The following is a 57,671-nucleotide window of genomic DNA, read 5'->3' as shown; positions in this document are numbered from 1 at the left end:
TTGGCTCAATTTCCAGGTGCACTTCATGCGCCTTGGACTGGGCCGTATATCGCACGATGCCCGCTTCAAAACGCGGCGCGGGGGCCGGCATGTAAACACTGCGCTCGCCGTGATCGGTCACCAGGCGGATCGCATTGCCATCATCCACTTCCAGCAGCCAGCCGGGCTCATTGCCCAGCGCTCGAAAATCAATGCCCCGGTAGGCGGCATCAGCCCAGGGCACCCTGGCCGCATTGCTGCGACATTCGCTATAGCGCTGGCCATCAACATCCAGCACAGCCGTCTCGCCCCAACTCGAGAACAGGGCCCCCGCGCCTTCAAAACGCACCCCGGAATCGCTCGGCACCTGCTCAAGCACGCGCTCCGAACCCTGGGCCAGCAGCGTCAGCTTGCCAGGCTCGGTATGCATCACGGCTTCAAGCCCGTCACACTCATAGACATAAGTGCGTGCAGCCTCAACGGCGACCGTAGCCGCCGCCAAGGGCTGCGCAGCTTCGCTATCCGCCACAGACTGCAGCACCATGGTCAGCCCTTCTTTGGGCTGATTGGTGGCCAGAATGCCGTGAAACCCACTGGTCACCCAAAGCAACTGCCCGTCTGCGGCACGAATGTCCGCCCGTAGCGCATAGCGGTGCCTGGGCTGAATCACGCTCGGGTCATAGCTCAAGCTGAAGGGAACCGGTACTGCACTAGCAGATTCGATACGCTGCTCCGCCAGCTGCACCGCCGGTGCGTCAGCCAGGCTCACATCCTCTAACCAAACCCGGATATGGGTATCAGGCGGCAGTGCCATCCGTTCTCGGTAGGTTATTTCACCACGGATCTGCGCTGAATCCCCCGTCCGAACCCATTGGTCACACCCCAGCAACAGCCAGGAGAGCATCAACAGACCCGCACCGCGTAGACAATCTTTCCCTCGCAAGGCCATCTCCTCAACCCCGTATACAATCAATTTGACGATGTCTGACCATTCGCGCGCCGATCAGGTTCCATTCGACAGCAGGCGGACGGACAAAAGGTATTGAAGACTGTAGACCAAATCACTCCGGTCGAGTGACCGCAGCAAGCAGGACAAACCAGGCATTGCAGACAGGGCATGTAAAATCAGGCAAACGCAGAAAGACTCAATCAAGAGCCATTGTGGGGTACATATGAGACAGGGATGTTTTTTAAGGACGGCTTTTCCAGCAGTAGCGGGAAAAGTGGTGGGTCGTATAGGGCTCGAACCTATGACCAATTGATTAAGAGTCAACTGCTCTACCAACTGAGCTAACGACCCATAAAGGGCAAAACTGGTGGGTCGTATAGGATTCGAACCTATGACCAATTGGTTAAAAGCCAACTGCTCTACCAACTGAGCTAACGACCCACTTTTTGTGGCTCCCCGAGCTGGACTCGAACCAGCGACCAATAGATTAACAGTCTACTGCTCTACCAACTGAGCTATCAGGGAACGACAGCATTACTCCTTCAATGGCGGAGGGACTGGGATTCGAACCCAGGGAGCCTCTCGACTCGCCGGTTTTCAAGACCGGTGCTTTCGGCCACTCAGCCATCCCTCCGAAGGAGGGGCGCGTATATTACCCGAATGAATTTCACTGTCAACAGCCTAACAGGCTGTTTCTTATAAATATTTAGCTTTTCTTAAAAGCCACGCAACAGGCGGCCCACAGAACGCACTCAGGCGGCGGCCTGGCAGCCTGTAACCAGTGCCGGGAAAAGTACGAACCGCCCTACTTTTCGTACAGCCCACGAAAGGTTTCACTCTTGCGGTATTCACCCGGCGTCATGCCGGTCCACTTCTTGAATGAGCGGAAGAACGCTGACGGCTCGTCAAATCCCATCAGCGCCGCCACATCATTGATGGCCAGCTGCGGCGAGTTCATGTAGTTCATGGCGGCAGCCTTGCGACAGTCATCCTTGATTGCTTGGTATGAGGTACCTTCGTCCAGCAGGCGCCGGCGCAGGGTCGACACCGACATGTTCACCGCCCGCGCCACCTCTTCAGAACCTGGCAGCTCCCGGCTGAAGTCCTTGCCGATCATGGCCACCACCTGTGCCTTCAGGCTCTGGTCATCATCGACCATGACAATCAGCTGATAGGGAGCCGTTTTCAGGAAGCCGCGCAGCGTTTCTTCCGTCTGCACGACGGGATAGTCCAGGAAGCGCTGCGGAAAGATTAGCGCATTCTCATGCTGGCTGAATTTTACCTCGGACTGAAACAGGGTTCGGTAGTGCTCCGCACCCTCAGGCTCATCAAACATGAAATAGGCTGCCTTGAGCTCCAGCCGGTTGCCAATCAGCCAGCTGATAAAATGGTGCCATATTGACAGCGAGGTGCGTATCTTTTCCGCCGGCTGTTCCTGCAGCAGGTGATTAAAGCTGTCCAGGTCAACGTGTTCCACCGGCGACAACGATAGCTTGGCATAGCGCCCCTTGCGCACCAGTACCGGTTTAGCCAATGTACCTCGGCAAATATCGAGGAAATCCCCGCAGCGCCAGATGGCCCGCTCCAGGGAGCGACAGTGAATGATACAGTGGCACATCAACCGGAAAGTGCCGTTGGGCACTTTGCCGGAGCTGAGCATGCCGAAAAACTCATCCTGCGCGCTCCACATGATGTGCTGGTACAACGCCCCAAACTTGACGGCTGAAAATGCCTGATCCTGCTCGACCTCCTCGGGAGCGATACCCACCTGCTGCAGCAACCCAGCCACGTCCAGCCCCTGTGCCCGGGCCTGGGTCAGCAGGTGACGCACGTAGCCCGCAGGAACGGTGATCTTGCGATCCATAAACATACCTCTTAATGCAATTTATCCATTCCTCAGGGCCCAATAGCCTTGCCAGATCCCGGGCTCGCGTTCATTTGTCAGTTATTCTGATGTTAATTGTTATTGTTCAATGATACCTAATTCGTCAAAACTGACAGCTCGCATCAACGCCAACAGTTTAACTTCCCTGCTCTAAGTAACCGTTTTTATGGGAAGATCTTTAACTGCCCGCTTGATGAGTACCCTTACCGCACAACAATAAAAAGCCAAGGTGAACGAAATGGCAACAAATAACGGGGTTAGTACACCCTCGCACTGTAGAACCCCTGCATTCATCCTGCAGCCACTCGCCTGTGCACTTCTGCTTGCCGGCGCAGTCGCACCGGCCGCCGCCGTCGAATTTCAGCTTGGTAAAGTCGAAGGTCGACTCGACTCCCAGCTCTCGGCCGGCGCAAGCTGGCGCCTGAATGACGCCAAACAGAGCCTGATTTCCGAACCGAACGGCGGCACTGGCAAGGGGTCCGGCAGCTACGATGATGCCAACCAGAACTTCCGCCAGGGGGAAACTTTTTCCAGCATCGTCAAGGGCGTGCATGATCTGGAGCTGCGCTATGGCGACATGGGATTTTTTGCCCGGGGCAAATACTGGTTCGATGCCGAGCTTGAAAACGGCAGCCGCGACCACGGCCACGCTCCCAATGGCTATGAACCCGGCGCCGAACTGAACGATTCTAACTTCAACGACTTCGCCAAGTTTTCCGGCATCGAGCTGCTCGATGCCTACTGGTATGGCGAATATGATCTCGACGGCATGCCGCTTGACCTGAGGCTCGGACGCCAGGTCGTCAACTGGGGCGAAAGCAGCTTCATCCAGGGTGGCATCAATGTCATTAACCCCTTTGACGTGAACGCCTTTCGGCGTGCCGGCGCCGAGGTTAAAGAGGGCCTGCTGCCCGTTAATATGGCGTTTGCATCCATCGGCCTGACCGACAACCTCAGCCTCGAGGGCTTCTATCAGTTCCAGTGGGAGGCAACCGCCATCGATGGCTGCGGTACCTACTTTTCCACCAACGATTTTGGCGCCGAAGGCTGCGACGGCATCCGCATCAACAGCGGCTCACTGAATTTCCTGGACGACCAGGCCTACTTCAACTCTGCGGCACCGCTGGTGGTGAAGCGTAATGCAGACGGCCACCGCGAGGCCGATGATGATGGCCAGTTCGGCCTCGCCCTGCGCTACTTTGCCGAAGAGCTCAATAACACCGAGTTTGGTCTGTATGCAGCGCAATACCACAGTCGCCTGCCGATCAGCAGTGGGGTGAAGAAATTCAATGCCGCGCTGGCAGGCCTGGGCCTGCCCGAAACCCTTGCCTCCGAGTACTTCATCGAATATCCGGAAGATATTCGCCTGCTGGGGCTAAGCTTCAACACCAGCCTGGGCGACCTGGCCTGGTCCGGCGAGATCAGTCACAAGCGGGATCTGCCGATTCAGATCAACGGCCCGCTGCTGGTCGCCGGCATTCTGACTAACGGCGCCACCGGCAACAATGGCATCGACCGGCTCACCGGCGCCTCGGTCCCCTTCGGCTCGGAAATTCACGGCTACACGGCGTTTGACGTGACCCAGTTACAAACCACCTTTGTCAAACTCTACGACCGTGTGCTGGGCGCCAGTCGTCTGAGCCTGGTGGGTGAACTTGCCTGGACCCATATTCACAACTTTGATGAGAGCGCCGACGCCCTGAAATATGGTCGTAATGGCGTCTTTGGCTATACCGCCGGTGACAATGACGGCTTTGTCACCTCAGATTCGTACGGCTATGTAGCGCGAGGTTCTCTGGAATACCCCAATGCTCTTGCCGGCATCAGCCTGAAACCCGAAATCAGCTTCAAGCACGGTCTCGAGGGCTATGGGCCTCAGCCGGGCGCCTCTTTCGCGGAAGATCAGAAAACACTCAGCCTGAGCCTCACCGGGGAATACCTGAACCAGTACGCGGTACAACTCGCCTACACCAACTTCTTCGGCGGCAACTATAACGAACTGGAAGACAGAGATTTTGTATCACTCAGTGCCTCGGTGGCGTTCTGAAACCTGACTGCAAGCGGAGCGACAACATGACGACAAGAATAATCCCCCTACTTACAGCCACCGCCTTGAACTGTCTGCTCAGCGGCAGTCTGCAGGCCGCTGTTTCGGAGCAGCAGTTGACACAGCTCGGCACTGAGCTGACCCCGGTCGGCGCCGAGAGGGCCGGCAATGCGCAAGGCACCATTCCAGCCTGGGATGGTGGCCTGCCGGCCTCCAGTGGCGATCGCTACAACGACCCCTATGCCCAGGAACAGGCGCTCTTTACCATCACCGCAGCGAATATCGACAGCCATGCCGACAAACTGTCGCCAGGCCAGATAGCGATGTTCAAGCGCTACCCCGACAGTTACAGGATGAGCGTGTACCCCACCCACCGTACGGCCGCCTACCCTGAATCGGTCTATGCCACCATTCGCCAGAATGCGGCCTCCGCGGCCCTCACGGACAATGGTTACGGCATACAAAACCTGCAGGAGGGCAGTGCCTTCCCGGTGCCAAAAAACGGCCTCGAGGTGATCTGGAATCACATTACCCGCTACCGCGGCGGCGCCCTGGAGCGCACCTTTGTGCAGGTTCCGGTGCAGGCCAATGGCAGCTTTACAGCGGTGAAAATAAACGAAAAGATGACTTGGCCGGCGTACCTGGAAAACGACGCGGACAGCGCCAAGGACGATAACATCCTGTTCTATTTCGTGCAGGAAGTGCAGGCGCCAGCCCGTCTGACCGGCAATATCCTGCTGGTACATGAGACCATGGATCAGGTCAGCCAGCCCCGCCAGGCCTGGACCTATAATGCCGGTCAGCGACGCGTTCGCCGCGCGCCAGAAGTGGCCTACGATGCACCCGGCACCGCGACCGACGGCCAGCGCACCACCGACAACCTGGACCTGTTCAATGGCGCACCGGACCGTTACGACTGGAAATTGATCGGCAAGCAGGAGCTCTATATTCCCTATAACAGCTTCAAGCTGGCCGACCGCGCGCTCAAGTACGAGCAGATCCTGCAGCCGGGCCATATCAATCCCGACCTGACCCGCTATGAGCTGCATCGTGTATGGAAGGTAGAAGCAACCCTGAAGAACGGCGAGCGCCATATCTATGCCAAGCGGGTCTTCTATATTGACGAGGACAGCTGGCAGGCCAGCGTAGTGGATCATTACGATGGCCGCGGCGAACTCTGGCGGGTTGGCGAGGCGCACCAGTTCCAGTACCGCGATGTACAGGTGCCCTGGCTGGTTGCCGAAGCCCTCTATGACCTGCAATCCGGCCGCTACCTGGTGGGCAGCCTGACCAACGAGGAAGGTATCGGCTTCGATTTCAGTCAACGTTTTTCACACAGCGACTTTACCCCTCAGGCCGTTCGCCGCATGGGTAAGCGATAGACCTTGCCGCCAGGGTCACGCGGCGAAAACCCTCAATACGGCTTGCGCAAATATCAACGGGACCTAAATATCTTCACTTTTGACGCGAGATCATTACAATAGCCCGCCTACCGCGACATCCTGCGGAATACCGGGCATCGCGGCGCCACAAGCGCCGCGATGCCTTTTTAATTTTACCCGCGTTTTTTCGACTTTCCCGCTGCGCTGTATCGACTGCCCACCTGTTCGACAGATGTTGAGCGGGCAGCTCAGCCCATTGCCGCTCACGCCCGGTCGTTTTTCACAGGCCCAAAAAAAAGCGGCCACTGGGGCCGCCGAAACTTGGAAACTCTGCTGGAGAACTTCTCGCTTGCGTACGTTAAGACAAAACAATGGAGCATTCGGTTCCCGTGGATATCGAAAAAATTAAACAATTGTTCGATTTTTTTCAGAGGCACGATTTACCGCTGCTCTTCGTCGCGCCGCAAGGCTTCCCTGCCACGACAGGCAGAGTACAATTGGCGCCTGAAAATTGACCTCCCCAGGAAACTCCATGTCCTCGATGCTCGAATATTTTGCTGCCACCGATTCCGACGAATCGCATCGGGCCATACGTAACTCCCTGCCCGGTCAGGAAGTGCATCGCAGCTACGACGAATGGGGCCCGGTATCCGTACTGGAAGACGGCCCCCGGCGCTACCTGTCCTTTGGCGACGGTGGCGAGCAGAGCTGTATCGACATGACAGACCCGGCCCTGCCGGTGTTTGAATATGTGCAGGCCATGTTGCTGGCTCTGCTTTATAACCCGAACCCCGCACATGTTTCCCTGTTTGGACTGGGTGGCGGCAATCTCAGCAACTGCCTGCAGGCCTACGATGCCACGATGCAACTGACGGTCGTCGAGCTGCGCCAGAGTGTGGTGGATACGGCGCGGAACTGGCTCTCACTGACAGAAACCGACCGCTTTACGCTGCACATTGACGATGCCGAGGCCTTTGCCGCCCGCGGCGAGATCAAGACCGATATCATTTTCAGCGACCTCTACCTGGATGATGGCATGCAATTGATTCAGCTGGAGAAGGATTTCCAGACTGACTGCTACGATATGCTTAACGAGCAGGGCATGCTGGTACTCAACCTGTGGGATCAGGGCCAGGCCCGCAATCGCTCGGCACTGGCACGAATGAAAGACCTGTTCGACGGCCAGTGCCTGCTTTGCCCGGTGAATGGCGGCAACCTTATCGTGCTCGCATTCAAGGGCGGCCTGCCACAAAACAATCCGCGGCGCTTGCAGCCACAGGCCAAACAACTGGGCAAGGCCCTGGGCATTCCGCTGCAGCGTCTGCTCAACCAGCTCAAGCCGATCTGATCCGCGCCGCCCACTGCCTGGTCCGCCTGCGCTAATCATAGGCAGTGCCGCGGTAGTATTGGCTTCGCCGGACTGGGATAATGGGTGCATTCGCGACCCCATCGACAAGATTCAAGAGGACATAGCATGCCACTGCTCGACAGCTTTACCGTAGACCACACTCGCATGGCAGCGCCGGCCGTACGTGTCGCCAAGACCATGACCACCCCGGGCGGCGATACCATTACCGTATTCGATCTGCGCTTCTGCGTACCCAACGAAGAGATCCTCAGCGAAAAGGGTATCCACACGCTGGAGCACCTGTTTGCAGGCTTCATGCGTGACCACCTCAATGGACAGGGTGTAGAGATCATCGACATCTCCCCCATGGGCTGTCGCACCGGTTTTTACATGAGCCTGATCGGCCAGCCCGATGAAGCCCGTGTTGCTGCCGCCTGGCTCGCCGCCATGGATGATGTGCTGGCCGTGCAGGATCAGAACAAGATCCCCGAGCTGAACGTGTACCAGTGCGGCACCTACCAGATGCATTCGCTGGAAGAAGCCAAGCAGATCGCCGAAAACATTCGCCGCCGCGGCGTTGGCGTCAACAGCAACCAGCAACTCAAGCTGGATGAGGAATTTCTGGCCAAGCATTCCTGAGCCAGCCATTTCAGTCTTCACCGAACACGCGGCCCGGGCGTCGCGTTTCTGCTCCCCGCCGCCCCTCAAGAAAGGACAGACAGCATGGTCGAAACCGGCCGTTACAACAGCCTCCGCGTTATCAAGGAAAAGGAATTCGGTGTTTACCTGGATGGCGAAAACCTCGGCGAGATCCTGCTGCCGGCACGCTACGTGCCCGACAACTGCAAGGTCGGCGATGTCCTGGATGTTTTTGTCTATCTGGACTCCGAAGACTACCTGATCGCCACGACCGACAAGCCCCTGGCGCAGGTCGGTGACTTTGTCCTGCTGCGCTGCGCCGATGTTACGCCGGTCGGCGCCTTTCTCGACTGGGGGCTCCCCAAACAGCTGCTGGTGCCGTTTTCGGAACAGCCCGTGCGCTTGCAGAAGGACAAGAGTTACCTGGTACACATCTACCTGGATAACATCACCAACCGCATTGTGGCCACCACCAAGCTGGATCGCTTCCTGGATAAGTCGCCGGCACAGTTCACGGCCGGCGAAGCCGTCGACCTGACCATTGCCAACCGTACTGACCTCGGCATCAAGGCGATTGTGAACGGTACGCACTGGGGCCTGATTCACCAGTCCGACCTGTTCAAGCGCCTGCACTTCGGACAAAAACTGCAGGGCTACATCAAGCAGTGCCGTCCCGACGGCAAGCTCGATTTATGCCTGGACAAGCCGGGCTACGGCAAGATCAGCGGACTGGCGGGGCAGGTTCTGGAACGCCTTAAGGCTGAAGGGGGTTACATGGCCGTGAACGACAAGACAGACCCTCAGGTCATTACACGCCTGTTCGGCAGCAGCAAGAAAGCGTTCAAGATGGCGATCGGCACGCTCTACAAGCAACGTCTGATCGACATCAGCGCCGATGGCATTCGACTCACCGACGCCGACTAGCGCCCACAGGCGTTCAATCCCTGCACAACGCTGCGCCACTCGGTCGGCGTTGCGCCCTCAGCCGCCGACTCGGCTAGCAGCTTGTCGGGCTTGGCCGGTCGTAGCGAGGGAAAGACCGATTTGTTCAGCACATCCATGCGCTTCACCCCTTCGGGGCTTGCACGTTCAATCGCTCCCGACGATTGAATGAGGCAGGTTTTGGGCTCTTTTGAGGCGGTCAATCGGCAGGATTTCCAATTTACACAGCGATAGCTGCCCACTGGGCAAGCTACAGGGATGTAGCTTGTGAATAGTGGTTCTATTTATTGATCCGGCTGACAAATACATTGTCAGCCGCAGCGGTGCCGAAAATTTGTGGAGCCCGCTCCGCGGGCGAACAGGGCGTGGTGAGCGCCCGATTCGCCCGGAGACCGGGCTCCTACCCCTGAATAGAGACATGAATGAATCTATTTTCAGTTCAGGTTAACAACAATAAAGCGTACGAAAAATGACCCCTCTTTACCGGAGAGAATCGGCTTTTTCGCACGACTGCATGGATGCAGGCGGTAGGGCGAAGCAGGATGCCAGAGCCGAGTAGATCAGTGTTAAGTCCGACAGGCTGCTGATTACTCGTCTATCTTGGTTGCCATCACGCTCAGATCGAACGGCGTGATCTGGTACACGTAATAGTTCAGCCAGTTGGCAAAGACCAGATTGCCGTGGCTGCGCCACCGGTTTTGCGGTTTCTGCTCGGCATCGTCGGCGGGAAAATAATTCTGCGGCAACACCGGATCAAGACCTGCCACAACGTCGCGCTGATATTCCTGTGCCAGCGTCATGGCATCGTATTCGGGATGCCCGGTCAGATAGACCTGCCGCCGGTCAGGGCTCGCCATCAGATAGCTGCCTGCGCTTTGCGAACTCGCCAGTATCCGCAGGTCGGTGTGTTCGGCGATAAAGTCCACCGGGAAGTCTGCATTGCGCGAGTGCGGCGCCAGGAAGGTATCATCAAAGCCACGCACCAGCGGGTCACTGGCCAGCAGCGTGCTGTGTTCATAGACACCTGAGAGCTTCTGTTCACGTGTGCGTTTTGGCAGGTCGTACAACACCTTCAGGCCGGCCTGGGCCGCCCAGCACAGAAACAGCGTCGAGCTGACATGCTGCCTGGACCAGCGAATGACTTCCTCCACCTGATCCCAGTAGAGAACATCCTCAAAGGACACCAGCCCCAAAGGCGCGCCGGTAATGATCAACCCATCGTAATTGTTATCGCGTACTTCATCGAAATTGCGATAAAAGCTATCCAGATGCTCCGCAGGCGTATGCCGACTTTCCCGGTTATCGATTCGCAGGAACTCTATACCCACCTGCAGCGGCGTGTTGGACAACAGCCGCACCAGCTGATTTTCGGTTTCTATCTTCTTGGGCATCAGATTGAGAATCAGCACTTTTAGCGGACGCACATCCTGATGCATCGCACGGCTTTCACTCATTACGAAGATATTCTCGCTTCGCAACAAATCGGCCGCTGGCAACTGGTCAGGAATCTTGATGGGCATCTCTAAAGGTCTCCTTGGATCACTGTGCTTGAAATCACAGCGGACAGAATAACGGCATGCCCGGAATGAGACAATAAATACCAACGGGGGCACTCTGGTGGCACGGCACCCAGTCACCAGACCCGCGCAGGAACGCCTTGGCAGCGTCGCGTCAAGCCTGTTCTTTTCCACGGATTCTGTGGATAAACCTGTGCAAAAGATACAAACAACTGCCATCACCCAGGCTTTAGCTCAGTAATGACGGGGCCCCGCGAAAGCTGGTGAATCTTCGTCCAGCCACGCCAGCGGGTTTAAAATAAACTGTTTGACAATCGCCTCAACGCCCCAAACTGCGCGGGTTTCGCGCCAGATCCGCGACCGTCGCCGCAGTGCTAATATGCACGCTGTCAATATTGACATTGCGCATGTGCAAAAAAACTTTCACTTAATATAGTCCGCGAGGTCGTTCACTTATACACAGCGGCGGGCATCCAGCGAAGGATTTAAGCAGTACCCAGGCCGAAAAAGCCCACTCTGGCGGGCCGCCCTGCGGGGAACCGCGGCGTTACCACAGGGCTCAGCCCTGTGGTAACGCCGCAGGATGGGGTACCGGAAACAGCCGGTCATACGCCAGGTTATACAGGTACGCGAACACCAGATAGAACACGACCATTGCGACATCCATGGCCAGTGCCTGCCACGGGCTGACCTGCAGCCACCAGGCGATTATCGGCAGGGTTACCAGCAACAGGCCACCCTCGAACAACAGCGCATGGAAGACCCTGTCCCGCTGACGCTTGATGCAAGTGCCACGCCGACGGATCAGCCAAAGATCAAACAGGCGGTTGTAGTAATAATTCCACACCATCGCCAGCAGCGAGAACAGCACCGCCAGAGCGCCAAAGTGCCCCATGTCCAGTTCAAGCAGCCAGCCACCGAGACCCGTCAGCAGTACCAGCCCAAGCAGTTCAAACCCCACCGTATGACGAATCCGGTCTGCCTTGCTTCTCATCATTCTCTGCTCCATACGCATAGCACCCACTCAGTGGCGCCATAGTATCGGCTTGAAGCCAGACAATTAAGTTACTAACTATCGTAATTAACGATACATCGGCACCGATGGGCCACAATCACGCCCATGACAAAACCCCCGCAGCGCGAAGCGCCCGGGGGTGTGCAAGACAGCAATAACGCAGACTTATCCGATGTGAGCCAGCAACCACTGTTCCAGATCGTCTGCCGTACCAACATGCTGGCCATCGATGTAGACCTGCGGCGTCGTGCCACGCCCGGAGATCGCCGTCAGGCTGGAGTAGCTTATGCCGCCCTGACCCAGCACGATTTCTTCAAAGCGAAACTTGCGCTCATTAAGCGCCTTCTTGGCACGGGTACAGTGCGAACAACCCGGCTTGGTGATAATGGTCACTCGGTTGGGCTGTTTGGCCTGCGGGTTAACGTAGTTCAGCATGGTGTCGGCATCGGACACTTCAAACGGATCGCCCGGCAGATCGGGTTCGATAAACATCTTGTCGATCACACCATCCTTCACCAGCATGGAATAGCGCCAGCTGCGTTTGCCAAAGCCCAGGTCCGACTTGTCCACCAGCATGCCCATGCCGGCACTGAAGTCGCCGTTGCCATCGGGCAGCACCTGGATATGTTCCAGTTTCTGGTCCTCCGCCCAGGCATTCATGACGAATGCATCGTTAACCGACAGGCAGATAATGCTGTCGATGCCGTTAGCCTGGAACACCGGCGCCAGCTCGTTATAGCGCGGCAGGTGGGTGCTTGAGCAGGTCGGTGTGAACGCGCCTGGCAACGCAAACAGGATGACATTCTTGCCGGAAAAAATGTCGTCGCTGGTCACGTCCTGCCACTCATTGCCCACGCGGGTACGGAAGGTGACCTGGGGTACGCGCTGTCCTTCAATGTTCTGCATCTCTGTCTCTCCAGTCGAATCATGAACTTGCCTGAAAACAGACGCCATCGTACCGGCCAGCTATCAATACTTAAAATTAACTATCCAAATGTACTTGATAGTATTTACATATCGCCTCGATTTACCCTCTGCCTGATCGGGGACTTAAGTCTCTCTTAAGACAACGGCCTCATGCTGCGCTCCATACAACCGGAGGTCACCAAGCAGGCCAGGATCGCACAACAACACTTGAGTCTCGCCAAATGCCACGAGGGCACGCATAGCTTTGAGCGTATCAAGCGCTTTGCCTGCTCCCGCTATGCCGATGTTCACCAGGCCCGACTGCGCCACTTTCTGCCGATACAGATGCTACTCAGCGATGGGCCGCACTGGCTGGCGAGCTGCGGACTGAAAGTTGCCGACACGTGGCCGCTGTTCCTCGAACAAGACCTCGACCTGCCCATTGAGCAGACGCTCAGCCGTTTCGCCATACAGGCGGTACGTTTCGCGCTCTGCCCATGGAGTCCGCATGAAACAGATACTGCTAACCGATGCCACCGGTGGCATCGGCCGCGCCATTGCCCAGCGCCTTGCCGCTGATGGACACAATCTGACCCTGGTGGCCCGCGATCCGGCCCGACTTGATGCTCTGGCGGCCAGGCTGCCCGGCCAGCATGCAATACCGGCCCAGGACTTGGCGGCCGCGGATGCCGGCGCCCGCGGCGGCCTGGGCGCGCTCAAGTACGTCAAGCAGGCCAGGCCCGCCAGCGTCTTGAACAGGTCCAGCGTGGGCTGGGATCAGCGAAATAAACGCGGGCCCCGGCACCTTTTATCGCCAATGTCACGGGAGCTTCTCACAGGCGTCCCGTGATCGACACATTGCTAAGCCAGACTAGAGGGTCTAAACAGAAGACAGACAGTTCCGGAGTCAGTCCTATGCCCTTGCAACCGCTCAGCGCCGACCAGCTCTACCATGCCTGCGACTTGGGCGACCTTCCCTTCGAGACCACCGACGATCTGGAACCGGACTATTCCGCGCTGGGGCAGGACCGGGCGACCGATGCCGTCCAGTTCGCCATCAACATGCCTCACAGTGGTTACAACCTGTTTGTCAGCGGCTCTGCCGGTATCGGCAAGCGCCTGATAATATCGCGTATCATCAAACAGGTGGCGTCCCAGGGATCCGCGCCGTCGGACTGGTGCTATGTCAATAATTTTGATGAGCCGCACCAACCCAGGGTGCTGCAACTGCCCCAGGGTCTGGGTCATCGTCTGCGCCAGGATCTTTTTCAGCTGGTCGAAACCTTGCTGGCCCAGATTCCAGCGACCTTTCACAGTGATGAATATCGCAGCCGGGTGCAGGACATCCATGATGAATTTCAGCAGCAAGAAGAGGAAAAATTCAAGGAAATGGGCCAGCGGGCCGAGCAGGCACAACTGAGCCTGATGCGTACACCGCACGGGTATACCGTAGGCCCGTTGCGCGGTGGCAAACTGCTGACGTCCGAGGAATTCAACAGGCTCCCGCCCGAAGAGCAGGAAAGTATCAAGCAGGCCATAGCCTCGTTCAACGATGAACTGACCGAGCGTGTGCGGCAGATACCAAAATTACAGCAGCAAAATCTCGAAAAGCTGCGTGCCCTGGAGCTGGAATTCACCCATTTGGCAATCGACCCCCAGCTACAGGCGCTGCGCAGCCGCTACAATGGTTTTCCCGACGTACAGGCCTTTTTCGATACTGTTCACCAGGATATGCTTGAAAATGTCGACGACTTCTTTGCCCAGGAAAAAGGCGACAATCACCCGGCACTGCACAAGATCGCCCGCTCTCGCGCGTTTCGTCGCTACCAGGTCAATGTGCTGGTAGGCAAGGCATCAACCAAGGGCGCGCCGGTTATCAGCGAGGATATACCGAGCTACCAGAACCTGCTTGGCCGTATCGAGTACAGCGCCCATATGGGCACGCTATCTACAGATTTCAGCATGATCCAGCCCGGCGCCCTGCATCGGGCCAATGGGGGTTATCTGGTGATAGACACACGCAAACTGCTGTCCCTGCCCTTTGCGTGGGAAGGACTCAAACGCGCCCTGCGAAATCGCGAGATTCGCATTGATCCGCTGGAAAAACTCTATGGCATGGTGACGACCCGCTCGCTGGAACCGGCGCCGATACCGCTGGATGTCAAAGTATTACTCATAGGTGACCGGCATATCTATTACCTGCTCAAAGCCTACGATCCCGAGTTCACTTCATTATTCAAAGTCTACGCCGATTTTTCCGAGGAGCTGGAGCGCCAGACGGAAAACCTGCCGCGCTATATCGGCCTGATGTGCGCCCTGTGCCGGGAAGAAAAGCTATTGCCCCTGTCACGCGATGGCGTTGCCCGGGCCATCGAGCAAAGTTCGCGTTTTGTAGACGACAGCACGCGGCTGTCGCTGCATCGCGGCAAGATTGTCGATCTGTTGCGCGAGTCGGCCTACTGGGCCCTGCAGGGCAACAAGAGCGCCATCGAGGGCACTGATGTCGAAAAGGCGGTGACGACCGCGCGTCACCGTAACAGCCAATATGCGGAGCTCCTGCAGCAGCAGATCGAGCAGGGCATCCTGATGATTGATACCCAGGGCACTGCCGTTGGCCAGGCCAATGCCCTTTCGGTGATCCAGATGGGCGACCACCGTTTCGGGCGCCCATCGCGCATCACGGCCACAGCCCGCGTCGGCACCGGACGCATGGTGGACATTGAACGTGAAACCAAGCTCGGCGGTGCTATCCACAGCAAGGGAGTACTGATTCTGTCGGCCTTTATTGGCAACCGTTACGCCCGCAACGCGCCACTGTCGCTCAATGCCAGCCTCGTGTTCGAACAGTCCTATGGCCGGGTCGATGGCGACAGCGCATCGGCACTGGAACTCTGTGTACTGCTCTCGGCCATCGCAGGCACCCCCCTCAACCAGCAGTTCGCCGCGACCGGCTCGGTCAATCAGCATGGCATGATCCAGGCGATTGGCGGTGTGAATGAAAAAATTGAAGGTTTCTTCGAGCTATGCAGTCAGCGTGAACTGAGAGGTAACCAGGGCGTCATTATTCCCAGCGCCAATATTCAGCACCTGATCCTGCGGCGCGACGTGGTCGAGGCCTGTGAGAACGGAGATTTCCACATCTATGCCGTCTCCCAGATCGACGAAATGCTGGCATTACTGAGCACAGAAAAGGTCGGTGAACCGGACAGTGATGGTCTCTACTCACCCAGGACGTTTAATGGCAAGGTTCAGCGGCAGCTGCAGGACTGGCACGAAATTGCCCGCAAGCAGGCACATGGGGATCAGGCATGAGCCGCCTGGTACTGACACTGCAGCCCGGCGACATTGACCCGCTGAAGCTTGAGCGCTGTGTGCGCCTGGCCGCAGAGCTGGGTTTCGAACTGGAAGCCCTGATCATCGAGGACCAGGATCTTCTCACCATTGCCGGGCTGCCCTTTTGCCAGGAAATCATTCGCCATTCGGCCCGTTGTCGTCAGCTCAGCACCCACCGGCTGGAAAACACCACCCGCCAGCAATTACAGGATCTGCAGGCGCAATTGCGCCGCTTGACCCGGCAAAGCCCGGTGCCCTGGGACCTGCGCATCTATCGCGGCCGATGGTTCGAGGGCCTGATGGACGGATGGTCTCAGACCGACCTGATCGTGCTGGCGCGGGGACAGTCCGACTTCCACCCCCGACCTTCACACAGAGTTGACACGGCGATTGCCGTGCTAAGTGCGCCCGACGGAGGCAGCTACCGGGCGCTGCAACTGGCAGCCCGCCTCGCCAGAATTCAGAAGCAACCGCTGCTGGTGCTTGCCCTGCCGGGCAGTCCCTATCAGAGTGTCCAGGACCTGCCCAGCGGTTTGGGACGGCTGCGACTCGAAAGCGTGCCTGACGATAATCCGCAATCCATCAGACGCTGGTTGCCGGCGATGGCGGACACACTGATCCTGCCGTTGACTGCGATCTGGCCCGATGGCCTGCCGGCGCCGCATGCCCTGCTGGATATCCCTGGCATCCAGACGATCGTGGTACGTTAACTCCCCCCGCTGCTTTCGGCTTTTCAGGCTTGTTTCAGTTGCATTGCCTAAGCTCTGCCTGCCAATGGGCCGCTGTACTAATGTCAAACCTACTCCCCTGACCTGGAGCCTCCATGGATTACAGCCTGTCGATTCTGGTCGCCGCACTGGCGCTCATTTCTCTGGCGCTCTCCCGCCCGGCCCGCTCGGTAAACGCCTTTTTCCTCGGCCAGTCCGACACTGCTGAACCGCCCGGGCTGCTGACACTGACCTTCTCCCAGGTCACCACCTGGATCTTTGCCCGTTCGTTGATGAACGCCGCGATCCTGGGCTTTTTTTACGGAATCTGGGGCACCCTGGCCTACGCCGCCTATTACCTTTCGTTCTGGGTTGGCGGGCGTATCATCGACAAGCTGCGCTTTGAACAGGGCTTTCACAGCGTGCAGGCCTTCCTGCAGCACCGGTTCGGCCGCTGGGGCTCTCACTGTTACAACCTGGTGATCGGCATTCGGCTGGTCAGTGAAGTCTTTGCCAACCTGCTGGTCATCGGCATTCTGTTCGGCACCACCGGCAGCACCGCCTATACCCTGGCCATACTGGCATTCTCCGGCATTACGCTGGTGTATTCGCTACTCGGTGGACTGCGAGCCTCGCTGCGCACCGACCTGTTCCAGATGACACTGTTTCTGCTGGTTCTGGTGGTTCTGGTCATTGCCGCCTTTATGTCACCGGGCGTTCAGCTGGAAGCCCTGCTGTTCAAGCCATTTGAATTCGGCCAGCCCGGTCCAATCCTGTTGCTGGTGGCACTGCTGCAGGTATGGAGCTACCCCATGCACGATCCTGTCATGATGGATCGGGGATTCCTCGCAGACCGTGAAACCACAAGGCGCAGTTTCTTCCACGCAGGCTGGATCAGCATCCTGTGTATCACTGCCTTTGGCAGCCTGGGTGTGCTTGCCGGCGCCCAGGCAAGCCCCGGCGAAGCAATGAACGGCGTGCTCGCCCGGCTACTGGGGGATGGCCCGTTGCTGCTGTTCAATGCCGCCCTGGTTATCTCCGCCATGTCCACGCTGGATAGCACCCTGGCCAGCTCTGCCAAGCTTATGGCACTGGATATGAATGCGATCCCGACCTCGGTTCGAAACGGGCGCCTGGTGATGGTCGTCTTCTTGTTGCTTGGCCTGGGCTGTGTGTTCCTGGGCAACAAGGATTTGTTCAGTGCCGTGGCGGTCAGCGGTACCGCCTCCATGTACCTGGCACCGGTGGTACTGATCTCCCTCTGGGGCGGGCGTACCGATGTGCCCCTGTGGAGTTATCTGGCCAGCTTTGTGCTGGCGGTCAGCGGTGCCGTACTCTATTTCACCGAGTCATCCGGTTACAGCGCGCTGCTGGGGGATGCGCACAAGTACACCAAGCTGCTGTGGATATCGGCTACCCTGCTGGCCAGTGGATGCCTGCTGTTCTGGCTTGGCTGTCTCAGCGTCGGCAACCCCGGAATAAAACAGGCGAAACACGCAGGATGAACAGCGCCTCAACCACACGGGACCTTGGCGACCTGAGCGGCCCACTGATGGTATTTGGCGGCCCGTACAGCAACCTGCAGGCCACCCGGGCACTTCTGGTAAGCGCGCAACAGCGGGGACTGGCGGCCCACCAACTCATCTGTACCGGCGACAGCGTGGCCTATTGTGCCGATGCCCAAGCGACCGTCACGCTGCTGCGCCAGGCCGGAGTCCATTGGATTCAGGGCAATTGTGAAGAATCACTGGGCAATCGGGTTGAGGATTGCGGCTGTGGCTTTGCGCCAGACAGCAGCTGCGCGGCCCTCTCCATCGGCTGGTATCGCCATGCCGATAGGGTAATAAGCGATGACAGCCGGAGTTGGTTGCGCAAACTGCCTGCGCAGTTGCGCTTTACCTGCAATGGACGGCGCATTCATGTCGTGCATGGCGCGGCAGACCAAATCAACCGGTTTGTGTTTGAGTCCACACCGCGGGAGGACAAGCAGCAGCAACTCGACCTCGTCCAGGCCGATGTGCTGATCGGCGGCCATTGTGGCCTGCCGTTCGGTCAGACTTGGCGCACGGGCGCCTGGCTCAATGCAGGGGTGATCGGTCTGCCGGCGAATGATGGCACTACAGATGGCTGGTACATGCTGCTTGCGCCCGAGGGCGAGCGCCTGCGTGCCAGCTGGCACCGGCTGAAATATGATGCTCCGGCGGCAGCACAGGCCATGCGCGATGCCGGTCTGCCCACGGCGTACCGGGATGCGCTCCTGAGCGGGCTCTGGCCTAACATGGATATCCTGCCTGCCGCAGAACGCAGCCGACAGGGCCAGCGCCTGCAGCCTGCGTCGTTACTGATCTGATACAACCCGCCTGATGTCAGTGACGACGCTCGTCCCCCCGGAAAAACCGCCTGTTGGCGTCACGCCAGGCGCTGCCTTCATGGGTACGGCGATAGACTCTGCCGTCATGTCTCCTGTAGGAATGACGGTAGTCCCTACTGTCATGTTTCCTGTAGGAATGACGGTAGTCTCTACTGTCATGTTTCCTGTAGGAGTGGCGGTGATCAAATTTGTGCCTGGAACGGTGGTGGTGACGCGGCGGCGCATGGTATCTGGGCGGCGCATGATGATGACGCGGATGATGATAGCGCGGTCGACTGTAATAATAGCCATAAGGTGCATAATCATAAGGCCCGCCGAGGTACAGACTAAAACCGTTACCGTGAATGGCGGCGCCCCCGAAGTAGATACCAACATCCACATCGGCCTGGGACGGGCTGGCGACCAGACTCAATGCCAGCACACCTGCACTTAACAATCTGATCTTCATGAGACAACTCCAGCACAGCTGTTACCCTTAAGACCCTGCCGTACGGTGTGAGTTGCGCGATCAATTTTCACCCGGACTTAAGCCCTGATTCAGCTTGTCAGCCGTCGATGATGCTGTGACCCGTTTCAGGTGCCGCATAGAGCAGGCAGTCACTGCAGGCGATGAGGGGATTATCAGTCACCATGAATAACTTGAGCGCCTGCGCAGCATAAAGCCCATGCCCCTGATGTTCGAAAAACCTCGTGAGCACATCAACGCCACTGGCATCGCGCAGGCGCATCTTGGCACGCGCGCCGGGCCCCAGCCAGAGCAGAAAGGTACCGCCCTCGACCACACCGAAATTATAGCGTTCAAGGTGCCAGGGCACGGTTATGTCCGCCGCAGGATCAGGCTCGTCCGCAAAGGTAACCCGGGTGTCTGGCGCCAACTCAAGCCGTACCGGATGGTGATACAAATCCATATGCAGGCCGCCTGCGGGCACCTCTAACACTTGATCCCCCCGCAAGAAGTGCCAGAACCCCTCCACTGCCACCTTGTCCGCCACCGGATCCTTGTTGCCACCGCATTCGATGGTAACCACGGGAAAATCGGACCGGCTGATTTCCATCAGGGCACCGAGGCGGATATCCGTCACGATCAGGCGGTGAGTGAAGAGCGCCACCAGCGCTTCGTGGGCCGGATCTTCGTGGGTAACAACACCAAACGCCGGGCTCATGCCCGAAGTATTGTGAATATCAATCAGGCACTCGGGCCGATATTGATCCAGCAACGCCAGGGTCTGCTCGGCAATCCGGCCCGGCGTACCCTCGAAAGGGGGGCGGAAGCACCGGTTCAGATCCCGCTCGCCGGGTAGCTGTCGCCAGGAAAACAGCGGCGCCTCCAGCGCAGCCGACACCGACAGAATGAAGCACAGCAGCGTGATATTCGGTTGTTCGCCGTTGCGCAACCAGCCATGAACGGCCTTCAGCCCCGAGGGCTCGTTGCCGTGCAGTAGCGTGCTCAGAGCCCGGCAGCGGCTCGGATCCCGACCCTGCACGATAATCAGGCTGGGCCCGCCCAGCTGACGCAGAAACTCCTCTGGCGTACGGGCAATGTCCGACGGAGCAGGGTTGTGCACTATTTGAATTCTGTCATCCGGCATCAGTGCATGTCCGTCCATTGTGCGACAGGCTGGTTAAGGTCAGCACGGACACGATAACCTTCGAGCATGGTTTTCAATGCGCGCTGCCGGCTGTACCGGCGATTGAGGCGTGCCACCTGACCAAGTTGCCAGGTCGCCCCGGTACAGCCATGTTCCAGCCGCTGTTCGATAATACCAAGGTAATGATCAATTTCGGCCGTGCTGATACCGATACGACCCAGACCCTGTTCTGCCACCGGCAGCAAACGCTGCGCGAGCTCGATCACCGGTATTTCCTCCAGCCGGCGACTGCAGCTCGATGGCCACAGCATTCGCGCATTGAGACCCAGTTCGGCGGTACGGTAAAAATTGTGCTCCAGCATGCTAAAGGGCAACGCCGGCATGAGCTCGGCAATATCGCCGCGCAGCCCCTCCGCCAGCCCCACCAGAAAGGCAGCGTTGGCCATCATGTCGCAGGCCGTGGGTCCCGCCGGCAGAGCGCGCATCTCAATCCGCAGATGCCCACCGCAGCTATCGTCATAAATGACCCGGTTCCAGGGCCAGATCGTGCCATGATGCAAACGCAATTCCTGCAGCTGGGGAATGCCACCGCTCTGCACGGTTCTCAGATCGTCTTCGCCATCGTTACAAATGGGTAACAGCGCCGCATGCAGCAGGGCCGACTCGGCAAATAACTCATAGGCCCCCTCACGTACCCAGCCCGTTCCAAAGTTCACCCTGGAGGCACAACTGTAACTGTTGCCGCTGCGATGGGCTCCGTCGATGGCATGTTTGAACAGTGGAATCCGCGTTTCATGCCATAACCGGTGCCCCAGCAAAAACGGTGAGTTCCCGGCCAGCGCCAGTACCACAGGCGTTGCCAGCTGCATTGCATTGTAGATGTCGGCGAAGTCCGAGGGCCTTACCCGGTAATGCAGCTGCAAAGACGTGTTGGCGCCTTCCAGCGTGACATCACGGGCGCGCAGTGAGATCGGTTCCTGTCCATTGATGCGCACCTGGATGTGCTCACCCCGAAGCCGGCTCAGGCCGTTCGTCAGCGCCTCATAACGCCGCTGCTCGGTCATGACATGGGGGCCAAAGTCACGACGACGCAATGTAGGAAGGATACCGATCGCCAGGATATGGCCCTGATACGTCGATGCCGACTGTTCCAGTGCTGCGATTGCGGAGCGTATCTCGGTTTCGATGCTGGAAAACGGGGTGCCGTGGATCGGCACCGGCGTGAGGTTGTATTCAAGATTGTAACGGTTCAGCTCCAGCGTCAGCCGGGGGTCGGCCTGCGCATCTCGAATCTCGCTGTTTACCATTAACGGCAAGCCGTTACGGTCGACGATGCACAGTTCAAGTTCCGCGCCAAGGGAGCCCGGCCCTTCACCAAATCCAGGCCTTTGCAGCAGCGCCTTCAGCGCCTGCAGATTGCTCTCCAGACGCTGATAGAAGCCGCTAAACTCCTGCGGCGTGAAACTGGACTTGTTGATTTCGAGTCCCATTACCGTCCTGCACGCTAAGGCATTCCTACAGCGTAGACAGCGAAGTGCTCAGACTCCAGTCACACGCCTCAGGCAGCGCCGCTGCCATAGAGGACGTCGACAATCTCCCGAAAGCTGGTGGCACGCTCGGTGATAGACACCGGGATATGCAGTTTGCGGGCAATATCGCTGGCCGAAATGATGCCGCAGATCTGCAGATCCTCGGGTTTAACCACCAGCATGTGCTGTGATCCCACATCCTGCAGGGTTTTGAGAATATCACCGATACAGCTGCCGCTAATCTGCTGCATCGACAACCCGGCCAGCTTTTCGCTCGGCGTCATGATATCGCCGATCGTAAGATCGTCCCGCCGCAGCCCCTGGCTCTGAGCCGTGCTCAGCACCTTGCGGCTCTCCAGATCCGACACGCTGATGATGCCGCGAAATTTCTCGGCGTCGTCCATGACGATAACGGAGCGGACATGGGCCTTTTTCATCATCAGCAGTGCGTCGTTGATACCGACATCCAGCTCCAGCGCCAGCGGGCGCGTCGATTCAAAGTTCGTGACGACATTGATCGCCGGGCTTTCAAGGCTCAGATTATCTGCAGCAGGAGTCGAAAGCTTGGTGTAGTCACGCAGCGACAGGGTTTTAAGTTCATGAAAGGTACGCATGGTATTAGCCTCCTCTGGCCACAGCCAGAGCGATCATTCAATAGAAAGTGAACACACTCGCGACAACAATCAGGCTAATGCTGGTGGGGCTCGGGCGCGCTCAAAGGTGCAGGGGGCAGGTTGCCAGCCCAGAATAGGGCCAACGGGAAACAGCTGCGCCGCAGCAATGACAACCACAACAGCGGGTGCCGCGCCGACCGAGTCATCGGCGCTGGCGTCGTTGCCGCTGTCCAGGCGAAACCCTTCGCCCTCGGCTCCGCTGCCCATGGTTGCCAGCGCCTGCCAAGGGGCCGCCGACACGCTATCGGAGACAGGCGCCTTAGGCCAGAGCGCCAGCAGGCCAACAAGCAGCAACAGGACGCATAGGTTAAGCAGAGAAGCACGCGATCGAGGGTCAGAAGACCAGCGATCCGGCAAACAGGTATGCATCAGTTGTTCAGAATCCTTAACAGCGTCATATATGCAATATGACACTATCCCCGACCCGGGTTCCGGTCAACGCCGGCAGCAACAAAATATTTTGGCGCTGCGGTGCCTGCCATCAGGCATGGCGCAACTGCACGAGAGTCGCTGTTAGCGCCGGATTCAGTTAAGCTACGCTTCTTTTTTTGCAACTCGAACCGGGTCGCGCTGGCGGCTCACAGGTAACTATGAGTACGTTCAACGCCCTCGGCCTTATTGAGCCTCTGCAGCAGGCTCTGGCGGAGCTCGACTACCGCAGCCCAACCGCCGTGCAGACCCAGGCCATTCCCGCCATTCTGAACGGCGCCGACCTCGTGGCCGAAGCCCAGACCGGCACCGGCAAGACCGCTGCATTTGCCCTGCCCATTCTTCAAAACCTGTGGGCAGAGCCATCCGTTGAAGACATTCGCCCGGTACGCGCGCTGGTGCTGGTGCCCACACGGGAACTGGCGCTGCAGGTGACCCAGAGCCTGGATGCCTATGGCCGCTATCTGAGCCTGCGTACGATCGCATTGTTTGGCGGCAACCGTATCGAAGGACAGATCGGCCAGCTAAAACGCGGTGCCGACATACTGGTCGCCACACCAGGCCGCCTGCTCGACCTGCTCAGCCAGGGCGTTTTCGATCTGCGCCAGCTTCAACTGCTGGTATTGGACGAAGCCGACCGCATGCTGGATCTTGGTTTTATTGCCGACATTCGCCAGCTGCGCAAGAAAATGCCCCGCCGCTGCCAGACCCTGCTGTTTTCAGCCACCCTGTCCGAGGCCATCGAGCAGCTGGTGCCCGAGTTTCTGCAAAAGCCCACCTGGGTGCGCGTCACGAAACGCAACTCCACCGCCAAAACCGTGCTGCAGTTTGCCTATGCCGTGGATCAGGGCGACAAGTGCGATGTGCTCAGCTACCTGATTCAGGGTGGGCAATGGGCACAGGCGCTGGTCTTCACCCGCACCAAGAAGCGCGCCGATATGGTGGCAGACTACCTGCAGTCCGAGGGTATTGATGCCCGCGCACTGCATGGCGACAAACCCCAGCGTGAACGGGTCAGCGTGCTGGCCGGCTTCAGCCAGGGCAAGATCCGCATTCTGGTAGCCACCGACGTGGCTGCCCGCGGGCTGGATATCGACGCCCTGCCCCGCGTGGTGAACTACGACCTGCCCAACGTACCGGAAGCCTATGTTCACCGTATTGGCCGCACCGGCCGTGCCGGCGGCAAGGGTCAGGCCATATCGCTGGTGTCGCCGGATGAAAAGCGCTACCTGGTGGCCATCGAAGCACTGATTGGCCGCCCACTGTCGATCAAGCCCGTGCCTTACCAGGGCAGCAATGCCGCCGACGACAACCACAGTGTGCGCGCCTCGAAAAATTCGCGCCTGCGCGCCAAGCTGAAACCAGCCCCGGTCAAGCCCGCCCCGGCCCCAATGCCCGAAGCCGACGATACCAATACCCGCGCCGTGCGCCCGTCCCTGCTCTCGGGTTCGAAGCGCAGGAAGTGAAACTAACTCGACGCACTAATAGCTGACGCAGGGATGCGTCGCCATTGGCGGAAAAATCATTGTAACTCCAAAAAACCAGGGGACTTATGCATAGTTTCCTAGAGACCCCAGCTAAAATTCAGTGAATTTAATGTCTTTTCAGGGACCAAAACTGTACGGGCTGATTCCGCATGTACGTCCTGCTGACGAAGCGTGGAATATAGAAGTGGAACGGTGTACGACACACTACTGATAAAAATATAAATTTATTAATTTCTTTCAAAACACGTTTTACTCATAACAAACCAATACAATAAAAAACCAATAAAAAAATCTATTGGCCAAAGCCATACCGACCCCCAAAGTAAAGCCGTTACTACCGGAGTAATAATAAAAAAGAAAATCAGACCCGCTATCATGTTATTCCTACGATAATCTTTTCCCTTCAGAGATATCCCACAATTTGAACATCGCACCTCCCCATTCGAGTCTATTTTAAAAATATTTATTGAATTACAACATTCTGGACAACTAGGCATATTCATTTGCACTCTTCTTTTTCGTCTTCATCGCACACTGCGCTACACACAACACCAACAGCTCCTCTACACGCTGCACCTGATGGAGAAATGATACTGCCAAGCATTTGACAAGGCATAGCGGCGACTCTGCATACGACTGGACATATTGGATTTTTTCTAGTATCACGACCAGCCCCATTTCTCATTACACACTCAACGGTGATGCACTTCGCATCAGGATTAGATGGTGGTGGATCTAGCTCACAGCTAAATCCACGTCGAAAATCAAATATTAGATGAGATCCCTTCCCACAAAGAAGCCCTAGTGGATCAACATAACTTGGAGGGTTTCCACCTACATACACGTAAGTATTCAGACCACCCGCTAACCCTATCGGATCACTTTCGATGTACCGTCCCGTTGCCGGGTCATAGTCCCGATAGTAGTTGTAGTTCAACCCTGTCTCGGCATCAAAATACTGCCCGGGAAAGCGCAGATTGAACGTAAACCGTTGACCGTTTCCATCCGGGTCTTCATCGGCCAGGCTGTCACCAAACGGTTTCGGCGTCCAGCGCCAGACGACCGTACCCCAGGCATCCGTTATCGCTTCAGGCGCATCAATCTGATTACTGTGTATTTGATAGATCTCGCCGTCTTGCAGCACAGCGACGGGCATGGTGCCCATCCAGACGATTTCCTGCCTGATACGGCCGTCGATGTCATACTCGCCCAGCAACTGTGGGCCGGCATAGACAAAACGACTTTCAATCGTAACATCTATCCATTCGCCGAGGCGGCAGCCTCGCGGCAGGCCTGGGTCGTCCTTTTCATCGCTGATCTGGGTAGCAATGCAGGCATTGTCATGCATATCAACATTGCCATCCTGATTCAGGTCAGCCTGCAACGGCGACTGCCCATTGCGAATAAAGTGCTTTAATTCGTGCAGGTCCGCTGAGGTGACCTCACCATCACCATTGAGATCGGCGGTTAATCGGTAAGACTGGTGACCCATCTTGTAGACGCGCTGTCCGGAGGCGTTGTACTGGTAATCACCGGTAAAGCCATCATCCACGGTGGCCAGTCGATTTCGCGCATCGTATTGGTAGCTATGACGACCGTCGGTCAGGGTATTGCCATTACCGTCGTAGATGAAGGCAACATCCTCAGCTGTCAAAAGCCGGTTGCTTCCAGGATCGACCGCGTAATATCGCGAAACCCCGTCACTGCTTTCGTGAGTACGGTTGCCATTGGGATCATAGGTGTAGCCAAGATCCCAATCGGCAGACATCGCCGCGTTCAGACGCCCCTTGGCATCATAGGCAAAGTTGCGCTGAAGGCTCCCTCCGTTGATGGCGACGATATTGCCAACCTTGTCGTAGCTCAGTTGCCGATTTTCAGCAGCAATGTTGAAACTGTCGAGCCGGCCATTCGCATCGTAGGTCCGACTGCTGGGTTGTCCGTTACCCCAGTTCCAGCCAGTCACAGCGCCAAAGGCGGCATAGTGAATGTCATCCAGCACCACCTGACCATTTGCAGCTATGGCTGTCAGCCGATTTTGCGCATAGCTGTAGTCAACAATCGCCCCCGAAGGATAGATCACACGGGCCAACTGGTTGGCGTCGTTGTAGGCGTACTGGGTTTTCAGCTCGACGCCATCCGGCGACGTCTGGGTACGGCTGACAGGATTTCCCGCAACGTCATAAGCCAGAACGGTGCGCCCAGTTGCATCCCGGACCTCGGCCAGGCGCCCCATCCCATTGGGCGCAGCGTCGTAGAGATACTCCACGACCTGCCCGTCGGCGTAGACAGTGCGGATCACGCGGTTAAGTGCATCATACTCATAGGTGGTTGCCTGGCCATTCGCATCAGTCTGGCCGGTAAGATTACCGGCACTGTCGTAACGGTAGGTCGTCACGCCGCTATCCGGACTGTCTCGCTCGACAAGCTGGCCCGTGTAGGCGTCATGGCGATACAGCGTCGAATTGCCGTTGGGATCGGTAACGCTTGCCAGACGATCGTCCGTGGCATATCCAAACTCGGTATCTGCGCCCAATGCATCGGTTTCCCGTATTGGGCGTCCACTGGAATCAAAACGCCTGCGACTGTCACTGCCGTCGGCACGAATCGTACGGACGACGCGGCGCTGAATATCCCGCTCCAAAGAGGAGGTATTGCCGAGGCCATCAACCCGGCTTTTCAGCGCTCCGTTGGCAAAGTAGTCGTATTCCATCTGATGGCCGGACGGATCAATTTCACTTAGCAAATTCCGTACGGCGTCATGTGCGAATTGCGTCACATTGCCATAACGGTCTTCATGTGCGGCCACGTCGAGGCGGTCCCAGTCAACAAACTCACTGGTGCCATCCGGGTAACGGGTCTGGATACGCCGATCGAGGGCGTCATAGCGATATTCCAGCCTGTAACCCGCGGCGTTTGTTTCGCTGTCGATACGGCCAAAAGCATCGTAACTGTATGTGGCAACCCTGTTGCCATTCGGGTCGATAATACCGGTCAGGTAACCCTGATCATCGTATTCGTATCGAGAAACATGCCCCAGCGGGTTGATCACCCGGGTCAGTTGACCCGCCGCATTGTAATCATAGGTGGTCACTTGGCCGGCGGAGTCCGTATAGGTTAACGGGCGATGCTGGTCGTTATAGGTGAACTGCGCCAGCACATCGTAACCGGCCGCACTCCTGCGTTGAATGCGAACCAGATCGACCTGGTTGTCCGCATAATCGAATACCAGTTCACGACCTTGAGGATCGATGGTGCTGGTCACGTTACCGAATACGTTATAGGTTTTTCTGCTCAACTGGGTGGTACCGTCCGGTAGCACCCGGCCAACGAGCGAGGGTTTATCCAGGGTGCCTTCTGCACCCGCCCAGCTTTGGCCCGGATAGTTGAACCAGACGCGTCTTTCCAGCGGATTTTTGACGCTCTCTAACACGCTGGCCGTAAAAGACGTGTTGGTCCGCAGGTGATACCAGTGGCGAATGCGCGCTTGGGTATAATCCCCCGCCGCGCGTCGCATGGCCTCCTTATCCCAGTAAAAGGTATTGCGGCCGTTGATGTAGCGGTTGAACAGGTTCATGCCCGCGGGTATCGGTGAGTCACTGAACGGAATCCCGGATGCACCATGCGCGAACTCAACCCGCTCCCGCTCGCCCTGGGGATCGGTAACCTCAAGCCAGCGGGTCGTCCCGCTCTCGCCATAGCTGAACGAGGTGGTGCCGTATGGGGTATTCATGGTGTTGACGAAGGTGCCGCTGTCGTAGCCAAAAGTCGACGTCATGCCAATGGCATCCGTGATACTGTTCAGACGACCACTGACGTCATAACCGATGATTGCGTTTCGTCCGAAAGGGTCGGTAACACCGGTAATAAGCAGCGGATTGGACGGATTGTCATAGGTGAATACCGTAATTTGGTCCAGGGCGTCCGTCACACTGAGCAGGCGCTGCTGAGCGTCATACTGCAATGTCACGGCATTACCCGCAGGATCAATAACTGCGCTCAGCATTACGCGACGCGGATAATAGGCGCTATTGTCCGGCTGCGCGTAAACGAACCGTCTGCCATCCGGCATGCGCCGTTCGTAACGCAGAGGCAAGGATGACACTCGAACAAGCTGGGCACCGGTGCGCTGTTCCGGCAAGAAGGCTCCGGTGCCGACGTTGTAACCCCCATAATTGCGACTCCCGCCCCCGGGAAGATAGACCATCACCCGGTTACCCACCTGCTGGGGATCGTCCTGCACGTAGGATAACCAGTTGAAGGTCCACTTCTGTCCCAGGTTGGAAAAGGTGAACGTTGTGGGTTGATTGATCTCACGCTGGCTATAGGTGAGGGTTACCGGCACAGAAGGCCCGACGGGAGGCGTGTACCCGATCGGGGTATCGCGGATATTCAGACTGACCAGCATGGAATGCACGCGATAGCGCGGCATACCTTTGTGTTCGGTACAGGGATCGTCACACTCGGTTAAATCATCGTCCGACGTGCTGCTCTGATCGCTGCTTGAGGTGTAGCCACTACCGACCACCTGGGCGGCATCGGTATCCTTCAGGCGTTGCCAGGGCACATTCACATCGTTCAGTGCCAGAAAATATCCGCTCGACTCGGCATCCAGTGCATCCTGCGAGATCCATAAATCCTGGCCATACGCGGGATCCCTGACCCGGTAGACACCATCGTCCTCGCTCAGGATGGTGGCGTAATGCCCCACGCGCCAGTGCACGAGCGAAGGCACCGGTACAGGCTGCCCCATGCCACGTCGAATGGCCAAAGCATCTAACCCCAAACCGTCGGCAAGCGCGTCCAGTTGCGCTAAAGTCGTCCCATCCGCACCGGCTTCACTGTTTTCGAGAACAGATTCACGCTGCCTTGCTGGCACCGTTATCGCCAGCAAGGCATCCAGAGCAGCAATCCCGCACCTTAATGCCTTCTCGGGCTCATTCTTCATTTGCCAGAGCCCGGCACGGGCGAACGTTAGACTTTCCGATATCGAGCCGGCCTCTGGTCCGGTACTTACCCTTTTAAGCAGTGCCTCGACGGCATCGCGATGGCCAAAGCGGGTGTGCAATTCAAGCAACTCCCCCAATATCCGGGCAGCTACGGCTCTTTCTGCCGGATTGTCAGCGGCCTCAGCCGCAATATGGGCTTGCTCCAACAGCTGTAATGCATCAGAAAAGTAGCCGGCCTGCGCCCGGGCTAATGCCATATTGAGCAGTAACGAAGCGCGCCAGGGTGAATCCGTAAAACGGTCCAGGTAATCTGACACGGGCCCTACACTGGACGGACTGCCCATGGACGAATAAGCCATAGCGGCCGCATCCAGTGTCGAATGCTGGGCCCGGGAAAAGGGGGTAAACGCAACCAGGGGCTCTTGAAATACACCGTAACGCGACGAAATATTGGATTGACGACTACTGTCCTCATTACTCGCGCCAGCGATGTGCGAGAGAACTAATAAAATCACCCCCACCAGTAACCTGAAATTATTCCAGTCCATGGAAATATCTCCAATGCGAATAGAGTCTCCGCTAGATTTTTATTAAGCGTTCAATCATTCCTTGATTGAACGGGTAAATAGGTGATGGGATCGATGCGCTTGGTAACGTCTTCAGACGTATCGCCGTGTGAACTCAATGCAATTCCATCAACGACGCCAAAGATACCTGTCGAATAGCGTTGAGAACATTTTCCATCATCTGCTCGGCAGAGTACGGCAATACAGCCAAAAAGATTCCAGTAGGGTCGATTTGTAGCTTTCGCGAATGCAGGACTGGATTGATTCATTTCATGGGGTGTATAACGAACCAGATCTCCAGCCTTGATCGCGATGGCGTCGTAGTCTTCACGGCCCATTAGAAGGGTGATTTCTTCAACCCCGCCCTGTCCGGGAATTTCAACCGACATCATCTGAATAGACTGCCTGAACTGCGCCTGGTTATCGGGCAGAGCAGTCCAGTATCCATTTGCCTTTGCCCAACCAAAAACAGCATCGGCATCTGCATCACTGGCTACTTTTTTAACGGAGCCCAGCACCAGGTAGGGATAAGACCCATCATTCTTCAAACCACAGCGATTTCGCTCACAGTCGAAAGAAGCGCCCCAGGCGATTGAAGAAATGCCGTATAAAAATAATACGTATAGTTTTGGCGCAATGGGTTTATGCCGAAAAAATCGACTTTTCGATATTAAATACATAGGGTTAGCCCCGCATCCTTACGAGTACTTGGCCAAGCATCTGATTAAAGAGCTGACCCGATTCACCATCCTTGGTAAGGATTATGTATAGGTGCGACTAAAGGTGCTGTCAAACAGAGACAGGCTGTAAATGCCTGTAATATCTTGTTTCTCGCGTCTTTGAATAAGTGCCCATGAGTCTCATGGCCTTCCTCCACCCGCCGGTATCACGCTTAGGCTAACTTAATCCGCCCAGCCGCTGCCGATGGCGCTGAACGGCAGTTCGAGTCCGAGTTCCGGTACCTTCTGTGCCACCCAGGCAGGAAAGGTATTGCTGTTGGGGCCCGGGAACAGGCGGTACTCGTGCTTCCACGGATAATCCCTGGCGGCCCGGTCCACCGCCTGGATCAGTTTTTCGACACCCGGCCCGCGCTTGTCGAGCAGCAGCTCGGGTCTGGCACCGAACCAGTATCGATCCGGCCGGTCTACGGCTTCGATGCGCAGCACCGGTAATCCTCTGCGCTCCCGCCAGCCAAGCACCTCATACAGGGTATAACGCTCAGCATTGGCCGGTTTGACGGCGATCCAGGTATGGATTGCGAACCAGCCGCGCCAGCCATAGGCGCTTGCACCGTACACCTGCAGCACGGCCTCGGGCGTGGTCGCTGCATCCGGCGCCAGCCCGGACGATGCCCGGCTGGCGGTGCGCCAGTCGCCCTGACTGCAGCCGCTCAGCAGTACGACACACAACAGCCATAGTCTGATATTCATCGGTCCTTCCCCATTCATTTTCAGCGCCCGGTTGAGGCAATAATCACCCTTAATCCCTCCTCCTCCAAGCGTTGTCTTTATCACAACAGGCGGTAACGGTACCCGACCCGAAATCTCCTTGCTTGCAGGTACTGCTCATTATAGATACGAGACAACCGCTGGAGTGGATCCCTGCAGGCGGGCTCAATCGCCAACACCCCGTGCACCACATAACTCCTTTCTTGCCGCCGCCGCATTGGAGTGGGCCCGCACTACACTGAAACACACGCCCGTACAGAGCCCCGGGAGGCACAGTGGAGCCTGCACATACCACCACAAACCCCGCCACAGCCCCCAAGCCTCGCGTTCAGGGGGCCAGCACTGCCGTCTTGCTGCAGGGCCACAACCTCGGCCTCTACGATCAGGATCGCTGGGTGTGGCGTCAGCTTGAGCTGGCGATATCACAGGGTGAGCGGGTTGCGCTCACAGGGCCCTCCGGCAGTGGTAAAACCGCGCTGCTGCGCACGCTGGCCGGGCTTGCGCCTGCGACCGAGGGTGAACTTGAGTTGGCGCAGCGCGGTTTGCAGCACTGGCGGATGCCGGAGTACCGTGCGCGCGTCGGCTACCTGCCGCAACGGCCCGAACTGGGCGATGGCGATACAGTAGAGGCGGTGCTGACCGCGCCCTTTGCCTACCGCGCCCATCTACATCAACGCTATTCCCACAAACAGACTCGGCACGCGCTGCGAATGCTGGGACGCGGCGCGGACTTCCTGCAACGGCGCGTGGATTCACTCTCAGGCGGTGAACAGCAGATTACCGCGTTACTGCGCCTGCTGGCGCTGCAGCCCTTGCTGCTACTGCTTGATGAGCCCACCGCAGCGCTGGACAAGAACGCCACCCTGGAGGTGGAACGGCTGCTCAGGGCCTGGCAAGACGAGGCGCCTGATCGAGCCTGGCTTTGGGTCAGCCATGATGCCGACCAGATAACACGCATGGCCCAACGCACGGTACAACTGCCATGGACAATCTAGTCACCGATGGTTACTACTCGCTGAGCCTCACGCAACTCGGGCTGGCCGCGCTGCTGCTACTGGTCAACGTTGGGCTTTCCATCGGTTTGCAGCTGGGGCTGACCCGTTCCCTGCTTATCGCCAGCTTGCGCATGACGGTGCAGCTGCTGCTGGTCGGCCTGATTCTGGAATGGGTCTTTGCCCTCAATACGCCACTGCCGGTGCTGGGCATCGCCCTGGTCATGGCCACCCTGGCCGGCGTGACTGCCGCCGGTCGCACGCGCCTGCGCTTTGCCGGAATCTACTGGGACTGCCTGCTGTCCGTCATGGGTGCCGCCATGCTGGTGACCGGCGCCGCATTGGCGGGCATCGTTCAGGTGGTTCCCTGGTACAACCCGCAATACCTGATTCCCATGCTGGGCATGGTGCTGGGCAACATTCTGAACGGCATCAACCTGGGACTCGACCGTTTCACCACAAGCCTGTTCGATCGCAGCGCCCTGATCGACACCCGTCTGGCACTCGGCGCAACCCGCTGGGAAGCGGCGCGCAGCGAGATCCGCGAAGCCTTGCACGCAGCGCTCACGCCCACCATCAACAGCATGCTGGTCATGGGCGTGGTCAGCCTGCCCGGCATGATGACCGGCCAGATTCTGGCAGGTGCAGCACCGGTCGATGCCGTGCGCTACCAGATCGTGATTATCTTCATGATTACCTCGGCGGCGGCGCTGGGGTCTCTGGGCGCAATCCTGCTGGCGTACCGTCGGCTGTTCAACGCCCGGCACCAGTTTCTGAAACATTTGCTGCTAAAGCGCTGAAGCAACAAGCCCATACCAGCCAAAACCGTAATGCCTTTTTAGGTCGACGGTTATGCGCCTGCGCCCGGGGGTAACTAAACTCCCTATTAATGTTTGACGCCTGCACTGCCCGGCGACCCGGCCACGGCACGCTGAAAACGCAGCCAGGAGATCCGTATGACCCTAGTTCTGGTGGTGGATGACGAACCCAACATTGTGCTGTCGCTGGAATTTCTGATGCGCCAGGCCGGCTTTGACGTGGTTACCGCAGGCGACGGAGAAGCGGCGCTGCAACGGGTCGCCGAGCAACGCCCCGACCTGATCCTGCTGGATATCAGCCTGCCGGGGCTCAGCGGCTTTGAAGTGCTGGAGCGGCTGCGGGCACAGCCAGAGCATGCCCGCCTGCCGATTATCATGCTGACCGCCCACGGCCGCGAAGTCGAACGGGAAAAAGGCCTGGCCCTGGGCGCCGATGACTACATCACCAAGCCTTTTTCGACCCGTGCGCTGGTAGACAAGGTCCAGGCCCTGCTGGCGGAAGGCGACTAGGGTGCCCTCGTTTCAAGCCCTCCTGGGCCGCTGGCTGCTGCTCAGCGGTGCGAGCCTGTTCAGCGGTATCTTTGTGGGCGCCTGGCTCGACAGCACGCTGCAGCCCGTCCCCGCACAGCGCGCCGGGCTCTGGTTGCTGGCACTGATGCCGGCGGTCCTGGTGCTGCTACTCGGAGTTATACTCGAACGCCGCCTGCTGGCGCCGCTGCGCCACCTGCAGGTACAGCTGGCACGCCTTGCCGCCAATCCGGACGCCACCCATGATTTTGCCCCCGAAGGCTGGCTACGCCCGCTGGAGGCCGACCTTGAACGCCTGCGCAGCGGCTGGCGTGAAGATCGCCAGGCACTGCAAACGGCCGGTACACAAGGCGCACAGAAGGCACGCCGAATACGCAATGAGCTGGAAGCGGTGCTGCAGGTGCTGCACACCCCGCTGCTCCTGTGCGACCAGCACCAGCGTTTGCTGCTGTTTAACCCGGCGGCGGAGCAGCTCTTCTCAAAGGCACCGGCCCTCGGGCTCGGACGCCGCCTGTCCGAACTGCTGCCCCAACCCGGTCTGCAGGACGCATTGCAGAACCTGCCCCGCGACGGCCGGACACGCCAGCTGCTGCTGCCCCAGGGGACAAGCTGGCTGCGCTGCGATGTACGCCGCGTTGCCGCCAGCCAGGGCGAGGCACTGATCACGCTGCAGGACAGCACGGCGGCGCAGGACGCCGACCAACGCTGGCATGCCCCCCTGGCCCGCCTGCTGCCTGAACTGCGCCGTCACAGTGCCAGCCTTGTCAGCAGCAGCGAGGTGCTGGCAAGCGGCCAGGCCGAAGCGCAACTGCAACACCAGCTCGAGGCCATCGTGCGCGAGGAAAGCCAGACACTGGGGTCCCTGGTGGAGCAGCTGGCGCGGCATTTCGACAACCTGCAGCAGGATGCCGGCCAGTTGCAGGACACCTGGTCCAACGATCTCTGGAGCGCGTTGAGCGAGCGTCTGCGCAAGCATGAGCTTGAACTGCTGGCCATTGGCATTCCGACCTGGCTACGGACCGACGGTCCCATGCTGCTCGAACTGCTGTGCCGCCTGCTCGACCTGCTGCATGAAGCGACGGGAACACGCAACTTCGAGGCCGAACTGCGCCTGGGCAATCAGCGCGTTTACCTGGACCTCATCTGGCCCGGACAGCCCATCGACCAGGGCCGGATCGCCCGCTGGCTGCAGCTGCCACTGACCGACGCCAGTGAGTTTCCTTCCCTGCTGGACGTGCTGCGCCGCCACGACAGCGATTGCTGGTCATTGGCCGACGAGGATGGACTACATGCCCGGCTGCGTCTGCCGCTGCCGGCGCTGGAACGGGTCGGACCACCCCCTGAGCCACGGCCGGGGCGGCCGGAATTCCACGATTTCAGCATTGCGGATCTGCCTCCACCCGATGCCGAACTGGGCGCCCGCCCACTGCAGCAGCTGGAGATGGTTGTGTTTGACACCGAAACCACCGGGCTGGATCTGCGTCGCGGCGACACCCTGGTGAGTATCGGGGCCTGCCGCATCCTGAATGGCCGCCTGCTGGCACAGGATGCCTACGACCAGTTCATCAACCCCGGTCGTCCCGTACCACCAGAGAGTACTCAGATTCACGGCATCAGCGATAACGATGTCGCCGAGGCCCCCCCGGCCGAAGTGGCGCTGCCGCATTTTCGCAACTTCGTCGGCCACAGCATTCTGGTGGCCCATAATGCCGCTTTCGACCTGATGGCCATTAACCAGCACGCAGAAGCCGCTGGCGTGCGCTTCGACATGCCGGTGCTGGATACGCTGCTGTTGTCCCGCGCGCTGGACCCGAGCTTCGCGGACCATGGTCTGGATGCCCTGGCCGCCCGCTTTCAGCTCAGTTTTGCCCCCGGCAGCCGCCACTCGGCACTGGGCGACGCCCGGGTCACCGCCGAACTGCTGCTGCAGTTACTGCCGCGCCTTCAGGCGCACGGCGTGCACAGCCTGGAGCAGGCGCTGCGGTTCCAGACCCGCGGCGCGTTGGAGACCCCTTCCCCATGATACGACCACCCTCGCAAACGCCCCGTCTGATCGCCGTCACGCTGCTCGCCGCCTTGCTGTTTACCCCGCCACTGCTGGGGCTGTTTGACCGGCCGCTCGACAACGGCCTGTCATCGCTGTCGCTTTACCTGTTTGCCGCCTGGGGGCTGGTGATCCTGCTGGCCGCACTCATACTGGAGCGCGATGATGCAGAGTAACCGGTCAGTTACACTGGCCATGGAAGCTCCCATGGCAGCCAGCGCCAGAGACAGGGTAAGGCGGCCATGACATTTGAAGCGCTTTTGCTCGTCGTCGCCTTTGGCTACCTGGGGCTGCTGTTCGTCATTGCGGCCTGGGCTGATCAGCGCGCCAAGGCCGGACGTTCGGTCATCGGCTCGCCCCTGGTCTATACGCTGTCCATTGCCGTGTACTGCTCCGCCTGGACCTTTTACGGCAGCGTCGGCCGGGCCGCCCAGTATGGCCCCGCTTTCCTGACCATCTACCTGGGCCCGACCCTGGTGATGTTGCTGGGCTGGCTGCTGATTCGGCGCATGGTACTGATCGCCCGCGCCCAGCGCATTACCTCCATTGCAGACTTTATCAGCGCCCGCTATGGCAAGAGTGGCTGGCTCGGGGCGCTGGTGACGCTGATTGCAGTGATCGGCATCATGCCCTACATCGCGCTGCAGCTTAAGGCCATTACCTACAGCTATGCGGTGGTGACGCAGTTCCCCGACTCACCGGTACCGCTCCTGGCCGAAGCCCCCTTCTGGACCGACAAGTCGCTCTGGGTCGCCCTGGTACTGTCGGTGTTTATTATTCTGTTTGGTACCCGGCAGCTGGATGCCAGCGAGCGCCACGAGGGCATGGTGACAGCCATCGCCTTTGAGTCGGTCATCAAGCTGCTGGCCTTTTGCAGCGTGGGGCTGTTCGTGGTGTTCTGGCTCTTCGATGGACCCGGCGACCTGCTGAACCGTGCAGCGCAGGTGCCGGGCCTGGCGCAGCATTTCACGCTGGATGCCGTGCCCGGTGGCGCCATTGGCTGGGTGAGCACCCTGGTGCTGGCGGCGCTGGCCTTTTTGACCCTGCCGCGTCAATTCCAGGTGCTGGTGGTGGAAAATGTCGATGAACGTCATATCAGGCGCGCCTGCTGGCTGTTTCCGCTCTATCTGCTGGTCATCAACCTGTTTGTACTGCCCATAGCCCTGGCCGGCACCCTGTTGGGTGAAAGCGCCCAGTCGCCGGACAGCTTTGTGCTGACGGTCGGGCTTGTGGGTGGATCGGACTGGTTGCCGGGGCTGGCATTTATTGGCGGGCTTTCCGCTGCCACCGGCATGATGATTGTCGAGACCATTGCGCTCTCCACCATGGTCAGCAATCACCTGATCATGCCGATGCTGCTGCGCATGCGTCGCCTGCACCTTGAAAGCTACCAGGATTTCAGCGGCGCTCTGCTGGGCATTCGGCGCATCGCCATCGTGCTGATCCTGCTGCTGGGCTACCTCTATCACGCCCTGATAGGCGAATCCTATAGCCTGGTAACGATCGGGCTGGTGTCCTTCACGGCCGCCGCCCAGTTCGCCCCGGCACTGCTGATCGGGCTTTACTGGCGCGGTGCTGCGCGTCTGGGAGCCGCCGCCGGTATGCTCGGCGGCTTTGCCGTCTGGCTGCATACCCTGCTGCTGCCAGGCTTTGCACAATCCGGCTGGCTCGATGCCTCTTTGCTGACCGACGGCCCCTGGGGCATTCACTGGCTGCGGCCCTACGCACTGTTCGGCCTGGAAGGCTGGGATATTTACAGCCACGGGTTGTTCTGGAGCCTGCTGGTGAATGTGGGCCTGTTACTGGGGGTATCCCTGTTCTGCCGCCAGAGCCAGCTGGAGCAGACGCAGGCCGCGCTCTTTACCGGCGCGCTGCACGAAGGCCAGATGCAGATCCCATTGTGGCGAGGGCAGACCAGCCTGGGCGAGCTTCGGCGCCTGCTGCACCGTTACCTGGGGGCCGCCGCCACGGCGCGCATCCTGCACAGCACCGCACAGGACAGCACGGCGCCCGCCGATGACGCAACGCCTGCGCCGCCCCAGCTGGTCCGCGAGGCCGAGCACGCCCTGGCCGGCGCACTGGGGGGGGCCTCCGCGCGCATTCTGATCAACTCGGTGGTACGCGGCGAAGCGCTGGACCTGGAAGCGGTGCTGAGTCTGCTGGACACCACGTCCCAGACCCTGGAATACAACCGGCAACTGGAACAGAAATCCAGTGAACTGGCCGCCATCGGCGCGGAGCTTCGACACGCCAACGAGCAGCTGCGTGAGCTGGACCGCCTCAAGGACGAGTTCGTCGCCATGGTCAGTCACGAGCTGCGCACGCCGCTCACCTCGATTCGCGCCTTCGCCGAGATTCTGCGCGATACGCCCGATATGGACACCGAGCAGCGCAGCCATTTCCTGTCGATTGTCGTGCGCGAAAGCGAGCGCCTGTCGCGCCTGATAGAAGAGATCCTCGACCTGGCCCGGCTTGAATCCGGCCGCATGACCCTGAAGCCCCAGTGGCTGGATCTCACCCGGCTGGCACGCGAGTCGGCCGAAGCCGTCAGCCATCTGTGTGCAGAACGGGGCCTGAGCCTGGAGCTGGACCTGCCCGACGAGACTGCACCGGTCACCGCCGATCCTGACCGGTTGCAACAGGTCATCATCAACCTGCTCGATAACGCCAGCAAGTTTGCCGCCCCAAACGCAGGCAAGGCACGGCTTTGCCTTGAACCCTACAAGCAGCACTGGCGACTGTCGGTGGAGGATAATGGTGAGGGCATTACGGAATCGGAGCGCGAACGCGTGTTCGAAAAGTTTCATCAGCTGGAAAACAATGACCAGAACTACGGCAAGCGCCCCCGTGGTACTGGTCTTGGATTGCCGATCAGCCGCGGCATTATCGCCCACCTTGGCGGGCGCCTGTGGATCGAGTCGGGCACCCGGCTCAGTGGCGCCCGTTTTGTCATCGAACTTCCCCGGGCACCCGAGCGCAGTGCTGACACCGAATGGCTGACCGCAAGCTGACCATTCACCCGGCGGGATCATTCGGCATCCGCCCGGGCCGAGCGCGAGTAACTTTGTATGATGGATGGAGCCGCAACGCTGCTTTGCTGGCAATCGGCAGCGGAGTTCACGCGGCGCAGCCCATCAATCCATCAATCCATCAGCGACGCCAAATGCCACGCTTCTGATTCGAAACACCAAAACGAGCTCTTATCCTGCTCTCCCCCCTAATCCGTGACGAATCGTGACGAATCCGCGACGCACCTATTTTATTGCGGCCCTGGCCAGACGCTGGCAATCCCGAATGGCCAGCATATCCTGGCGCAGCCGGTGACGGTCGTCGGCATCCAGCTGATCCAGATCGACCCAGCAATCGGGCACCCGCCCCGCCGCCACTGCTGCCAGCTGCGCCTGCAACAGCAGCGCCTGCAGGCCGTTCAGCGCACCTTCCAGTCGCCGCGCCAGGGCAGCATCCAGCACGCCCCGGTCGACCAGCGCCCGGAGCCGCGCGCGCGTATCCACCGCATCCACGCCGTGCACCAGCGCCAGTAGCCGGGCCGACCCCTGCAGTACCAGTAACCCCTGCGCCTTGAGATTAAGTGCCTTGCCATGGGGCGCATCCTTGCCATTGCCCCGCAGCCGGTCGAAACGGTCCAGCGCCACCGGCGTTTCATCCAGCAGCGTCGCCATCTCGTGCAGAAAGAGCCCGGCGCGGGGCATCAGCGCCAGCGCCTCGGCACGCAGGCGTGCCGCCAGAGCGGCATCACCGTACACCGGGGAAAAGTCCAGCAGGATGTTGGACAGTTGCACCAGCTTGACGACCCGCCGGCCCGTCCAGAGTTGCAGCTGATGCTGCCATTCGCTGCTGCGCTTGCGCCATGACGGCCAGCGCGCCATGACATTGCCGTTGCACAGGGCAATACCGTAATCATCCAGGCGCGCCGTAAAACGCTCGCCCAGCGACTGAAACCAGGTATCGATGGCCATGTGGCGCGCATCCGGATAGTCCTCGATGATCATGGCGTTGTCCTGATCCGGACCGAGCAGGCTTTCATGCCGCCCCCCGGATCCCAGGCACAGAACGCAGAAACCACAGGGCGGTTCTCCCCAGCCCTGCTGCGCCATTTCGGCCAGCGCATCCCGTATTGCCCTGCGATACAGCCAGTCGTTATGGTCACTGAGCAGCTGGCTGATGCGCCAGGGCGGCAGATCGAGTTGCAGCAGTGCCCGGGCCAGGTCGGGCTGCCACGCCTTGGTACGGGCGGGCAGCGGATCGGGGCCGAGGCATTCGAACGCTTCGTGCAGCGGCCCCAGCAAATCCGGCCAGTCTCGGTATGCCGGCCAGCGGTCATGCACAAACAGCGTGCGCCAGGAAGAGGGTCTTACCGAGTTGGGCATAGCCAGAAAACTCCGCACCAGACAACAGTCTACTGAGTATATGCCAGTCACCCGAGTACAGAATGCAGCACGGAACCTCGACCCAGGCACGCCCTTATTCCACTCTGCCATACTGTGCATAAAGCGCTTCACAGGCCTGCGCCAGGACAGATACATGAACGCCATGCTGCTCGAAAAACTGATGCCCGTGACCGAAAACGCCACACCGCTGCGGCTGGTTGAATGGCCCGAGCCGCAACCCGGCCCGCAGGAAGTCCTGTTGCAGGTCTCGGCCTGCGGTGTCTGCCATACGGAACTCGACGAGATCGAAGGTCGCACGCCCCCCACGAGCCTGCCAAGAGTGCTCGGCCATCAGGCGGTTGGGCGGGTCATCGCCTGCGGCTCAAAAGTCACCGAACACCAGGTCGGCGACCGGCTCGGTGTTGGCTGGATCGCCTCAAGCTGCGGCAACTGCCCGCACTGTCAGGCCGGCGACGAAAACCTCTGTGCCGAGTTTCACGCCACCGGGCGCGATATCGACGGCGGTTATGCCCAGAGCATGGTGATTGATCAGCATTTCGCCTATCCAGTGCCCGATCAACTGACCGATGTGCAGGCGGCACCGCTGCTGTGCGCCGGTGCCATTGGTTACCGCTCGCTACGCCTGAGCGGGCTGCAAAACGGCCAGCGGCTGGGCCTGACAGGCTTTGGCGCCTCAGCCCACCTGGTGCTGCAACTGGCCAGACACCAGATACCGGACAGCGATATCTATATCTTCGCCCGCAACCCGCAAGAACGCCGTTTTGCGCTGTCGCTCGGCGCCTGCTGGGCCGGTGATACGCTGGATAAGCCGCCCCGGCTGCTGGATGCGATCATCGACACAACCCCGGTCTGGACACCCATTGTTGCTGCCATGAAGTGCCTTGCGCCGGGCGGCCGTCTGGTGATCAATGCCATTCGCAAGGAAGACGCGGACAAGTCGGCCTTGCTGCAACTGGACTATCCCAGCCACCTGTGGATGGAAAAGGAGATCAAGTCGGTCGCCAACGTGGCGCGGCGTGACGTCAGCGAGTTTTTGCAGCTGGCTGTCGATGCCGGCATTGACCCCGAAATCGAGCTGTTCGACCTGGCCGATGCCAACCGTGCCCTGATCGAGTTGAAAACACGGCGGGTGCGCGGCGCCAAGGTGTTGCAGATCGCATAAACTGAACTTGAGCGAAGTACAACGCCAGGGACTCGACTATAACTACACAGGGTTCAAATCCCCTCATCAAACCGCAAACAAGGAGAACAATCATGGCTGTTCGAATTGGCGACGAAGCCCCGGACTTCACCGCAGACACAACCGAAGGCCCGATTCACTTTCACCAATGGATTGGCGACAGCTGGGCCATCCTGTTTTCCCACCCCAAGGACTTCACCCCGGTGTGCACCACCGAGCTTGGCTACATGGCCAAACTCAAGCCCGAATTCGACAAGCGCAACTGCAAGATCATCGGCCTGAGCATTGATCCGGTGAGCGATCATCACGCCTGGATGGGCGATATCGAGGAAACCCAGGGCCACGCCGTGAACTATCCGATGATCGGCGACCCCGATCTCAAGGTGGCCAAGCTGTATGACATGATTCACCCCAATGCCAGCGGCGACAAGGCACGCACCGCCGCCGACAACGCGACGATTCGTTCCGTCTTTCTGATCGGCCCCGACAAGAAGGTCAAGGCCATGCTCACCTACCCGATGAGCACCGGCCGCAACTTCGATGAAGTGCTGCGCCTGCTCGATTCCTGCCAGCTGACGGCCCTGCACAAGGTCGCCACACCGGTGAACTGGAAACACGGTCAGGATGTCATCATTGTGCCGGCCGTGACCGACGAAGAAGCCAAACGCAGATTCCCAACCGGCTGGAAAGCCCCCAAACCCTACCTGCGCATCGTGCCGCAACCCAAATGAACCAGCCCCGGCGGGCGCTCGCCTGCACCCGCCGGGCCTTGTGCCTCAGCTCAGCAGTTGATCCACATACTTGCGCAGCTGCTCATAATGACTGCCCTGCCAGTACAGCTGGTGGCAACCGACGCAGCGATAAATGACGCTGAACTCACGTTCCAGATCGGGCCGTGACAGGCGCTGTACCTCTTCCCCGGACATCGTCTCGATCAGCCCGTTGCAGCGCATACAGCGGCTCAAAGGCCGCAGCCAGGGACCGGGTTCGAAGCGCGCCAGAACCTCGCGCAGCTGCGCCTCGGGGCGGATCGCGCGCACATAGTACCCATGGCTGACCTCGACCCGCTGCAACAGGCCGCGATCGCGGGTAAGAATGACACGCTCCTGTATACGCGCCAGCCGAACGATGGCGCGGTCATCCATCTGCGACCTATACCAGCAATCCAGCCCAAGCAAGCGCAACCGCCGGGCCAGCCGCCCCAGATGCACATCCAGGATAAAACGTGCCCTTGGCAGCGGGCGGACACGCAGCGGCACTATGGCGGCATCATCGATATCACCGATATCGGGATAAATGTGAATCTGATCGCCGTGACGAACACAATAATCAAGGCGCGCCGGCGCGCCGTTAACCATCACCAGATCGACTTCTGGATGGGGAATGTGCAGCGGGATCAGCAGCTGCTGCAGCGTGATCTCCTGTTTGAGATGCATCGTGCGCACACGCCACCGTTGCGACGGGGGCAGCAGTTCATTGAGTCGGCCATGACAGCGACATTGCACCTGAATCATCGGCAAGCTCCAGGATCGCGATATCGAATAGTCTGGAATGAATAACGCCGCTGCGCCACCCGGACGCTGCCGGACACAGGTCCGCAGGCAGAGCCATGTTAAGACGGTGATACAGGTGCAGGTTGCCCGAAGCAAGCCAATGTGGTTGTATTCAACGTAGGAGCCTGTCCAACAACACTCAACCTACTGCGAACCACCTGACTCTGGCTGTTTTTTGTGCTGTGTTGCGTTAAATAGAACCACTATTCGCCTTAAAACACCGCAAAAATCCAGCTCAAATCAGCCGGTTCTCGCTACGGTCAGCATTCTCGGACAGCCTCCTAGCCGAAGAAAGGCGTGCCCGACTGTATCGGATTGCTACACAGGGCAAATCTCTATAGCACAGACCACGATCATCCAGGCCCTTCGCCATTGTTCGATCGCAGGTCGCTTACCGTTAGAGAAGAATGATGGACCAACAAGTTAGTCTCCACCTGGGTGGCGACCTCGCCAATCTGCACAGCCTGGGCTGGATCGCCACCGATATTCACCGGATGATTGAGCTATCTGACCTGCTGGAGGCCGGCGATCAGGAACCCCTGCAACGCTATTTCGGCCCGCAAGCACGTCCATCCAACCGTTATAAAAGCTTTACCGCCAATGGCCACCGCACGCTGAGCGACGTCAGCGTGCAGGATGATGGCAGCCTGGCACTGCAAATTCCCAACCTGAGCGTGGCCGGCGCCATTGTCATGCCGCTGGTACAGACCGCCGTGACCCAGCTGCTGCAAAAGACCGATACCCTGGCGGACTTTCGCCTCACGCCGGCAGATTCGGGCCTCAAACGGGTCATGCAGGCATTTGAACGGGGAGACTTTGGCAGCGGCAGCGAGGGCCTTAATACCCTGGCCTTTGTGTTGGCAGAGCTGAACTACGACGTGGATTTTCTGGCAAAAAATACCGACATTATCGAACATGCCGTCGGCCGCTATGCGACACGCATTGCACGCACCATTCGCAAGCACAGCATGTAGCAGCCTGATCGGCTGATACTGGCCTGACTGACACCTGGGATACCTGTTTGTCAGTCAGGCAACTAAGCCGGGGCTGCCGCCCACCAGGCTATTGTTCCTATTCCCCGAGGTTTTTTTCCCGTAGCTTTTCGTTCACGGTTTTCGGAATCCTCCTCACCGGATCCATATCCGGGTCATTCGGTTTGCGTTCACCCGGTGTAAGCCGTCTAACTCTTTGAATCTCGCGTTCCTTTTCAATCTCTTCGATCCGCTTGCGCTTGTCGTAATCCTTGATTTCCTGCAAACCGGTTTCCAACGTGTCCTTGCGCTCGGCGCCTTGCTTTCCCGAAACGACCGGCGCTGCTGCAGCATCCTGCCCGGCCCCGGGCTGGTCCGATCCGGACGCGGCTGCAGACGACCTGTCAGCCTCCTTACAGACCTGCTCACCGTCGGGCCCTTCCTCGCATTCCGGTGACAGCGCCTCATCGGGAACTTCGACTTTCGGCATCGACACTACCGAGATTTTCGAAAGGTTCACCTGCTCAGCCTGGATGCCCTTGGGAGGGATATCGCTGAAGTGCAGCACACCCTTCTCGTCCCGCCAGCGGTACACGGATTCAGCCAGTGCTGCGGTACACACGCTTAGCACTAGCGACAGGACACACAATCGCCATAAAACCATCGCCATGCTCCCATTCTCGGACGGGTGACGGCCGCGGATGGCACAGCTTGAGCCTGACCCAGGTTCAGCCACATTCGTGCCGCCTGTTATTAACTTGGCAGACAAACAGATTCCCTGCCACTTCGTCTGTCACGTGACAGACGCAAGCGCAGCTACGCGGATATGCAGGACTTTTAGGGAAAGGGGCGGCGCTCGCCATGGGTCTTCCTGAAATGAAGGACGCCCAATGATTCAGCATTCCTGCTGCATGCATCATCCCCTCGGGTTAATACATGCAGCAGTCACACCGTCACATGTTGTGCATCAGGACTTCCAGCAACGTCTGTTTGGCGGCTAGCAATCCAGCTCAAGCGCCTGTATCAAAGCATCACGCATCACCTGGGCATCCACCTCGATGCCGCTCCAGTAGTGAATCGCAATACGCCCCTGGTTCACCAGCATGCCCAGGCCATCCAGCACCGTGCAGCCACGCGCCTCGGCGGCCCGGATCAGTGCTGTGCGCGGCGGATTGGGAATCGCATCGGCCACCACAAGGCCCGCATGCAACGATGCCAGATCGATATCCGGGCAGGCATCCACATCGGGATAGAGCCCGATGCTGGTGGCGTTCACCAGCAGATCCGTGGCGCCAGGCAGCACGAAGGGGCCGTTCCAGGGCACAAAATCCGCGCTGGCCGGGGTCTTGTCATTCACCAGTTGCGCCAGCTCCTGCCCGCGCCCGGGGTCCCGGTTCACCACCGTGACATGCGCCACACCGGCCAGCGCCAGCTCCACCGCCACGGCCCGCGCGGCGCCACCGGCACCCAGCAGCACCACGGTCTTGCCCGGCAGGTCCAGCACCGCTGCCAGCGACTCGACAAAGCCGCGACCATCGGTATTCTCGCCCTCGTAACGATCACCGCGGCGCACCACGGTGTTCACCGCACCGATGATGCGTGCCGACTCGCCCAGGCCATCCAGGTGCTCGATTACCGCCACCTTGTGCGGAATCGAGCAGTTAAAGCCAACCCAGCCCATGGCCCGCGCACCGCGTACCGCCGCGCCCAGGTCCTCTGGCGCCACCTCGCAGTTGATATAACGCCAGTTCAGCCCATGGTGACGGTACGCCGCCTCGACCATCGCCACGGTCGGATTCTCCGCCGCCGGCTTTGAAAAAGACCCGGTCAGCTCACTCAGGAAATTGGCACTCATAACAGGCTCCCCATTCGATAAACGACCGCCAGCACATGACAGCCGGTAAAAAAGCAGCCGATACCGGGCCCGCACGGCACGGCAACACCCGGCCATACCCGCTAAACTCGCTACCCGCAAAAGACGGCATTTTCATCCTAGCAACGGCACCACCCCCACCAATTTCAATTGTTGCAGGGCATTGGCAAAGTGCCGGTTAAAAAGTACCGGTTAAACGGTGGCTCGCCTCATCGGCAGTGCCTGGCAGCTAGACTGAGAATAGCGCGCTAACCGGTCTCGGTGTGCTGTGTCAGGGTCCGTCAGCGCAGGTGTTACAGGCCAGGGCCAGGCTGCACGAGGATGCTTGGACACCGGTAAAAGTGCTTATGCGCTCGCCCTGTGCCGTGCCCGCAAACCGATGTCACGCACGCAGCGTCGCTGCTGCCTGCGGCGCTATGGAGTATCGACAATGACTGACCCCCTGTTGCAAGCCAGGATCGATGATGCGAGGGCATACGAGGCCTTGTTCGTGCCGGCGCTGTTCCAGCCCTGGGCGCCCAAAGTGGCGACGGCGGCGCACATTCAGCCCGGCCAGCGGGTGCTCGACATCGCCTGCGGAACCGGTGTCCTGGCGCGGGAAGTCGCCTTGCGGGTGGGTTCCAGGGGCTACACGGCAGGCCTCGACCCCGACCCCGGCATGCTGACAGTGGCCCGGCTACTGGCACCCGATATCGACTGGCATGCAGGCACCGCAGAATCACTCCCCTTCCCCGAGCAGTGCTTTGATGCAGTTGTCAGCCAGTTTGGCCTGATGTTCTTTACCAACAGGCAGCAGGCGTTACGCGAAATGTTTCGGGTTCTGAAGCCCGGCGGCCAGTTGGCCATCGCGGTCTGGGACAGCCTCGACAACACCCCGGCCTACGCCGCCGAAGTCGCATTGCTGGACCGCATCGCCGGACCGCAGGCGGCCAACGCCCTGCGGGCGCCCTTTGTACTGGGGGACACAACAGTGCTGACGGGGCTGTTTGATCGCCTCGGCTACCAGGCGGCAAGCGTGAACACAGCGTCGGACCGGGCCCGCTTCCCGTCGGTACGCGCCATGGTGGAGGCCGACATCCGGGGCTGGCTGCCCGTAATGGGCGTCATGTTGCCCGAGTCACAAATCGCACAGCTGCTGAGTGAAGCCGAAACAGTCCTGGCGCCCTACACCGGCGCGGATGGAGTCGTCACCTTTGACTCGCCGGCCCATATCGTGACCGCTACCAAACCTTAGACGCTCAAAGATACCTGCGACGACGACAAGAACCCGCCAACCTTACCGGAGGCTGTAATGGATATCAGAAATGCGACCCCCGAAGACGCTCAGGAGCTGGCGCTGCTGATCAACCTGGCCGGCGAAGGCATGCCCGCCTACCTGTGGCAGGACATGACAGAGGACTCGGAAACACCGCTGGAGGCCGGTGCCCGCCGCGCCGCGCGCACCGAGGGCGGATTCAGCTACACCCATGCCCGGGTCTGTAGCGACGACGGCCGCGTACTGGGGATGCTGCTGTCGTACCGGCTACCGGACCCGTACGAGGTCGGCGACATTACCCAATACCCGGAGCTGATCCGGCCCCTGGTCACGCTGGAAGCCCGGGTACCGGGAAGCTGGTACATCAATGCCATCGCCACCCACGAAAACTGCCGCGGCCAGGGTGTCGCGCGCCGCCTGATGGCCGATGCCTCCCGCCAGTCCCGCGAAAACAACTGCACCCTGATGAGCCTGATCGTGGCCTCCGAAAACCACGCCGCGATCCAGCTCTATGCCTCCACCGGATTCAGCAGCATCCACACCCTGCCCGTCGTGTCCTACCCCGGCTGCCTGCATGGCGGCGAATGGGTGCTGATGACCAAAACCGTCGACGCGGCAGAGGGTTGAGGGGTGACTCCATAGATAAACGACCTGTCCCCGCCGTCGCAGCGAACACCACCCGTAGGAGCGGCGCCCCGCCGCGAATGCCGGTTTATCCCCGCCGTGGGGAACACCTTTGTGGGAGCCCGGTCTCCGGGCGAACAGGCGGTTCATCCCCGCAGCGTCGCGGGGAACGCTTCGCTACGGTCGAAGAACTTCTATTCCGAAACGGTTTATCCCCGCGCCCGCGTGAGGCGCGACGGGCGCTGATGACCAAAACCGTCGACGCAACCGAAGGTTGAGGCCTAACGCCATGGAGATGGGACTTGCCGCTGCGCTAGCGGGATACGCCCTTTGCACCCGACACAGCCCCGCTGTGGACCGGTTTATCCCCACGGGTGCGGGGAGCGCCCACCGTGCGTGTAGGAGCGCAGTCCCCTGCGCGATCGGTTCATCCCCACGGTCGTGGGGAACGTGAATCAAACGCATTCTGCATGGCGATCACGTTCGGTTTATCCCCACAGTCACGGGGAACGCATCGATCTGCGACCATCCTGCGACCGGGTGATCGGCTTATCCCCACGGGTGCGGAGTACGCCCGCCGTGTAGGAGCGCAGTCCCCTGCGCGAACGGTTCATACCCACGGTCGTGGGGAACGCTGATAAGTACAGTGCACACTTTCACTTTCTGAGCTGCCTGTGCGGCAGCGAACTTTGATCGACACCTCACTGGTGCTTGGCTTGATTTCTGAGCTGCCTGCGCGGCAGCGAACACGAAGCAATGCGCAAACTGCTGGCCTCGCTTTTTCTGAGCTGCCTGTGCGGCAGCGAACACGAAGACGTATGGGCGGTTCGACGGCACTGGTTTCTGAGCTGCTTGTGCGGCAGCGAACTATTGCAGCTGCCTGGTGCTGGATCTGTACCATTTCTGAGCTGCCTGTGCGGCAGCGAACGGATTTCCAGGCCGCCGGTGCGGAAGATGCCCTTTCTGAGCTGCCTGTGCGGCAGCGAACGGCGTCAGCCCGCACGCCTCGGCAATCTGCTTTTTCTGAGCTGCCTGTGCGGCAGCGAACATTGCCAATAACGAATCAGCGCAGGCCTTCCTTTTCTGAGCTGCCTGTGCGGCAGCGAACCTGCCCTATGACCAGAAACTGGCGCTGATGCTTTTCTGAGCTGCCTGTGCGGCAGCGAACTCGGTGGACAGCTTTAGCAGCCGCTCATCGATTTTCTGAGCTGCCTGTGCGGCAGCGAACACTTCCTGACTCATCGCTTCCAGGAACGCCATTTTCTGAGCTGCCTGTGCGGCAGCGAACTGACAGGGCCATGGTTAATCCTCTGTTCTGTTTTTCTGAGCTGCCTGTGCGGCAGCGAACTTCATAGCTGTCATAGGTGCGAGCGCGCAGCATTTCTGAGCTGCCTGTGCGGCAGCGAACAAGAGCGCCTGGAGACACTGGGGACGGTTTTGTTTCTGAGCTGCCTGTGCGGCAGCGAACCGAACCGGTGTAAGAATCGACACCTTCAATCCTTTCTGAGCTGCCTGTGCGGCAGCGAACTTAGCCGGTCAGTTTGACCACGGCATCGGGACTTTCTGAGCTGCCTGTGCGGCAGCGAACTACCTTTCCAAGGCTGCTTGCGAGCTCCGGGATTTCTGAGCTGCCTGTGCGGCAGCGAACCGCCCGGTAAACAGCCCTGTCGGCATCCTTTCTTTCTGAGCTGCCTGTGCGGCAGCGAACTCGTCTTCACGGAAGCCCCAGAACGGCACGTATTTCTGAGCTGCCTGTGCGGCAGCGAACGGTGATGAAGCTGGATAACGGCCGCGCTATCCTTTCTGAGCTGCCTGTGCGGCAGCGAACTTAATGCCGCCCCAGACGTAGTACACATTTACCTTTCTGAGCTGCCTGTGCGGCAGCGAACATCTCAACCGGGCGAACCCCAACCAGACTGTATTTCTGAGCTGCCTGTGCGGCAGCGAACACCGCATTCCCACGGCTGTCCTCCGTGCCGCTTTTCTGAGCTGCCTGTGCGGCAGCGAACGACGCCATAAGGAATGCCGGACTCGTCCTCACTTTCTGAGCTGCCTGTGCGGCAGCGAACAAGTTAATATATTTCTTGCGTCGCCCGAATGATTTCTGAGCTGCCTGTGCGGCAGCGAACTTGGGTCAACCAACTTTTGGGGGTAATCTTATTTTCTGAGCTGCCTGTGCGGCAGCGAACACCCCGATAAGGCTGATCACGGCGGCGTCTGTTTTCTGAGCTGCCTGTGCGGCAGCGAACCGTCCTGTTGCGTCCTGGGCCGAATTACTGGCTTTCTGAGCTGCCTGTGCGGCAGCGAACCCACCTGCAGATCCCGCATCAGCGTGTCTTCCTTTCTGAGCTGCCTGTGCGGCAGCGAACCCCCAGACGCTTCTAACGATGTCTTGCGTAGTTTTCTGAGCTGCCTGTGCGGCAGCGAACTTCGATATCCTGGGCTGGACCAACGATATCAATTTCTGAGCTGCCTGTGCGGCAGCGAACGTGAAATCCAGCTGCAGTTCAGTGGGGCTGATTTTCTGAGCTGCCTGTGCGGCAGCGAACGGATGGCGACGCATGACGTTATATATCCAGACTTTCTGAGCTGCCTGTGCGGCAGCGAACCTTGTTGACGGCGTTGAAGGTGTTCCGGAAGCTTTCTGAGCTGCCTGTGCGGCAGCGAACGTGCGCTTCACGTAGCCGTAGTGGGCGCCCATTTTCTGAGCTGCCTGTGCGGCAGCGAACTGTCTGGAACACCTTTTGCAATCACTATGGAATTTCTGAGCTGCCTGTGCGGCAGCGAACTCTGCAATCTTTGCGCATCCGCAGCGCGCTATTTTCTGAGCTGCCTGTGCGGCAGCGAACTCACCGGCCTTGCTATTCTCTTCGGCCATCCTTTTCTGAGCTGCCTGTGCGGCAGCGAACATTGCCACAGTGCGGGCACGTAACGTGCCCCATTTCTGAGCTGCCTGTGCGGCAGCGAACCACACCATCGTTATCAATGGCACCGGCGAGCATTTCTGAGCTGCCTGTGCGGCAGCGAACGATTGCGAGCGCTTCCCCAACTACATCACCCATTTCTGAGCTGCCTGTGCGGCAGCGAACACAGTCTCCGCAGCAGGCGAACTTACCACGCTTTTCTGAGCTGCCTGTGCGGCAGCGAACGGGTTTAAACCCCCGGGCTGAATTATCTTTTTTTTCTGAGCTGCCTGTGCGGCAGCGAACTCGCGGATATGGAAGAAGCGAAGATCCTTGAGTTTCTGAGCTGCCTGTGCGGCAGCGAACGCTACACCGTGGCTCAACCATTTCGATATACTTTTCTGAGCTGCCTGTGCGGCAGCGAACTTTTTCATCACCTGCTTTCTCTTCAGCAGCAGTTTCTGAGCTGCCTGTGCGGCAGCGAACCGAGACCAGAGGCTGGCCGCGCTGGTGTAGTTTTTCTGAGCTGCCTGTGCGGCAGCGAACAAGCAGCTGGACACCGCTGTGCTGCAGTTGATTTTCTGAGCTGCCTGTGCGGCAGCGAACTGCTGGAACCGGCGCGATACAAGGCCGCTCATTTTCTGAGCTGCCTGTGCGGCAGCGAACTGTGTATCAGTGACGCGCGTGGCGGCCGATACTTTCTGAGCTGCCTGTGCGGCAGCGAACACGGAAGTTAAGCATGAAGGCAAGCCGTACCTTTTCTGAGCTGCCTGTGCGGCAGCGAACTCTTGCCGTTCCACACAAACTCGACGCTGCCCTTTCTGAGCTGCCTGTGCGGCAGCGAACCCGAAGTTGAGCGCGCATCCGTTTGTGCTGTTTTTCTGAGCTGCCTGTGCGGCAGCGAACTTAATGCTGGCTATGCCCAAGCGTCCCCTGTGTTTCTGAGCTGCCTGTGCGGCAGCGAACGTAAGCATCTGTTCGCCCCTGCTCACCCGCCTTTTCTGAGCTGCCTGTGCGGCAGCGAACGTGAGTGCTTCCTGCAGTTCTATGATGCTGATTTTCTGAGCTGCCTGTGCGGCAGCGAACCAGAAGAAGGGCGTCGCCGGTATGGGCCGCATTTTCTGAGCTGCCTGTGCGGCAGCGAACGAGAAAGAGTTAAGCCACCTGCTGTACAAAAATTTCTGAGCTGCCTGTGCGGCAGCGAACGCTGCCCTGCGCGATGCAATCAAAGTTGTGATTTTCTGAGCTGCCTGTGCGGCAGCGAACTAGCGGATGAATGAATACCCGTTGCCCCAGGTTTTCTGAGCTGCCTGTGCGGCAGCGAACTCCAGCGCCTCAGTGATGCCGCCGTATTTCACTTTCTGAGCTGCCTGTGCGGCAGCGAACATTCGGACCCCCACCCGCGCGAATCTCAACCGTTTCTGAGCTGCCTGTGCGGCAGCGAACCTGCTGAAGGTTACTGCGGCCAAGGCCCTGTTTTTCTGAGCTGCCTGTGCGGCAGCGAACTTTCCGAGCCATCGGTATTAGCTGGATTCCACTTTCTGAGCTGCCTGTGCGGCAGCGAACCGTATCGGTCAGGGCCGCGCCCTGATGGACGATTTCTGAGCTGCCTGTGCGGCAGCGAACACGCATCGCCAATGGTGCTACCATCCCCAACATTTCTGAGCTGCCTGTGCGGCAGCGAACACCCCGTCAGAGAAGTTACTAGCCTCGTTTTGTTTCTGAGCTGCCTGTGCGGCAGCGAACTCGCAGCCCGGGTAGAGCTTGATGCTGTCGCCTTTCTGAGCTGCCTGTGCGGCAGCGAACTTCGAAGTCCTGGGAGTTCGCCGGCATGGCTGTTTCTGAGCTGCCTGTGCGGCAGCGAACGGCTGGCAGCATGATTTTCTGGTGGCTGTACTTTTCTGAGCTGCCTGTGCGGCAGCGAACGTGGTAACGAACAGGGCTATATTGCTGGGCTTTTTCTGAGCTGCCTGTGCGGCAGCGAACGGCCAGGATATGACGTTCTCAACGATACAAAATTTCTGAGCTGCCTGTGCGGCAGCGAACATCAGGCCCAGCGGACGGCGCGGCGATTGAATTTTCTGAGCTGCCTGTGCGGCAGCGAACTAGCTGATGTTGCATGTAATCCACTGATTATTAAAGAGCGGAAAGGCAAATATGGCTCAACCCCCTTCCGTTTGGGCTGAGCCTAACCTTTTGATTTATAAAGCAGCAATTATTTGTCTAAAAAAAGGGTTAAAACCAAGGGATCGTTGCCGTGGCACTTAAACCGTAACTGCTGAAATCCCCCTTCACCGGTTTTTCCTGCAGTGGAAGATGCTCAATGAACAGGCAAAAAGCCTGACCCGTGCTTTGACTCCGAATCGAGACATACGGCTGTTCGACCGGCTTGACGACAGTATCAGGGATCGTTTCCTGCGCTTGCTCTGCCGATACCTGATGCCGTTTCATGTATCGCCGGCGAATTCGATCTGCGTTCGACTTTGGCTGTACGCGGCGGACCACGCGGTAGTGATGCTGATCCGGAATGACCGACACTCCACCCACCGAAACGTGATCCCGCATCCCCTTCAGCCAGTTCATGTCCATCAAGCCTTGCAATGCGCCCTCCCGGCCATGAATGCGAACATGGTCGCCCATCGTTCGTGGGCGAGTCGCATGGGCCGGAAAGCTGATACCAATATGGTTGCTTTCAAGTTCGACCAGGGCACGGTGCAATTTGTTAAACAGCGCCCCCAGAAGCAGGCTGGCGCCAAACTCCGGATCCGGCCGTAAATGGATGTCGATGTAATAATCCATGGCTTAGCTGTCCTTCTCGCCGAAGACTCCACCTCGCACCAACGTGGCCATCACGAAATGTTGATCGCCTTCACTCGGGGTCTGATCCTTTAGTACCCAGCTATCGAGCAGATTGTAAAAATCGGCCTTTTGCTTGGGCTGCCGGTACGCCTTGCCCTGCGATGTCACCGATCCATAAGGTTCGACAGCAATGGGCCCCAGGCCGTTTTCATCCGGATACCAGGTATCGATCGTACGCAGTGCGTTGCCGATCTTCTGGCTGTGCATGGCGGCCACATCACCCACTGTGTAAAGGGTTTTACTTTTCTGCCCCTTCTTGTCGCCGCGATCCAGAATCAGTTCCTGCGACGGGTACACTTCCTGGCCGTCTCCCATTCGTGCATAGGCGATCACGTCCAGCAATACATAGCCTTCACCCGACAGCCCGCTTTCAATGGCTTGGGCCAGTGCCGCCAACGGCGCCTTGGCGTTGTCCGGTTCGTCAAACTTGCGCAGTGACAGGCTATGGGCATCAAAAGTACCCAGTTCTGCGGCTTCGCCGCGTTGCAAATGCCGGATCTGCACCTCAACCTGTTCGGCCCCAATACGGTTGCGCCACAGGAAACGACCATTCGCCAGGTTGCAGGCATAGCGTTTCGCCAATTCCGCAAAGCCGACATTGTCACTGTAGTTCTGCACCGTGGCCTGCAGCTTCTGCTGATAATCGGCGTTATTACAGGCAGAGGGAGTCCCGGCCCCACCCAGCACGCGCAGGGTAAAACGCACCCGTAACGTATCGGCTGTGTTCGGCAAGGTCGCTACGTCCACTGTTTGCAGGTTGGGTGACTGGATAGAGGCATCCAGTTTGCCCGGATCCTGATCCTTTGTTTTCAATCGATTGGAGATAGTCCCGCGCACGGATTTTTCCCGCACGCTCACCGGCTCCCAGTTTGCGCCGTTTTGCCGGTCATTCCAGTTGCCTGCACTAAACAGGGCATCAGACGGATCCAGCTTGCGCTCAAATGCCAGTACAGACGCGGTTTTCAGATCATTATTGGCCATGGTTCATGTTCCTTATGCAATGCCAGACGTGGCAACAGTTAACGAATCAGAGTAGTGATTGATACAGCGATAGATGCCGCTTTCGGTATCGGCGCTGGTATGCCAAAACAGCTGTTCCAGGGTGGATAACCGGTGTGGGCCAATCCACTCGCCAAGCGAGTAAAGGCTTTCGACAAAACGAAAGGGCGTATTCTCGTCACGGGCATTGGCAACTTCACCTGCGCCATACAGAGGCGACAGCGCGCCATACCCCACCGGCACCGGTGCCAGCCAGCCCGCAGTCTTGCGAATGCCCCAGTGCATTGCTTCAGGGTTGTCGGGATCGGGAATGTCGGGCTCGATATTCAGCCTGCACAGGTCCATCAATGCATCCAGCGCACTGGCGTCTGGCATGTGCTCGCGCATTTGCAACAGCCGTTCACTCAGGCGGTCTTCACGCTGCACCAGTGCGAAGCCCGGCAATAGACGACGGCGCAGTTTCTGAAAACCCTCGGCCTGCCCTTCCAGATCAGAGGCCCAGGGCAACCACTGGCCGGCGTAACGTTTGCCCCGGCGCTGCGGCAGGATGCTCCCGCCTGCCAGCCGCATGCCCTGTACGGCATCCATGACATCCTCGGCAAAACAGACGCCTTCGTTATCCGTTTTATAATCCTTGATACCGATAAGCAGGCTGACTTCCAGGTGAGCCCTGCCCTCTTCAACGATAGCGGCGGTCTTTTCCCTGTCCAGTGGGTTGCGGGTCAGGCTGAATACCTGGGTGCGTTTACCGGCAGGCCTGTAGACCTGGGGTTCAAAGCGATGACAGACGATACCAATTCCGGCAAAACCCTCCTGCAGTTCTGCGCGAAAGCGCCGCTCCAGCGCATGAGCAAAACCGGTGAAGGCGGTGGGTGAAGGAAACCCCCAGCTTAAAGGACCGGAGATGGCATTGGCATTTTGCACCTGCAAGCGAGGCAGCATGAGTACAGCATTCAGTTCAGTCATCGGCTTCCAGCTCCATTCGGATCATGCGTAGTTCCTGTTCAACAACCGATTGCCATGCCTGTGCCTCAGCCTGCCCCATCGAAAGTTCCGCCTTGTTCAAGCGAGCATTCAGCCAGTTGCCGAAGCGTCGACTGATGCCCAGTTGCCACTCCCCACGACTGCGCTCGGCAGCAAAGTCGGCATCCAGGCCGGCGCGCTGCGGATCGAGCCAACACTGTTCGTCACTGTTCAGGCGGCAGTCCTGATGCCGACTCCAGCCGGCTGGCAGAGCCTGCAGTTCGGCGGCAAGCAATAGCAGCTCATTGCAAAGATCGCCCACCAGCCCAGCGCGCGTTTCACGGATACGCAAATTGTTTGCCGTGCTGGCGCGGCGCAGAAATTTGGCCAGGGCACCGCCCAGCTCGCGTACCCGCGTACGGCCGCTGAAAAGGCGTTCAAAAACACTCTCGATATACAGAGGCACCGGTAGCGGATCGGACCGCCAGTTGGGCGGCACGGAGCGCAACAGGTAGTTTTCGCCAAAACGCTCGCTGTTTAGCTGGCTGATATTCTGCGGCTTGGTGCCACCAAAATTCTGAATCGCCAGATCCGGATATTCCCGATACCCCGTCGAGTAAGACTCACCCGCCCGGCGTGCTGCCCGTGCAGCCTTGGCGGTATCAGAAAATCGATCTTCACGAATCGTTTGCCAGGCACGATGGACGAGCGCCGTCGGGAATAGCGGCGCCAGCAGATGATAGTTCCCGCCCGCGAGCGGCCAATAGAGCTGCTTGGCCAGCTTGTGTGACGAGGCCTGGCCTTTGGATTGCACCAGGCCGGCAAACGCGGCCATCCAGCTTTGTGCCTGCTCGGCATCGTCGGAGAAAGCCGCCTGCAATTCTGAATCCTGATGACTGGCCAGCTCCAACAGGGTTTGTCCATTCACCTGTAGTCGCAGGAACTTGTACACATCCAGCGCCGCCGCATTTCCAACCACATCACCGGCCACATCCGCCCCCAGGCTCTGGGTGCCAACCAGCAGATCGCCAGCAGCAGGATTCCCGGGCTGATTAAAGCTGCTCCCCCTGGCATCAGGATGGGTAAACTTGATCGCGTGGGTCACCTGCTGGATTTGGCCAACGCGCTTCGCCGCATCGGGAATCCAGGTATCGGGCTGATACTTTTCAAGCAATTTTTGACGCTCATCCTGAGCACCATCTTTTAGTTTTTCCAGCTTGACCTGAAGACGCTCCTGCAAGAAGCCGTTGATGACTGCCTGTAGCTGTGTCTTTCGAGATGTATGCAGTCTGTTAATATCATCCATAGTTCACCTCCCCTTCCCTATCTGTTTTGCCTGAATCGGCTAAAACCCAGCGCCGGATGGTAAGACCACTCCTGCGCTCCATCCTTGCCCGGCAAGTCAACAATCCCAAAGCGCCGTGCACAGTCCAAAGCTTCCAGCCCCAACCTTTCGCAAAGGGACTCCAACGCCTCTTCGTAATCAGGTTCCCCCCAGAATGCGATCCGATCACCCAGTTGCAGCTTGATCGGATGCAGCCGTGTGCCATCCAGGATCGGTCGGCCCTCATCAATACGATAAAAGCCAATCACACCTTCGTCATCGGGCAGCAGCCCAAAGCGCTGGCGACCCAATGGGTCATCACGAAATCGCTGTTTGCGTTGCAACTCACCACTGAGCATCGCCGGGGTCGTCCAGCAGGCGGTTACCGGCAGTGCTGTCTGCCTTGTGGTGCCCGCCGCCCCCAACATCAAATCACTCAGCCTGGTATGTTCCAGATCGACCAGATTGCTGCGCGGATGCAGTTCATCGCGTTCCCTGATGCGTGACGCGGCATCGATGATCGAGATCTGTTCAGTCGTCAGCAGTTCGTTCAAGTGGTGCGAATCCAGCGGGAACTCCTTGCTTTCAAATCCGGGTCGGCAGTACGCGGGTTTCGTAAGCCCCTGTTCCAGATGGCGGATATTGGTATCCAGCACGCAGAGATTGGGAAGGTCCCAAACCTCTGGCC

Annotated in this window: 46 protein-coding genes, 4 tRNA genes and 1 CRISPR repeat array (2 of these 51 running past the window's edge); of the genes, 23 read left to right on the top strand and 27 right to left on the bottom strand. The window is 58.9% G+C overall.

All coding sequences use genetic code 11. From position 1 onward, the window contains the following. The 6 genes from F451_RS26630 to F451_RS0107235 all read right to left on the bottom strand — a co-directional run. Window positions 1–883: the 5' portion of a YbaY family lipoprotein gene (locus F451_RS26630; RefSeq protein WP_276202592.1), read on the bottom strand. 110 nt of this gene lie to the left of the window's left edge; the window shows 883 of its 993 coding nt (coding positions 1–883); the start codon lies at window positions 881–883; its stop codon lies beyond the left edge, outside the window. A gap of 320 nt (window positions 884–1,203) precedes the next feature. Next, window positions 1,204–1,279, bottom strand: a tRNA-Lys gene (locus F451_RS0107255). A gap of 14 nt (window positions 1,280–1,293) precedes the next feature. Beyond that, a tRNA-Lys gene (locus tag F451_RS0107250) sits at window positions 1,294–1,369 on the bottom strand. A gap of 8 nt (window positions 1,370–1,377) precedes the next feature. After that, window positions 1,378–1,453: transfer RNA gene (locus F451_RS0107245), tRNA-Asn, on the bottom strand. Between the two features lie 21 nt (window positions 1,454–1,474). After that, window positions 1,475–1,562: transfer RNA gene (locus F451_RS0107240), tRNA-Ser, on the bottom strand. A 171-nt stretch (window positions 1,563–1,733) separates the two neighbouring features. Continuing rightward, window positions 1,734–2,792, bottom strand: coding sequence for an AraC family transcriptional regulator (locus tag F451_RS0107235; protein ID WP_040879523.1), 1,059 nt, complete (start codon window positions 2,790–2,792; stop codon window positions 1,734–1,736). A gap of 259 nt (window positions 2,793–3,051) precedes the next feature. Here F451_RS0107235 and F451_RS0107230 point away from each other — a divergent pair, with 259 nt between their 5' ends. From F451_RS0107230 to F451_RS0107205, 5 genes are all read left to right on the top strand, one after another. Further along, window positions 3,052–4,860, top strand: a complete 1,809-nt coding sequence (locus tag F451_RS0107230; RefSeq protein WP_020680691.1) for a DUF1302 domain-containing protein — start codon at window positions 3,052–3,054, stop codon at window positions 4,858–4,860. 26 nt (window positions 4,861–4,886) lie between these two features. Continuing rightward, window positions 4,887–6,242, top strand: coding sequence for a DUF1329 domain-containing protein (locus tag F451_RS0107225; protein WP_051103914.1), 1,356 nt, complete (start codon window positions 4,887–4,889; stop codon window positions 6,240–6,242). Between the two features lie 532 nt (window positions 6,243–6,774). Further along, window positions 6,775–7,590, top strand: coding sequence for a spermidine synthase (locus F451_RS0107215; protein ID WP_020680688.1), 816 nt, complete (start codon window positions 6,775–6,777; stop codon window positions 7,588–7,590). 126 nt (window positions 7,591–7,716) lie between these two features. Continuing rightward, on the top strand, window positions 7,717–8,229 hold the full coding sequence (gene luxS, locus F451_RS0107210; RefSeq protein WP_020680687.1) for an S-ribosylhomocysteine lyase: 513 nt from the start codon (window positions 7,717–7,719) through the stop codon (window positions 8,227–8,229). Window positions 8,230–8,313: 84 nt separating this feature from the next. Continuing rightward, the gene (locus F451_RS0107205; protein WP_020680686.1) at window positions 8,314–9,153 is read left to right on the top strand and encodes a CvfB family protein; all 840 of its coding nucleotides are present in this window, start codon (window positions 8,314–8,316) and stop codon (window positions 9,151–9,153) included. On the opposite strand, the gene F451_RS27615 is transcribed toward F451_RS0107205, so the two are convergent. The 4 genes from F451_RS27615 to F451_RS0107185 form a co-directional block, all read right to left on the bottom strand. Continuing rightward, complete coding sequence (locus F451_RS27615) at window positions 9,150–9,290, bottom strand: hypothetical protein (protein ID WP_020680685.1); 141 nt, start codon at window positions 9,288–9,290, stop codon at window positions 9,150–9,152. The two genes, F451_RS0107205 and F451_RS27615, sit on opposite strands and share 4 nt — an antisense overlap. Window positions 9,291–9,758: 468 nt before the next feature. Further along, window positions 9,759–10,691, bottom strand: coding sequence for a homoserine O-acetyltransferase MetA (gene metA / locus F451_RS0107195; protein ID WP_020680684.1), 933 nt, complete (start codon window positions 10,689–10,691; stop codon window positions 9,759–9,761). Between the two features lie 556 nt (window positions 10,692–11,247). Then, window positions 11,248–11,685, bottom strand: coding sequence for a PACE efflux transporter (locus F451_RS0107190; protein WP_020680683.1), 438 nt, complete (start codon window positions 11,683–11,685; stop codon window positions 11,248–11,250). Window positions 11,686–11,868: 183 nt separating this feature from the next. After that, the gene (locus F451_RS0107185; protein WP_020680682.1) at window positions 11,869–12,609 is read right to left on the bottom strand and encodes a glutathione peroxidase; all 741 of its coding nucleotides are present in this window, start codon (window positions 12,607–12,609) and stop codon (window positions 11,869–11,871) included. 171 nt (window positions 12,610–12,780) lie between these two features. Here F451_RS0107185 and F451_RS28780 point away from each other — a divergent pair, with 171 nt between their 5' ends. From F451_RS28780 to F451_RS0107155, 6 genes are all read left to right on the top strand, one after another. Beyond that, window positions 12,781–13,188: a thermostable hemolysin gene (locus F451_RS28780; protein WP_083928373.1), complete on the top strand. Its 408-nt coding sequence runs from the start codon at window positions 12,781–12,783 to the stop codon at window positions 13,186–13,188. Next, a complete protein-coding gene (locus tag F451_RS28590) occupies window positions 13,118–13,459 on the top strand; it encodes an SDR family NAD(P)-dependent oxidoreductase (protein WP_020680680.1) in 342 nt (113 codons plus the stop codon). Before F451_RS28780 ends, F451_RS28590 begins: the two co-directional genes overlap by 71 nt. A 65-nt stretch (window positions 13,460–13,524) precedes the next feature. Then, window positions 13,525–15,921, top strand: a complete 2,397-nt coding sequence (locus F451_RS0107170) for a Lon protease family protein (RefSeq protein ID WP_020680679.1) — start codon at window positions 13,525–13,527, stop codon at window positions 15,919–15,921. After that, a complete protein-coding gene (locus F451_RS0107165) occupies window positions 15,918–16,652 on the top strand; it encodes a hypothetical protein (RefSeq protein ID WP_020680678.1) in 735 nt (244 codons plus the stop codon). Before F451_RS0107170 ends, F451_RS0107165 begins: the two co-directional genes overlap by 4 nt. A 113-nt stretch (window positions 16,653–16,765) precedes the next feature. Next, entirely contained in the window at window positions 16,766–18,154 is a 1,389-nt protein-coding gene (locus F451_RS0107160; protein ID WP_020680677.1) for a sodium:solute symporter family transporter, read from the top strand. After that, window positions 18,151–18,999: a metallophosphoesterase family protein gene (locus F451_RS0107155; RefSeq protein WP_020680676.1), complete on the top strand. Its 849-nt coding sequence runs from the start codon at window positions 18,151–18,153 to the stop codon at window positions 18,997–18,999. The genes F451_RS0107160 and F451_RS0107155 overlap by 4 nt, the downstream gene beginning before the upstream one ends. Before the next feature lie 16 nt (window positions 19,000–19,015). Here the strand turns inward: F451_RS0107155 and F451_RS27610 are convergent, their stop codons facing one another. The 5 genes from F451_RS27610 to F451_RS0107130 all read right to left on the bottom strand — a co-directional run bounded on the left by F451_RS27610 (window position 19,016) and on the right by F451_RS0107130 (window position 23,181). Further along, complete coding sequence (locus tag F451_RS27610; RefSeq protein ID WP_156826393.1) at window positions 19,016–19,468, bottom strand: hypothetical protein; 453 nt, start codon at window positions 19,466–19,468, stop codon at window positions 19,016–19,018. A gap of 97 nt (window positions 19,469–19,565) precedes the next feature. Continuing rightward, entirely contained in the window at window positions 19,566–20,609 is a 1,044-nt protein-coding gene (locus tag F451_RS0107145) for a M14 family metallopeptidase (protein ID WP_020680674.1), read from the bottom strand. Further along, on the bottom strand, window positions 20,609–22,099 hold the full coding sequence (locus F451_RS0107140) for a glutamate-cysteine ligase family protein (RefSeq protein ID WP_020680673.1): 1,491 nt from the start codon (window positions 22,097–22,099) through the stop codon (window positions 20,609–20,611). Before F451_RS0107140 ends, F451_RS0107145 begins: the two co-directional genes overlap by 1 nt. 68 nt (window positions 22,100–22,167) lie before the next feature. Further along, a complete protein-coding gene (locus F451_RS0107135; protein WP_020680672.1) occupies window positions 22,168–22,752 on the bottom strand; it encodes a CBS domain-containing protein in 585 nt (194 codons plus the stop codon). 69 nt (window positions 22,753–22,821) lie between these two features. After that, window positions 22,822–23,181 (bottom strand): hypothetical protein, encoded by a 360-nt coding sequence (locus F451_RS0107130; RefSeq protein WP_026291575.1) that lies wholly within the window; start codon window positions 23,179–23,181, stop codon window positions 22,822–22,824. 221 nt (window positions 23,182–23,402) lie between these two features. On the opposite strand from F451_RS0107130, the gene F451_RS0107125 reads away from it, so the two are divergent. Further along, a complete protein-coding gene (locus F451_RS0107125; protein ID WP_020680670.1) occupies window positions 23,403–24,707 on the top strand; it encodes a DEAD/DEAH box helicase in 1,305 nt (434 codons plus the stop codon). Window positions 24,708–25,227: 520 nt separating this feature from the next. Here the strand turns inward: F451_RS0107125 and F451_RS26625 are convergent. The 3 genes from F451_RS26625 to F451_RS0107110 form a co-directional block, all read right to left on the bottom strand. After that, window positions 25,228–30,222 (bottom strand): RHS repeat-associated core domain-containing protein, encoded by a 4,995-nt coding sequence (locus F451_RS26625; RefSeq protein WP_083928372.1) that lies wholly within the window; start codon window positions 30,220–30,222, stop codon window positions 25,228–25,230. Between the two features lie 50 nt (window positions 30,223–30,272). After that, window positions 30,273–30,920 (bottom strand): hypothetical protein, encoded by a 648-nt coding sequence (locus F451_RS0107115; RefSeq protein WP_156826392.1) that lies wholly within the window; start codon window positions 30,918–30,920, stop codon window positions 30,273–30,275. A gap of 222 nt (window positions 30,921–31,142) precedes the next feature. Then, window positions 31,143–31,670 (bottom strand): DUF3750 domain-containing protein, encoded by a 528-nt coding sequence (locus F451_RS0107110; RefSeq protein ID WP_020680667.1) that lies wholly within the window; start codon window positions 31,668–31,670, stop codon window positions 31,143–31,145. A gap of 293 nt (window positions 31,671–31,963) precedes the next feature. Between F451_RS0107110 and F451_RS24995 the strand changes: the two genes are divergently transcribed. The 6 genes from F451_RS24995 (at window position 31,964) to F451_RS0107080 (ending at window position 39,081) form a co-directional block, all read left to right on the top strand. Continuing rightward, window positions 31,964–32,683, top strand: coding sequence for an ABC transporter ATP-binding protein (locus F451_RS24995; RefSeq protein ID WP_205623979.1), 720 nt, complete (start codon window positions 31,964–31,966; stop codon window positions 32,681–32,683). Continuing rightward, window positions 32,671–33,480 (top strand): ABC transporter permease, encoded by an 810-nt coding sequence (locus F451_RS0107100; protein WP_020680665.1) that lies wholly within the window; start codon window positions 32,671–32,673, stop codon window positions 33,478–33,480. The genes F451_RS24995 and F451_RS0107100 overlap by 13 nt, the downstream gene beginning before the upstream one ends. A 156-nt stretch (window positions 33,481–33,636) precedes the next feature. Further along, window positions 33,637–34,008 (top strand): response regulator transcription factor, encoded by a 372-nt coding sequence (locus F451_RS0107095; RefSeq protein WP_020680664.1) that lies wholly within the window; start codon window positions 33,637–33,639, stop codon window positions 34,006–34,008. Between the two features lies 1 nt (window position 34,009). Continuing rightward, window positions 34,010–36,049: a 3'-5' exonuclease gene (locus tag F451_RS0107090; RefSeq protein WP_020680663.1), complete on the top strand. Its 2,040-nt coding sequence runs from the start codon at window positions 34,010–34,012 to the stop codon at window positions 36,047–36,049. Continuing rightward, the gene (locus F451_RS0107085) at window positions 36,046–36,246 is read left to right on the top strand and encodes a hypothetical protein (RefSeq protein WP_020680662.1); all 201 of its coding nucleotides are present in this window, start codon (window positions 36,046–36,048) and stop codon (window positions 36,244–36,246) included. Before F451_RS0107090 ends, F451_RS0107085 begins: the two co-directional genes overlap by 4 nt. A 66-nt stretch (window positions 36,247–36,312) precedes the next feature. Next, window positions 36,313–39,081, top strand: a complete 2,769-nt coding sequence (locus tag F451_RS0107080) for a sodium:solute symporter family transporter (RefSeq protein WP_020680661.1) — start codon at window positions 36,313–36,315, stop codon at window positions 39,079–39,081. 243 nt (window positions 39,082–39,324) lie between these two features. Here the strand turns inward: F451_RS0107080 and F451_RS0107075 are convergent, their stop codons facing one another. Continuing rightward, complete coding sequence (locus F451_RS0107075) at window positions 39,325–40,458, bottom strand: DUF294 nucleotidyltransferase-like domain-containing protein (protein ID WP_020680660.1); 1,134 nt, start codon at window positions 40,456–40,458, stop codon at window positions 39,325–39,327. Window positions 40,459–40,612: 154 nt separating this feature from the next. Here F451_RS0107075 and F451_RS0107070 point away from each other — a divergent pair, with 154 nt between their 5' ends. Both F451_RS0107070 and F451_RS0107065 read left to right on the top strand, forming a co-directional pair. Further along, window positions 40,613–41,641: a zinc-dependent alcohol dehydrogenase family protein gene (locus F451_RS0107070; RefSeq protein WP_020680659.1), complete on the top strand. Its 1,029-nt coding sequence runs from the start codon at window positions 40,613–40,615 to the stop codon at window positions 41,639–41,641. 92 nt (window positions 41,642–41,733) lie between these two features. Then, window positions 41,734–42,390, top strand: a complete 657-nt coding sequence (locus tag F451_RS0107065) for a peroxiredoxin (protein ID WP_020680658.1) — start codon at window positions 41,734–41,736, stop codon at window positions 42,388–42,390. A 45-nt stretch (window positions 42,391–42,435) separates the two neighbouring features. On the opposite strand, the gene F451_RS0107060 is transcribed toward F451_RS0107065, so the two are convergent. Beyond that, on the bottom strand, window positions 42,436–43,173 hold the full coding sequence (locus tag F451_RS0107060; protein WP_020680657.1) for a Mut7-C RNAse domain-containing protein: 738 nt from the start codon (window positions 43,171–43,173) through the stop codon (window positions 42,436–42,438). 446 nt (window positions 43,174–43,619) lie between these two features. On the opposite strand from F451_RS0107060, the gene F451_RS0107055 reads away from it, so the two are divergent. Continuing rightward, the gene (locus tag F451_RS0107055; protein WP_020680656.1) at window positions 43,620–44,186 is read left to right on the top strand and encodes a hypothetical protein; all 567 of its coding nucleotides are present in this window, start codon (window positions 43,620–43,622) and stop codon (window positions 44,184–44,186) included. 97 nt (window positions 44,187–44,283) lie between these two features. Here F451_RS0107055 and F451_RS0107050 read toward each other — a convergent pair whose 3' ends face one another. Together F451_RS0107050 and aroE are read right to left on the bottom strand one after the other, a co-directional pair. After that, window positions 44,284–44,853 carry a DUF4124 domain-containing protein gene (locus F451_RS0107050; RefSeq protein WP_083928371.1) on the bottom strand — a complete coding sequence of 190 codons (570 nt, stop codon included), beginning with the start codon at window positions 44,851–44,853 and terminating at the stop codon, window positions 44,284–44,286. Between the two features lie 327 nt (window positions 44,854–45,180). Then, window positions 45,181–46,038 carry a shikimate dehydrogenase gene (aroE, locus tag F451_RS0107045; protein WP_020680654.1) on the bottom strand — a complete coding sequence of 286 codons (858 nt, stop codon included), beginning with the start codon at window positions 46,036–46,038 and terminating at the stop codon, window positions 45,181–45,183. Between the two features lie 448 nt (window positions 46,039–46,486). Here aroE and F451_RS0107040 point away from each other — a divergent pair, with 448 nt between their 5' ends. Together F451_RS0107040 and F451_RS0107035 are read left to right on the top strand one after the other, a co-directional pair. Further along, window positions 46,487–47,290: a methyltransferase domain-containing protein gene (locus F451_RS0107040; protein WP_020680653.1), complete on the top strand. Its 804-nt coding sequence runs from the start codon at window positions 46,487–46,489 to the stop codon at window positions 47,288–47,290. A gap of 57 nt (window positions 47,291–47,347) precedes the next feature. Continuing rightward, window positions 47,348–47,938, top strand: coding sequence for a GNAT family N-acetyltransferase (locus F451_RS0107035; protein ID WP_020680652.1), 591 nt, complete (start codon window positions 47,348–47,350; stop codon window positions 47,936–47,938). Window positions 47,939–48,595: 657 nt separating this feature from the next. Next, window positions 48,596–52,944: direct repeats of the CRISPR family, unit length 28 nt; unit sequence TTTCTGAGCTGCCTGTGCGGCAGCGAAC. A gap of 129 nt (window positions 52,945–53,073) precedes the next feature. On the opposite strand, the gene cas6f is transcribed toward F451_RS0107035, so the two are convergent. The 5 genes in view from cas6f to cas3f are tightly spaced (at most 17 nt apart) and all read right to left on the bottom strand, a layout consistent with a single transcriptional unit that may run on beyond the window. Then, complete coding sequence (cas6f, locus tag F451_RS0107030; RefSeq protein ID WP_020680651.1) at window positions 53,074–53,637, bottom strand: type I-F CRISPR-associated endoribonuclease Cas6/Csy4; 564 nt, start codon at window positions 53,635–53,637, stop codon at window positions 53,074–53,076. A gap of 3 nt (window positions 53,638–53,640) precedes the next feature. After that, window positions 53,641–54,678: a type I-F CRISPR-associated protein Csy3 gene (csy3, locus tag F451_RS0107025; protein WP_020680650.1), complete on the bottom strand. Its 1,038-nt coding sequence runs from the start codon at window positions 54,676–54,678 to the stop codon at window positions 53,641–53,643. 12 nt (window positions 54,679–54,690) lie between these two features. After that, window positions 54,691–55,662: a type I-F CRISPR-associated protein Csy2 gene (csy2, locus tag F451_RS0107020; RefSeq protein ID WP_020680649.1), complete on the bottom strand. Its 972-nt coding sequence runs from the start codon at window positions 55,660–55,662 to the stop codon at window positions 54,691–54,693. Next, complete coding sequence (gene csy1 / locus F451_RS0107015; RefSeq protein WP_020680648.1) at window positions 55,655–56,965, bottom strand: type I-F CRISPR-associated protein Csy1; 1,311 nt, start codon at window positions 56,963–56,965, stop codon at window positions 55,655–55,657. Before csy1 ends, csy2 begins: the two co-directional genes overlap by 8 nt. Window positions 56,966–56,982: 17 nt before the next feature. Then, a protein-coding gene (gene cas3f / locus F451_RS0107010; protein WP_240476455.1) for a type I-F CRISPR-associated helicase Cas3f crosses the window boundary here: on the bottom strand, window positions 56,983–57,671 show its 3' end. 2,584 nt of this gene lie beyond the right edge of the window; the window shows 689 of its 3,273 coding nt (coding positions 2,585–3,273); the start codon falls outside the window, past its right edge; the stop codon is at window positions 56,983–56,985.

Source organism: Marinobacterium rhizophilum DSM 18822, from assembly GCF_000378045.1.
GTDB classification, from domain to species: domain Bacteria; phylum Pseudomonadota; class Gammaproteobacteria; order Pseudomonadales; family Balneatricaceae; genus Marinobacterium_A; species Marinobacterium_A rhizophilum.
This window is presented reverse-complemented; position numbering and strand designations above follow the sequence as displayed.

Coding starts and splice junctions, on each gene's coding strand:
- F451_RS0107110 (WP_020680667.1), bottom strand. CDS start 31,670: ATGAATATCAGACTATGGCTGTTGTGTGTCGTACTGCTGAGCGGCTGC.
- F451_RS28590 (WP_020680680.1), top strand. CDS start 13,118: ATGAAACAGATACTGCTAACCGATGCCACCGGTGGCATCGGCCGCGCC.
- csy3 (WP_020680650.1), bottom strand. CDS start 54,678: ATGGCCAATAATGATCTGAAAACCGCGTCTGTACTGGCATTTGAGCGC.
- F451_RS0107135 (WP_020680672.1), bottom strand. CDS start 22,752: ATGCGTACCTTTCATGAACTTAAAACCCTGTCGCTGCGTGACTACACC.
- csy1 (WP_020680648.1), bottom strand. CDS start 56,965: ATGGATGATATTAACAGACTGCATACATCTCGAAAGACACAGCTACAG.
- F451_RS0107055 (WP_020680656.1), top strand. CDS start 43,620: ATGATGGACCAACAAGTTAGTCTCCACCTGGGTGGCGACCTCGCCAAT.
- F451_RS0107050 (WP_083928371.1), bottom strand. CDS start 44,853: ATGGCGATGGTTTTATGGCGATTGTGTGTCCTGTCGCTAGTGCTAAGC.
- cas6f (WP_020680651.1), bottom strand. CDS start 53,637: ATGGATTATTACATCGACATCCATTTACGGCCGGATCCGGAGTTTGGC.
- luxS (WP_020680687.1), top strand. CDS start 7,717: ATGCCACTGCTCGACAGCTTTACCGTAGACCACACTCGCATGGCAGCG.
- csy2 (WP_020680649.1), bottom strand. CDS start 55,662: ATGACTGAACTGAATGCTGTACTCATGCTGCCTCGCTTGCAGGTGCAA.
- F451_RS0107165 (WP_020680678.1), top strand. CDS start 15,918: ATGAGCCGCCTGGTACTGACACTGCAGCCCGGCGACATTGACCCGCTG.
- F451_RS0107205 (WP_020680686.1), top strand. CDS start 8,314: ATGGTCGAAACCGGCCGTTACAACAGCCTCCGCGTTATCAAGGAAAAG.
- F451_RS0107160 (WP_020680677.1), top strand. CDS start 16,766: ATGGATTACAGCCTGTCGATTCTGGTCGCCGCACTGGCGCTCATTTCT.
- F451_RS0107070 (WP_020680659.1), top strand. CDS start 40,613: ATGAACGCCATGCTGCTCGAAAAACTGATGCCCGTGACCGAAAACGCC.
- F451_RS0107080 (WP_020680661.1), top strand. CDS start 36,313: ATGACATTTGAAGCGCTTTTGCTCGTCGTCGCCTTTGGCTACCTGGGG.
- F451_RS0107065 (WP_020680658.1), top strand. CDS start 41,734: ATGGCTGTTCGAATTGGCGACGAAGCCCCGGACTTCACCGCAGACACA.
- F451_RS0107230 (WP_020680691.1), top strand. CDS start 3,052: ATGGCAACAAATAACGGGGTTAGTACACCCTCGCACTGTAGAACCCCT.
- F451_RS0107115 (WP_156826392.1), bottom strand. CDS start 30,920: ATGTATTTAATATCGAAAAGTCGATTTTTTCGGCATAAACCCATTGCG.
- F451_RS0107190 (WP_020680683.1), bottom strand. CDS start 11,685: ATGATGAGAAGCAAGGCAGACCGGATTCGTCATACGGTGGGGTTTGAA.
- F451_RS0107130 (WP_026291575.1), bottom strand. CDS start 23,181: ATGCATACCTGTTTGCCGGATCGCTGGTCTTCTGACCCTCGATCGCGT.
- F451_RS0107100 (WP_020680665.1), top strand. CDS start 32,671: ATGGACAATCTAGTCACCGATGGTTACTACTCGCTGAGCCTCACGCAA.
- F451_RS0107040 (WP_020680653.1), top strand. CDS start 46,487: ATGACTGACCCCCTGTTGCAAGCCAGGATCGATGATGCGAGGGCATAC.
- aroE (WP_020680654.1), bottom strand. CDS start 46,038: ATGAGTGCCAATTTCCTGAGTGAGCTGACCGGGTCTTTTTCAAAGCCG.
- F451_RS0107185 (WP_020680682.1), bottom strand. CDS start 12,609: ATGCAGAACATTGAAGGACAGCGCGTACCCCAGGTCACCTTCCGTACC.
- F451_RS0107155 (WP_020680676.1), top strand. CDS start 18,151: ATGAACAGCGCCTCAACCACACGGGACCTTGGCGACCTGAGCGGCCCA.
- F451_RS0107140 (WP_020680673.1), bottom strand. CDS start 22,099: ATGGGACTCGAAATCAACAAGTCCAGTTTCACGCCGCAGGAGTTTAGC.
- F451_RS0107235 (WP_040879523.1), bottom strand. CDS start 2,792: ATGGATCGCAAGATCACCGTTCCTGCGGGCTACGTGCGTCACCTGCTG.
- F451_RS0107035 (WP_020680652.1), top strand. CDS start 47,348: ATGGATATCAGAAATGCGACCCCCGAAGACGCTCAGGAGCTGGCGCTG.
- F451_RS0107085 (WP_020680662.1), top strand. CDS start 36,046: ATGATACGACCACCCTCGCAAACGCCCCGTCTGATCGCCGTCACGCTG.
- F451_RS28780 (WP_083928373.1), top strand. CDS start 12,781: ATGCTGCGCTCCATACAACCGGAGGTCACCAAGCAGGCCAGGATCGCA.
- metA (WP_020680684.1), bottom strand. CDS start 10,691: ATGCCCATCAAGATTCCTGACCAGTTGCCAGCGGCCGATTTGTTGCGA.
- F451_RS0107170 (WP_020680679.1), top strand. CDS start 13,525: ATGCCCTTGCAACCGCTCAGCGCCGACCAGCTCTACCATGCCTGCGAC.
- F451_RS27615 (WP_020680685.1), bottom strand. CDS start 9,290: ATGGATGTGCTGAACAAATCGGTCTTTCCCTCGCTACGACCGGCCAAG.
- F451_RS27610 (WP_156826393.1), bottom strand. CDS start 19,468: ATGAAGATCAGATTGTTAAGTGCAGGTGTGCTGGCATTGAGTCTGGTC.
- F451_RS0107225 (WP_051103914.1), top strand. CDS start 4,887: ATGACGACAAGAATAATCCCCCTACTTACAGCCACCGCCTTGAACTGT.
- F451_RS0107060 (WP_020680657.1), bottom strand. CDS start 43,173: ATGATTCAGGTGCAATGTCGCTGTCATGGCCGACTCAATGAACTGCTG.
- F451_RS0107215 (WP_020680688.1), top strand. CDS start 6,775: ATGTCCTCGATGCTCGAATATTTTGCTGCCACCGATTCCGACGAATCG.
- F451_RS0107125 (WP_020680670.1), top strand. CDS start 23,403: ATGAGTACGTTCAACGCCCTCGGCCTTATTGAGCCTCTGCAGCAGGCT.
- F451_RS0107145 (WP_020680674.1), bottom strand. CDS start 20,609: ATGCCGGATGACAGAATTCAAATAGTGCACAACCCTGCTCCGTCGGAC.
- F451_RS0107075 (WP_020680660.1), bottom strand. CDS start 40,458: ATGCCCAACTCGGTAAGACCCTCTTCCTGGCGCACGCTGTTTGTGCAT.
- F451_RS0107095 (WP_020680664.1), top strand. CDS start 33,637: ATGACCCTAGTTCTGGTGGTGGATGACGAACCCAACATTGTGCTGTCG.
- F451_RS26625 (WP_083928372.1), bottom strand. CDS start 30,222: ATGGACTGGAATAATTTCAGGTTACTGGTGGGGGTGATTTTATTAGTT.